Origin of the sequence: Paenibacillus periandrae (assembly GCF_022458865.1) — a bacterium.
GTDB lineage: Bacteria > Bacillota > Bacilli > Paenibacillales > NBRC-103111 > Paenibacillus_S > Paenibacillus_S periandrae.
The window spans coordinates 1-57,671 of the sequence record NZ_JAJNMU010000015.1; the positions used below are offsets into that span (position 1 = coordinate 1).

The following is a 57,671-nucleotide window of genomic DNA, read 5'->3' on the forward strand; positions in this document are numbered from 1 at the left end:
CGATGAGGTAGATAGGTTCGGGGTGGAAGTGCCGCAAGGTATGGAGCTGACGAATACTAATCGGTCGAGGGCTTATCCAAGAAAGAGTCTTGCAAGCGAAAGCGAGTGAGACGCGCTGCTCAAGCGTAATGCGTAAGTTTCGGATCTAGTTTTCAGGGTGCAAACCTTGAGCTGCCTGTCCTTTTCGAAGACGTATAACTTCGAAAAATCCCGTTTGGTGACGATGGCGAAGGGGAACCACGCGTTCCCATCTCGAACACGACCGTTAAGCCCTTCAGCGCCAATGGTACTTGAACCGCAGGGTTCTGGGAGAGTAGGACGTCGCCAAGCTTAATATTCCCTGATAGCTCAGTTGGTAGAGCACTCGACTGTTAATCGAGTTGTCACAGGTTCGAGTCCTGTTCGGGGAGCCACTTGCTTCCATAGCTCAGTCGGTAGAGTGCATCCATGGTAAGGATGAGGTCACCGGTTCGATTCCGGTTGGAAGCTCCAGTGTAAGGCCCGTTGGTCAAGTGGTTAAGACACCTCCCTTTCACGGAGGTAACAGGGGTTCGAGTCCCCTACGGGTCACCATATTATTAATTTCATAATATTGGACGCATTATTCAGCCTTGAGCATAGCGTTCACTAAGCCGCTGTAGCTCAACTGGTAGAGCAACTGACTTGTAATCAGTAGGTTGGGGGTTCAAGTCCTCTCGGCGGCACCAGATTTAACTTCGATTATTGGGGATTAGCCAAGCGGTAAGGCAACGGACTTTGACTCCGTCATCCCTAGGTTCGAATCCTAGATCCCCAGCCATAGTATGAGACATTAGCTCAGCTGGTAGAGCACCTGACTTTTAATCAGGGTGTCGTAGGTTCGAATCCTACATGTCTCACCATTAATAGAATGCGCGCGTATGGCGGAATTGGCAGACGCACTAGACTTAGGATCTAGCGGGCGACCGTGGGGGTTCAAGTCCCTCTACGCGCAGTATTTTGCGGAAGTGGCTCAGCGGTAGAGCATCGCCTTGCCAAGGCGAGGGTCGCGGGTTCGATTCCCGTCTTCCGCTCCATTAATAACTTGATAGGCGCCCTTAGCTCAGCTGGATAGAGCGTTTGACTACGAATCAAAAGGCCGGGAGTTCGAATCTCTCAGGGCGCGCCATTTAGTTTATTATACCATCGGGACGTAGCTCAGCTTGGTAGAGCACCTGGTTTGGGACCAGGGGGTCGCATGTTCAAATCGTGTCGTCCCGACCATTATTTTTTGAATCATCTTGAGTTTTACGTAAGCGGGTGTAGTTCAATGGTAGAACTTCAGCCTTCCAAGCTGATAGCGTGGGTTCGATTCCCATCACCCGCTCCATATTTAATGACAATAAGACCCAGCGGGTCTTTTTTTATTTTCTCTATAAATAAACTATATATCAGCGTACTGTTGTGTTAAAATACTCATTATGGTCTAAGACATTACAAAGAAAATTGCTATGTAAAGCAAGCCTCAGGAGGGGAACCATGTCGGATTCAAACAGTTCGATCAACAAAAATACTGCGAATAACCTGCTGCGTAGAGATGTCCGATTTCTCGGACATATTTTAGGTGAAGTTCTGGTTCATCAAGGCGGCAATGAATTACTTGCCATAGTCGAGAATATTAGAGAAATGAGTAAAAATCTGCGTGCTCAATATTCTACGGAGATGTATGACGAATTTAAAGAAACGATCACTTCACTGGCACCGGAAAATAGACATCAGGTGATCCGGGCTTTTGCGATTTATTTTCAACTGATTAATATTGCTGAGCAGAATCACCGTATTCGCAGAAAACGTGATTACGAGCGTTCGGCTGGTGAAAATGTACAGCCTGGATCGATTGAAGATGTGGTACGCGATCTCAAGAATCAACAGATTAACGCAGCTGAAGTACAGGAAATGCTGCAAGGTATTTCGTTGGAGCTGGTTATGACGGCGCATCCTACAGAAGCAACAAGACGTGCCGTATTGGATATTCATCAACGCATTGCCAATCAAGTGATGGAATTGGACAACCCTAATTTGACCTTCCGGGAACGGGAGCAGCTTCGGGATAAGCTCATGGGTGAGGTTATTACTCTATGGCAGACGGACGAGCTGAGAGATCGTAAGCCAACGGTTATCGATGAGGTGCACAATGGATTGTACTACTTCGATGAAACGTTGTTTGACGTGCTTCCAGAGGTGTATCAGGAGCTGGAGCGTTGTCTGCAAATTTATTACCCTGAAGAATCCTGGCATGCGCCTATCTATATGAAATTCGGTTCATGGATTGGCGGAGATCGTGATGGTAACCCGTCGGTAACTTCCAAGGTGACCTGGGAAACACTTACGCTTCACCGCAAGCTAGCCCTTCAAAAATACGATGAGCTGTTGAATGAGTTCACCACACATTTAAGCTTTAGTAAAAATATCGTAGAGGTTACTCAGGAATTGCTCGATTCGATTCAGGTGGATCGTGAGCATCTGGATCTGCGCAATCATGAAGTATGGCGCAATGAAAAAGAACCATATCGCATCAAAATTGTCTATATGCTCCAAAAAATCCGTAATGCTGCGGATTCATCCATTAATAATTTGCAAAAATATAATTCGCCTGATGAGTTTCTTGCGGATTTAAAAATTATTGACCGCAGCTTGCGTAATCATTTTGCCGATTTCATTGCTGATGATTATGTCGTTAAATTGATCCGTCAGGTTGAATTGTTCGGGTTCCACTTGGCTTCACTGGATATTAGACAGCATAGTAAAGAGCATGAAGCAGCAATGACAGAAATCTTAGCTAAAATGAGCATTTGTCCGGATTATTCGGCGCTTGCTGAGGAAGATAAGATCAAGCTGCTGAGCGGTTTATTAACGGAACCAAGACCGATTACTACGCCATACATGGACTATTCAGAATCAACTCAGGAATGTTTGAATGTATACCGCGTTGTGAAGCAAGCGCAGCAGGAGTTTGGTGTGAACTGTGTGTCCAGCTATTTGATCAGTATGGCAGAGGCTGCCAGTGATTTGCTGGAGGTACTTGTGTTCGGTAAAGAAGCTGGCTTATACCGTCAGGAAGCCGATGGTTCTGTGACATGCACGCTGCAGTCCGTACCGCTGTTTGAAACGATTGATGATTTGCATGCTGCGCCTGATATTATGAGGACGTTGTACCAAATCCCGGCATATCGGAACAGCCTGGTTAGCACGAATCACTTACAGGAAATCATGCTGGGCTATTCCGACAGCAATAAAGACGGCGGTGTGATTACAGCGAACTGGGAATTGAGAGTGGCATTGCGCTCGATTACAGAGGCCGCGTCTGAGAATGGCGTGAAGCTGAAGTTTTTCCATGGCCGCGGCGGTGCGCTCGGACGTGGGGGAATGCCATTGAACCGCAGTATTCTGGCACAACCAGCCGATACGATTGGTGGAGGCATTAAGATAACGGAGCAAGGCGAGGTATTATCGTCCCGTTATTCCATGAAGGGCATAGCTTATCGCAGCTTGGAGCAAGCAACCTCTGCATTGCTCATTGCAGCACTGAATGCTCGTAATCCACAGACTGAAGAGTCTGAGGAGCAGTGGGAAACAATTATGCGCGATATTTCGGAAAAAGCGCAGACGAAGTATCAAGACCTGATTTTCCGTGACCCGGATTTCCTGACCTTCTTTAAAGAGTCTACACCACTTCCGGAGCTTGGTGAGCTAAATATCGGCTCCCGTCCATCGAAGCGTAAAAATAGTGATCGATTTGAAGATCTTCGTGCCATTCCTTGGGTATTTGCCTGGACACAAAGCCGTTATTTGCTTCCAGCTTGGTATGCGGCCGGTACAGGTCTGTACAGCTTTTACCAGGATAAAGCAGAGAACTTGACGATTATGAAAAATATGTACGAAAATTGGTCGTTCTTCCGCTCCTTGATTGATAATCTGCAAATGGCAATGGCCAAAGCAGATTTGTTGATTGCTAAGGAGTATGGCAGTATGATCAAGGATGCTGCTATTGCTGAGCGTATTTTTAATGAAATCAAGGAAGAATACGAAAAGACGTCTGATTTGATTTTGAAGATTAGCGGTCAGCAAGAAATTTTGGATAATGTGCCGGTCATTCAAGAATCAATCCGACTTCGTAACCCTTACGTAGATCCGTTAAGCTATTTGCAGGTTCAACTCGTAACTGAGCTGAGGGCCGAAAGAGAACGCGACGAGGACGATACGCTGCTCATACGCGAAGTATTGTTAACGATTAACGGCATCGCTGCAGGACTACGGAATACTGGCTGATCTACGATTAGTCGGGATTACGATAGGATAAGCGGTAGGCAAGCTATAACAAACATCATTTATCGTCTGCTCATTGTAGAGTCAGGTAGCCTGAGATTGAGCTGCCTGGCTTTTTTTGAGTCGTGCTGGCAGCTTTTCAGGTAAACGCAAGGAGGATTAAGGCTTGAATTCAAGATGGTTTGCAATTGTGCTGGTCATCGTAGGGGCTTCAAGCTACGGAATTTTGTCTCCGCTTATTAAATGGCATATCATGACGGTTGGAATGAGTTTCAGATTACAGCGAGTCAAATGACGGCAGGTGCGGCTTTATTATGGCTGCTCGTGCTGCTTCAGCGACAAGCATGGGGAAATCCATTCAAGGGTTCATGGATCAAGCTCTCGTTAGTTGGCATGTTTGGTTTGACGGCTTCAACACTTCTCTATAACACAGCTTTGTCGGAAATGGATGCAACGGTTGCCATCGTCCTATTATTTCAGTTTACCTGGATAACGATCTTAATGGATTCGATAGCCAATCGTAAATGGCCGGAACGTAATCAGTGGATAGCCGTAATGATGATTATGTTAGGGACGTTATGTGCTGTGGAGTCCTTCGAGGCGGACTGGAGCCGATTCACTTATTTAGGTATTATTTGCGGGATCGGAGCTGCACTGACTTACGGCTTCTTCCTATTCATGGCTGGCAGGATGGAGACACACCTGCACCCTTTTATGAAATCGGCTGTTATGATTACCGGCTCACTACCTTTATTGTACCTGATTTATCCACCAGTAGTCTTTTTTCAAACTGGAGGAGGGTCATTACTATTATGGGGATTGGGGCTGGGCGGATTGGGTCAAGCACTGCCTACGATTGCATTTATGGTAGGAATACCACGGATAGGAAGTACCTTGCAGCGATGCTTGGAGCTATCGAATTACCTGTCGGTATTGTGGCTTCACTGTTCTTTTTGAATGAAGCTGTACATGGTGTACAATGGTTTGGTATGCTCTTAATATTGACAGGAATTGTAGTAGCCGAGAAACGCAAAGTGTCCTGAAGATTCCGGAATCAAGCGCATGAACGATGTAGGTTGTGGATCGGAAGTTTGGAGGAATGTCGGTTGGAGCAGATGGATGTGAGGCTCGCCAAATTAGCTCGTAAGGGAGACAGAGCTGCTTTTGCCGAGCTGGTGGAGCTATATAAGGATAAAATTTTCCATCTTGCCTACAGAATGCTGCATAGCAGACATGAGGCAGAGGAAATTGTGCAGGAAACATTCCTTAGGGTGTTTACCAACCTCGACAGGTATGATGAGTTTCAAAAGTTTTCGACATGGATCTACAGGATCGGAACGAATCTTTGTATCGATCGTCTCCGCAAACGTAAAGCCACTTACTCCCTGGATGCCGAGATGAAGGATGGTGAAGGTACCGATTGGTATTCAACGCTGCCCAGTCTTGAGGATACACCTGATGAACAGGTTGTATTATCCGAGACACAAACGGAAATTCGTAAATCGATAGATTCTTTGCCGGAGAAATACAAATCGGTTGTGATTTTGCGGTATTTGCAGGACTTGTCGCTTCAGGAGATCAGTGATGTATTGTCCATGCCAGTGACAACAATCAAAACACGTCTACATCGGGGTCGGGAATTTTTGAGGAAAAAGTTGGAACGGGTTTTGTAAACTTATTTTTGAAACATCTTGCACGTTTTTACGTATGTATTACACAAGTAACTATGTAAACGGAAAGGAGTGGCTCGCTATGGATTGCAAGGAAGCCCTCCCTTTGATACATGAATATATGGACGGCAGTCTTAAGGGTCCGGAAGCTTTGGAGCTTAAGGAGCATCTGCTGACCTGTCCAACCTGTAAGATGCGGCTCCAGCATTTGGAGCGAGTCGAGGCTCTTATTCAGTCTTGGCCCCGCGTAGAGGCCTCTGCCGGACTAACGGAAAGGATCATGGCAGCTTTACCTCCGATGAAGCAAAGAAGCCTCTGGAGGCAGTGGATACGGAATCATCCGGGTATCTCAGTGGCTGCTGTATTCGTACTTGTGATGACTGGTAGCTTCATGTCGATGTGGAATGAGAACTCGGAGCTTATCGTGAAAGGTACGGATCTTCAATCCGTTGTCATCCAGGGTAATACCGTATATGTACCTGTTGGGAAGAAGGTTGCAGGCAATATTATGGTCGAAAACGGCAAGCTGCAGGTAGATGGGGATATTGAAGGGGATATTGTTGTTGTTCAAGGATCAGTCATTCTCGCTTCAACGGCTCATATTTCGGGTCAAATTACACAAATAGATGAAGCCTTTGGCTGGTTATGGTTTAAAATGAACGGTTTGGCATCCAAGATATCACAGGTCAAATAGGACATATGGATCATTTCAAAAATCCTTCCTTAAAGATATCTTGAAAGGGAGGATTTTTCCTCATATTATGGTATGATTTAAGGATCATCAAAAAACATTCAAGAAACAATCAAGCCGCGTGTCGTTTGGGGGCAGATACGATGGACTATATAACAGCCATCAACATAAAAGATATTATAGATATACTCATTGTAAGCTACGTCATATATAAGCTGATTTTACTTGTTCGTGGAACAAGGGCGATTCAACTGTTAAAAGGGATCTTTGTCGTTGTTGTGACTTGGGCACTGAGTACCTGGTTCAAGCTGAGCACGCTTCAATGGATGATGAATCAGATGTTTACCTTCGGGGTACTGGCGGTCATTATCATATTTCAGCCGGAACTGCGTCGCGCATTGGAGCAGCTGGGTCGGGGCGCACTGTTCAGCCGGACACCTACAGAGACAGACAACGAATTGAATAAGCGGGTCGGCGAGGTCATCAAGGCTGTAGATTATTTGGCTCGCCGTAAAATTGGGGCCATTATCGTTTTTGAGCGGGAAACCGGTTTAAATGACTACATTGAGTCTGGAATTGCTATTGAGTCGCATATCAGCTCGGAGCTGCTAATTAATATATTCATACCGAATACCCCTTTGCATGATGGGGCGGTTCTCGTGCGCAACAATCGTTTGATGGCTGCGGGATGTTACCTGCCGCTGTCGGAGAATCCTTTTATAAGCAAGGAGCTGGGTACCCGACATCGGGCGGCGATTGGGATGAGTGAGGTATCGGACGCTGTATGTGTGATTGTATCGGAGGAAACCGGTCAAATTTCACTGGCGCTCAACGGTCATATTATTCGTGATATTAAGGAAGAAGCCCTGCTTTCCAAGCTTTTTGAAGAGCTGAAAAACAAGAACAAAACCAAGGAAAAAAACTCCATTTGGAAATGGAGGTTTTGGTAATATGGATCGTTGGCTGCGTAATACAAATGTAGTAAAAATTTTGGCGCTTGTTATCGGTATTTTATTATGGGCTGTGGTACATATGGAAGATAACACCTTGCCAGGAACGAGTAATAATGGGGTAAGGGAAGAGCAAATTTCCAATGTAACGGTAACGCCTAAATACGATAGTAACCAATTTTATGTGCAAACGATGGACCCTGCCGAGGTTATTGTGACATTAAGCGGCAAGGAAGCAGCTTTGAAAAAGGCAATGCTCAGCAAATATTCGGTAGAGGTCGATTTGACGAATTTGGGTAAGGGAGAGCGGATTGTTCCTTTGACTCCCGTTGGTTTTCCAAGCGGTGTTACGGTGAGGGTCAGTCCTTCAAACGCCAAGGTTGTCATCGATGAGAAGTCCAATAAGCAGATGCCGGTAACGATTAATGTAACAGGGATGCCTGCTGTGGGTTTGAAGGCGGGGCAGCCTATCGTGAAACCGAATAAAGTGACAGTGACGCTCCCCAGTGGTAGTATAGATGCTGTAGAATCGGTCAGAGCCGAAGTGAATGTAGAGAAAGCACAGTCCGCTGTGTCGAATAAAGCCAAGTTGGTCGCTTACGACAAAACAGGCAAAACGATGGAGTTAGCTACCATCAATCCGGCTGTTGTCGAGGTGGAGGTTCCGATTACAAGTCCATTTACGACGGTGCCCCTGCAGCTGAAGCTGTCAGGTGAGCCTCCCAAAGGATTCAGTGTTGCTTCTCTGGTGCAAAACGTAGACAAAGTAACGGTATTCGGGACACAGGATGTATTGAACCGTTTGGAGTTTTATGAGGGCCCTAATATTAATCTCGCTGACTTGAAGGAAGAAAAGGAATACACGTTGAATCTGGATATTCCGCTGCGGAACAAGGCGACACAGCTGGACCCCGCCAAGGTAGAGGTGAAGATCAATATTGTAGCATCTGCTACCAAGACCCTTGAGCAGGTGCCGCTGTCCATCATTGGTCAAAATGATGGGTTTGATACGAAGGTTGTGCTTCCCGAAACGGGTAAAATTAATTTTGTTGCTGAAGGTGCACCCGCTATATTGGATAAGGTGAAGGTGCAGGATGTTCAGGCCATTCTCGATGTGAGCAATATGCCTCCTGGCCGCTATGAAATCCCTGTAAGCTGGAACCTGCCTACGTTTATCAAAAAGAGTACACCGCAGGATTTTAAAGCTACAGTCGAAATCAGTGCAAAAAAATAACAGATGTCGCAAAATGATAATTGAAGGAGATAACAAATAAATGGGGAAATATTTCGGAACCGATGGTGTTCGGGGGATTGCAAATCAGGAATTAACAGCTGAGCTAGCCTATAAAATTGGCCGCTGCGGAGGTTATGTGCTCGCAGGTCAGGTTGACAAGCCCACAGTTATTATCGGGCGTGATACCAGAATATCCGGCTCGATGCTGGAAGCTGCGTTGGTAGCGGGATTATTATCGATCGGCGCTAATGTAATACGTATTGGCATTGTATCGACACCGGGAATTGCCTATTTGACACGTAAGCTTAAAGCAGATGCAGGTGTGATGATTTCGGCGTCACACAACCCGGTTGAGGATAATGGCATCAAGTTTTTTGGTGGTGATGGCTTTAAGCTGTCTGATGAAACCGAGCTTGAAATCGAACGGTTAATGGATGCAGAGCAAGATGAATTGCCGCGGCCTACAGGTGCTAATCTCGGTACGGCTGTGGACGACGAACAGGCTAAATATGCATATCTGGATTATGTGCAGGCGAGTGTTAAGTCCTCTTTTAAAGGCTATAAAATCGTGCTGGATTGTGCGCATGGAGCTGCCTATGAGCTTGCACCCAAAGTATTCGAGGCGTTGGGCGCTGAGGTTATCACAGTGGGCGCTGAGCCGAATGGATGCAATATTAATGATCATTGTGGGTCTACCCACCCAGAAGCTTTGCAAAAAGCAGTGCTGGAGCATGGCGCATTCATCGGCTTTGCCTTTGACGGGGATGCAGACCGCTTAATCGCGATTGATGAAACCGGTGAGGAAGTGGATGGGGATTATATTCTCAGCATTTGCGGGCATGCGTTGAATCAAGCCGGGCAATTGCAGCAGAGCACGATTGTAACGACGGTGATGAGCAATATCGGGTTTTTTAAAGGCATTGAAGCGGTAGGTATGAAGGCTGCCAAAACGGCGGTAGGTGACCGTTATGTGATGGAGGAAATGCGTAAGAATGGCTATAATCTGGGTGGCGAACAATCTGGGCATGTGATTTTCCTTGACTACAACACAACGGGTGATGGTATTTTGACCGCATTGCAGTTGATGGATACCTTGGTGTTGTCCGGCAAAAAGCTAACGGAAATGAAGCGAATTATGCGTAAATACCCCCAAAAGCTGGTTAATGTAAGAGTAAAGGATAAGAGCAAGTGGCAGGGGAACCCCGTCATTGAGCAGGCGATCCTGAAAGTCGAGCAGGAGCTTGGTGATAATGGTCGTGTCTTAGTGAGACCTTCGGGAACGGAATCGTTGATTCGTGTCATGGCTGAAGGACCGGATAAGATTCAGGTTGAGGCTTATGTAGACGATTTGGCAGCGATTATTGAAAAAGAACTTTCCTAAAGTTTACTATATCCGACAAGGTTTATAGGCTTGTGGATAAGGACTTATGGAGAAAGGGGTCGAAAGCCCTCTAATGCTTGTCATTAGAGGGCTTTTGTCGCTGAGGCTGTCGGAATTTAAAAGAAAATTAGTGTTGCACTCTACACATAAAATGAATAAGATGTTAATAAGCTTTTTATTCAGGAAGGAACAGGAGGGTCGAGGTTACGTATGAATAGCGCCAGAACTTGTGAGGGTGCCATGGGAAGATAGCCAAGCAATTCAAGCTTTTAGAGACAAGCTGTTCAAATAACAGATGTCGGGCTTGGTATGGATGGTGTCCCGCAGGCAGCCGCTTGCAAGTTGACGAGGTGAAGGTGTTCGGAATATTCGGCGGGGACCTTCCGGTAGCGGCTCTACCGTTAAGTTGGAATGCAAAGCACATGGGTGACTGTGTGTACAAGACTCCAGCATGACCGATGAATGACATAACAATTTCGGAATAATCGTTTTTTTAAATATGCAGGAGGTTCTATCCCTATGTGTGGTATTGTTGGATACGTTGGTAAACGTAATTCTCAAAATATATTGATTGAAGGCTTGAAGAAATTAGAATATCGCGGTTATGATTCCGCAGGTGTGGCCGTATATACGCAAGATGGATTGCAGGTCACTAAATCCAAGGGCAGATTGGCCAATTTGGAAGCGGTGCTTGATGGGGCGCCTTTAACGGGTTCAATCGGGATTGGGCATACGCGGTGGGCAACACACGGTAAACCCTCCGATGTGAACTCTCATCCGCACACCGATAATTCGCGTAAATTTTCTGTGGTTCACAATGGGATCATCGAAAATTACATGACTTTAAAAGAAGAATTAACAGCCCAAGGTCATGTGTTCGTGTCTGAGACTGACACGGAAGTGATCTCCCACCTTATTTCCAGCCTCTATGAAGGTGATATCGTCAAGGCGGTGCAAAAGGCGATTACCCGGATGACCGGTGCTTTTGCATTAGGTGTGTTAACGGAGTATGAGCCTGAGAAGCTGGTTGCAGTCCGTTTCTTCAGTCCTTTAATTATTGGTGTAGGTGAAGGTGAGAATTTCATTGGATCCGATATTCCGGCAATTCTTGATCACACGCGCAACGTATATATTTTGAACGATGGTGAAATGGCAGTTTTGACCTCAGAGGGTGTCGAATTAATGACGCTTGAGGGGAATTTTATTTCCCGGGAATTATTTCATGTCGATTGGGATATTATTACAGCTGAAAAAGCCGGATTTGATCATTTTATGCTAAAAGAAATTTATGAGCAGCCGAAGGCTTATCGGGATACAATGGGCAGCCGAATTGACCCAACAGGCAAGAAGGTTGTCATGAACGAATTAAAGATGACCAACGAGTACATCAAGTCCATTCAACAGGTTCATATCGTGGCCTGCGGTACGGCGTATCATGCAGGTATGGTCGGTAAAAGCATTATTGAAAAGCTGGCTCGTATTCCAGTGGAAACCGATGTAGCCTCGGAATATCGTTACCGTTCGCCGATTATTACACCTAACACACTTGTAGTGGTTGTCAGCCAGTCTGGAGAGACAGCAGATACTTTGGCCGCGCTGCGTGAAGCCAAACGCTGCGGTGCGCGTGTAGTAGCCGTTACGAATGTTGTGGGCAGCTCTGTAGCACGTGAAGCTGATGATGTGATTGTAACGTGGGCAGGACCGGAAATTGCGGTAGCCTCTACAAAAGCATATACCTCGCAGCTCATCGCTTTTTATTTGTTCGGATTGTACCTGGCACAAACGTTGGGAACACAGGATGAAGCTTACATTGCTGACGTTGTTGCTGAGCTAAAGCAGCTTCCGGAAAAGGTTGAGCAGATTCTGGAGCATGCTGAGGTTGTCAAGGAATGCGCAGAGCAAATCGCCACACACAATAATCTGTTCTTCATAGGCCGCGGCATCGATTATGCGGTTGTATTGGAAGGCTCGCTGAAGCTGAAGGAGATTTCATATATTCATTCCGAAGCTTATCCATCAGGTGAATTGAAGCACGGCACATTGGCTCTGATCGAAGAGGGCATTCCTGTTATCGCCTTGGCGACACAGCCGGATCTATTCGAGAAAACAGTGAGTAATATCAAGGAAGTTAAAGCACGCGGAGCTTATGTGTTCGGTATTCATACAGCAGGTGAGACAGTGCTTGGCAAAGCTGTGGATCAAATGCTGGAGATCCCGCAGACGATCCCGCTGCTTAGCCCGGCATTGTCTGTCATTCCATTGCAGTTGTTGGCTTACTACGCTTCGCTTGCACGCGGTAATGACGTTGATAAGCCAAGGAATTTGGCGAAGAGCGTTACGGTTGAATAAAAGGAGGGGGAAACCCCTTCTTTTTGTCTGGTGATATAAAAGTTGTGAACCAGTAAAAAAAGTTGTGAACCAGTAAAAAAAGTCGTGAACCTCTAATTCAGTCCCGATGAGTTTTATCATTCATCGGGACTATTTTTTTAAGGAGTGATACATATCGAAACAACAATAGGCAGCCGGATTAAAATGATTAGAAAGTTGAATAAGATTAGTCAAGTAGATTTCTCAAATCGGATTGGAATATCTCAAGCAACGCTCAGTGAGCTGGAACAAGACAAATATAAGCCATCGGTTGATACTATTCTCGCGATTGTTGAAGGATTCGAGACGGATGTTGAATGGATTCTTATTGGAACGAAGAGTGCTGCAGGTAAGACTTTCGGAATCACGGAAGTCAATGAAAAAGAGGCTAACATATTAGAACATTTTGATAAGTTAAAAAGTACTGATCAAGATGAAATCATTGATTTCATAAAGTTAAAATTAAGTCGATATTGAGTGACTTTATATTGTTGGTAAATGACATTATGCTAAATTTATAATTTTGAATATTTCTCGATACTGAGTTTCATAATTAGTTGTTTCTTAGTACTGTTATATGATTCCACCATATTCATTTCAGATGTCGGAGTTTCTATATACGAACGTATGCTTGCTGACAAAATAGTATCATCTAAATGATAAATAATTATGGAAAACCCCTGTCGAATGAAGGGGTTTTCTCTTTAATTGTGGAATAAGTCTATAGAACTAATAAGTTACAGATAGGAGCAATACAATGCTAACAGGAGAAGTTCGTAATAAGATTGATAAAATATGGTCAGATATATGGGCAGGCGGTATTAGCAACCCATTAACCGTTATAGAGCAGCTTACCTACCTGATGTTCATTCGTTCCCTAGATGAGAAGGAACTGGAAAATGAGAGCTTTGAGGCATTGGGCGGTGAAGGTCTGCCGAAAATTTTCCCACAGGACGAAGACGGGCAGAACATGCGTTGGAGCAAATTTAAAACGAAAGATCCTCGTATCATTTATGATATTGTCAGTACGGAGGTGTTCCCTTTTATTAAAACGATGAATGGAGCGAATACGACTGCCTTCTCGCGTTATATGCATGATGCTATGTTCCTAGTGCCAACTCCTCAAGTATTGCAAAAGATGATTACAGGCCTAGATGAGCTGTATGAACACGATATTAAAGACTTGGATATGCAGGGCGACCTCTACGAGTATATGCTCGGTAAGTTGGCTTCAGCCGGACAGAACGGCCAGTTCAGAACGCCGAAACATATTCGCGATATGATGGTTCGGCTGCTTGCTCCTACGCCTAATGATAAGATTTGTGACCCAGCTTGCGGTACCGCGGGCTTCCTGGTATCTTCGTCGGAATATATCCGAGAGAATTTCGAGGCTGAGATGACTAGCGAGCTGTGGGAGCATTTTGCCGGTGAGATGTTCTCTGGGTTTGATACGGACCGAACGATGCTGCGTCTATCCGCTATGAATCTGATGCTTCATTCGATTAACCAGCCTCATATCGATTACTTGGACAGTGTTTCCAAGCAGAATAGCATTTCCTCCGCATATGATATTGTTCTTGCCAATCCGCCATTCACGGGTACGGTTGATGCCGAGAGCATTAACGATAACTTGAAGACAGTCTGTGATACCAAAAAGACGGAGCTTCTATTCGTTGCACTCTTCTTGCGAATTCTCCGTAAGGGCGGTCGCTGTGCTTGTATTGTACCGGACGGCGTTTTGTTCGGTTCTACTAAGGCACACAAAGCCCTCCGTAAAGAACTGGTCGAGAATCATCAGCTTCAAGCGGTTATCTCCATGCCGAGCGGTGTGTTTAAGCCATATGCTGGTGTGAGCACGGCTGTCCTTGTGTTTACAAAGACGGGTGCTGGTGGTACGGATAAGGTATGGTTCTATAATATGAAAGCTGATGGCTTTTCGTTGGATGATAAACGTTCTCCAGTTGAAGCGAATGATATTCCCGATATTCTTGCTCGTTTCCATAACCTTGAGGGTGAACTGGATCGCAAGCCAACTGAGGCGAGCTTCTTGGTGGATAAGGCTGCGATTGAGGCCAATGAGTATGATTTGTCGATTAACAAATATAAGGAAGTCGTTTACGAAAAGGTGGAGTACGATAAACCGGAAGTGATTATTGCTCGGCTTGATGGGTTGAACCTTGATATTGCTGCCAAAATGGAGGAATTGAGGGGGCTTTTGGGTGAATAGGGTAAAATTATCAGAGATAACGAGCGTTATTACAAAAGGTACAACGCCCATGACTATAGGTTTTAATTTCCAAGATGAGGGAATTAATTTTGTTAAAGTTGAAAGCATTGCCGAAAATGGCGATTTTATATTGAATAAATTTCAACATATTTCTGATGAATGTAATGTTAAGATGAAACGTTCCATATTGTTTGAAAATGATATCTTATTTTCGATTGCTGGTGCATTAGGGAGAACAACAATTGTTACAAAAGACATTTTACCTGCAAATACAAACCAAGCATTGGCTATAATTAGGCTATCAACAAGTGAGTCATATCCAAGATATATACAGTATGTTTTGAAATCTGAAGGTGTATATAATCAATTTCAAAGGCAACAGCAAGGGGTAGCACAATTAAACTTATCATTAAAAAACATCGGAGATTTAGAAATACCAATCCCGCCACTCCAAACACAAATGCAAATCGCCAAAACATTAGACACCGCTGCAGAATTGCTTGCTATGCGCAAACAGCAGCTTGCGGAGCTGGATAACCTTATCAAATCGACTTTTCGTGAGATGTTTGGTAATGAGAATGAGTTTGATAAATGGGACTGTACGACTATTGAAAATGTTGCGAAGGTAACAGTTGGCGTGGTTATAAAGCCTGCGCAGTATTACACACAGGAATCTAATGGAGTAAAAACATTTCGCTCTCTGAACGTTGGTGAAATGAGTGTTCGTGATAAAAGTTGGATATTTTTCACACCTGAAGGCCATAAAACAAACAACAAATCTATTTTGAAAACAGGGGATGTACTTGTAGTTCGATCGGGTAATCCCGGTACTTCATGCGTTGTTACTGCGGAGTATGCCGGTTGTAATGCTGTTGATATTATAATTGCCAGACCAAATTTGATGAAAATTAATCCGTTATATCTATGCGCTTTTACAAACTTTCCGCATGGAAAAAATCAAATAGTTGTGGGGACTAGTGGTGCGGCTCAACAACATTTTAATGTTGGGGCATACAAGGCTATGACTATTCCATTACCGCCTCTCGAACTACAGAACAAATTTTCTTGCTTGGTAACTAAAATTGAGGAGCAAAAAACTCTCGTTAAGAAGGCGATTGACGAAACTCAATGCCTGTTCGATAGTTTGATGAGCGAGTTTTTCAAGTAACGATTCTTTATTTTATCCATGAGGTGAATGAATCCAATGACTGCTAATTTTGAATTCTTACAGGGAAAAACGGAATATGCATTATTTGCTAATGCTTGTATCGAGGCGGAGCGGGTACTTGCGACCTCTCCTGCGATGGCGGCTGTGGGTAGCCGGAAGGCTTTTGAGCTTGCGGTCAAATGGGTATACGCCGCTGATAATACGATCACGATGCCCTATAAGGACAATTTGCAGTCATTGATTCATGAGCCTTCTTTCAGATTCGCCATGGAGAACCAGACATGGGGGAAGCTGCCTTATATCATTAATCTGGGCAACCTTGCTGTACATACCAACAAGTCGGTTAGCCGAGGCGATGCTTTATTGTCCCTAGCCTCTTTGTTTGAGTTCGTACAATGGATCGACTATTGCTACGGCGCGAGCTACGAGGAACGCTCCTTCAATGAAGCGAACATCCCAGCGGAGAAGGTCGTTCTCGACGAAGCTAAGATCAAAGAGAAGGATAGCTTAATCGAACAGAAGGATTCCGAAATCGAGGCGCTCCGTGCCAAAATTGCAGCAATGAGCGATCGGCTCACAGCTGACAAAGATCAGCATCAAGCGCAGCGGCATTTTACCCCTGAGGATATTACTGAATTTAAAACACGCAAAAGATATATTGATGTTGAGTTGAAGCTGCTGGGTTGGACATTTGGCGATGATGTGAAGGAAGAAGTAGAGCTGTACGGCATGCCTAATCATGAGGAGAAGGGCTATGCGGATTATGTTTTGTATGGCAAAGATGGCTTGCCCCTTGCAATCATTGAAGCGAAGCGTACTTCGAAGGATCCGAAGATTGGCACTCATCAGGCGAAGTTATATGCGGACTGTCTCGAGAAGATGACCGGCAGACGGCCGATGATGTTCACCACGAATGGTTTTGAAACTAATCTATGGGATGACGTAACTTCTCCACAGCGTAAGGTGAGTGGTATTTTTTCAAAGGCTGACTTGGAAAAGCTGATGAACCGCCGCATTGAACGTAAGGTGTTGGATGAAGTCATCATTGACGATAAAATCACAGACCGTTACTACCAGAAGGAAGCGATTCGTGCGGTAGGTGAGCATATAACAACAGGTCATAGACGTGCGCTTCTCGTGATGGCCACAGGTACAGGGAAGACGAGAACCGCATCCAGCTTGACGGATGTGCTATCCCGCGGCGGCTATGTAACCAATACGTTGTTCCTAGCAGACAGAACAGCATTGGTTAAGCAGGCGAAGGACGACTTCAAAAACTACTTACCTCATATGTCCCTTTGTAATTTGCTGAGCAATAAGGATGATAAGACCGCTCGCATTGTATTTTCGACCTATCCGACGATGTTGAACGCCATAGATAAGGCAAAAGGCGATGATGGAAAGCGTCTATTTACTCCTGCGCATTTCGATCTGATTGTGGTAGATGAGGCGCACAGAAGTATTTTCAAGAAATATCGGACGATATTTGAGTATTTTGATGGTCTTATCGTGGGATTGACGGCGACGCCTAAGACGGATGTTGATCATAATACGTACGACTTCTTCGAGATGGAGAGCGGCGTGCCAACTTATGCGTATGCCTATGAGACAGCGGTAGAGATTGATCATGTGCTGGTTCCCTACCATAATATCGAGATCACAACGAAGTTCCTGGAGCAGGGAATTAGCTATGACGATCTTTCTACAGAAGATAAGGCGCGTTATGAAGAAGATTTCACAGATGAAGACGGTGAGATGCCTGAGTTTATTCCCTCCCCTGAGGTGAATGAATTTATTTTTAACCAAGCTACAGTTGATAGAGTTCTAGAGGATCTGATGACCAAGGGGATCAAGGTGGCAGGCGGCGACAGGCTGGGGAAAACGATCATTTTCGCGCAAAATAAAAAGCATGCGCAATATATCGTTGAGCGTTTCGATAAACTTTATCCGCAGTATAACGGTAGTTTTGCCAAGCGAATCATTTCGGATGACAGCTATGCGCAGAGCATTATCGATGATTTTAAGGTTCCTGGCAAAGAGCCGCATATCGCGGTATCTGTGGATATGCTGGACACGGGGATCGACGTTCCGGATATTGTGAATTTGGTGTTCTTCAAACGCATTCGCTCTAAGACGAAATTCTGGCAGATGATTGGCCGCGGGACAAGGCTTCGTAAGAACTTGTTCGGAGAGGGAGAAGATAAGACGCGTTTTGTCATTTTCGATTATCTAGGGAACTTCGAATTTTTCCGTCAACACAAGGAAGGATTGCAGGGGAATGAATCTCACAGCTTGTCTGAAGCGATCTTTGCGAAGCGGGTTCGGTTGATCCATCATACACAACAGTCCACCTTCATCGATGAACCCTATCAAGCCATTCGTTCGGAACTGATCGATAAGGTCCTATTGCAGATAAAGGCATTGAATATGGAGCTAATCTCGGTGAAAATGCAACTGCAATATGTGGAAAAATATAAGCATGGGGCTGCTTTCGTTTGCCTGTCCGATGGAGATAAGAGCAACCTGATTTCCTATCTTGCACCTATTGTTTACATGGATGATACGGATGAGTATGCCAAACGCTTTGATAATTTCATGTATGGACTCATGCTCGCTCAGATTGAGGGTTCGGCGCAACTGAATAAGGCTAAGAAGCAACTGATTGAAGTTTCTTCGAACCTATTAATGCGTGCTACGATTCCGCAGATTAAGGAAAAGATAGCGCTCATAAGCACGATTGGAACGGACGAATTCTGGCAGAGCTCTGATTTGCTGAATTTTGAAAAGGTGCGTGTGGAGCTTCGTAGTCTTCTCAAGTTTATTGTGGATGAGGGTGGCGGCAAAAACCCGATCTATACAAACCTTGCCGATGAAGTAACTAGCATTCATGAAGGCAAAGAAATGTATCAGGCCTATGATTTTGAAGACTACAAGCTGAAGGTTAATCGTTATATTGAGAAAAACCGTGACACGCTGGCTATTCATAAGCTTCGTAATAATATTCCGCTTACTGCTCTCGACTACGAAAGTTTAGAAAAGATTTTCACAGGCGAGTTAGGTACAGCTGAGGATTATCAACGGGAGTACCAGAACACGCCGTTTGGTCTACTGGTACGTAAAATCGCTAAACTTGAATATGAGGCAGCGACCGTTGCATTCTCGGAATTTATTAATGATCAGTCATTAAGCCAGGCGCAAATCGTTTTTGTGAAAAAGGTCATCGATTATATCGTGCAGAATGGCTACATCGACAATGTATCGGAGCTTATTAAGCCGCCGTTCGATAAACCCCAGAGCTTTATCAAGCTGTTTGATGGCACGAAGCAAAAGCGGCTTGTGGAGATGGTTAATCAGATCAAGGAGAATGCGGTTAAGATCTTGAGTTAGTACGGAGATGTGTGGAATAAATCGGTATTGCGGAAAGAGGAGAAGTATGATTTTTGATGTTATTTCAAAATATCATCAGCTTTCAAGGCTTGATAAGCATCATAGGTATAAATCGTGGGAGCATTGCTATCGATATTTCAATAAAAACTTTATTTCCATTGGGGATGAAGCAATACTGGATCACGGATGTCTTCACTTGGCATTTTACTTAGCGAGTTGGGGGATGTTGCGTGGAGGGGCATTTTTACTCCAAAAAGATTATCGCGTACATGAGTACTTTCTAAAGGATGTAGTTACGAAATCTCACTATCATAAGCACTATGATCGAGAGCTTCACCTAAACATGAATAAGATAAGTATCGAAGGAATAAATGAACTAATCCAAGATACAACAAACTCGTATATCAACAACATTCCTCAGATTAATGGTGAAGATAAAACGGTAAGTGTAACAGATACATTGGCTTCAAAAATTTTGCTAGGTGTATATGGCAATGTTCCAGCATACGATCGATATTTAAAAGCTGCATTAAAAAGACATGAGATAAAACAACAGTTTGACGAAGAATCATTAATGGAGATCGTAGATTTCTACAATCTAAATCGTGATGAGTTCGAAAAGTGTCAACGTTTATTTAGAGAAGATGGTTCAGCCTATACCCCGATGAAGCTAGTTGATATGTATTTCTGGCAGGTCGGATATTTCATGGATAATCCGGATGACTATAGTGAAGAGCTGAAGAAAGTTGATGAATTCATTGCTGGTTTTTATTTAGCGAGAGGTAGTGTTCAAGTTAAATCAGTAAGCAAAAACGCTTTATCAACTGGAAGTATTCGAGAATACATTATTGAAGTTTTAAATCAAGCTAAAGCTCAAGGTGGTACAATCATCGATTTAAGGTCTGGTGATATTCATAAGAATCTTAAGCTAGCCAACCGAATGCCTTCTATCTGCAGTGCAATGGTATCGCTTGGTGCCTTTAACTTTGAAATCATTAATGATACTCCAAGTGGAGCAAGTTCGACAAAGGTAGTAAGGTATTTTTTGAAGTAGTTAAAAACCTTGTGCTTCTGCGAGGCTTCTGAAAAAGTCTAATTAAAAAAAGGTACAGTACCTCAAAAAAAAATGAGGTTATTGTACCTTTTTTATTTTCTGACGTTGGCATAGTCGAGCGTTCATAATATGTAATGTCGTTAAAGTATTTGTTTCAATTTACGAAGGAAGATCCGGTGATTGATACAATTTCAAACTATCTTCAGCCATAGCGTATAAAGATTTATCTGTTCCGTTTAACAGCCAATATTTCGTTCCATTCAGATGGTGATTGCTTAGGTGGGTTTGTTGCGCAATTTCTGTAAGAATTAACTGCGTTAGTCTAGAAATGGAATAGACTTTGTTATCATAAGACCATCTGACTGTGGGTTTACCATCTTCCAAATTGATTGTTGCCTTTGAAATAAGCTCGTTATTAAATTGGTACTGGGACTTACTTGAAGGGATTAATGAGATATGATCACCATTATTAATTATCCCTTTATCAAGTAGTAACTGAAGACTATTCTTCCTACGTGTTGCTTTTAATTTTTGAGTATTCTGCACATCTGACTTAATTATTTGAATAAACTCCTCAAATGGATTGCTACGTTGCAACAATGCGGAAGCTATTCCATCGTACCTCTCCCCAATGTTAATTGAAAAATTCGCTTCAGGAAGTTGCCTATTGATTAGAGAGGAAATAAGATCAAATTGTTCATTGGAAGTTCGCAAAGTATGCCAAGTTAATAACATAGTATCGTCAATTTCGAATGTCCAAGGCTTCTGATCAAATATCCATTCCATATCAGTCACTACTGTATTAATGAAATTATCAATAGTTGTTGAACCTTTATCAGTTTGTTTTTTGATTTTAATCGATAGCCAGCCTGACTTAATAAATCGACGTTTGTTCTGAGGGTCAGTTATAAAACTTACTCGTAAATCCCCACTCACTGTACCAATTGGATCTCTATACCAAAATGTGGCTCCACCGGCAAAGTCTCGATGAATATCGTGAAAAAGGCTAAAGACAGCCTTCCAATTCCCCGAGACAATGTGGTTATAACTTTTACTCATTTGTAAATTCTGTAGTTTTTCTGATAAAAAATGAAAATCCTCTGTTGATCTTACTCTCTTCTCTAGCTCTTCTAGGAAGTCATAATAAATTTCAACATCATATTCACTGAAATATGGTAATTCAATGGGCTTTAATGATGTGTCTATGTTATTAAATAGTGCCATTATTTTATTATTTTTCTCTTTATGATAAAAAAGAAACCATGGCGGGATCCCAAAGAAATCAGCTACATCCCTAATTCTTGGATAACTGACAGTCCGAAGGGATTTATTTATTCTTGATGGCCATCTAGATTCATCTTGGACAGCCTTACAAAGAAAACGTATTGACGAATCGATAGATTTCAATAAAGCAGCAATAAGCTCAAGGTCTACCCATTCTACATATGCTTTTTCAAACTCTTCGCGCCAAGTTGTATGATTTGTTTCATAATCCTCTATTTTAATCGACATGCTCGTTCCTCCAGTCATCGAAATTTGCGCCAATTTCAAGCAATGTTGCGCCATACGCTTATTAATATATTCCCTATAATACTATTAACGCAACAACCATAAAAAAGAGATTAGGATAAATAAAGAACTTGAATTCAATAAAATATCGAGTATCCAATATTTTATTGAATTTTTTCCTATAATATTGGATATAACTGGAGGTGTGATCAAAATAACTAATTGGATGGTGCTGTATGGAAAGCTATAACTCTATTGGAATCGCTACTATTACTTCTCGGGGAATTAGTTTTAATAGTTTGTATTACTCATGCAGTCGAGCTATTAGCGAACAATGGTATGAATATGCCAAACTTCATGGGGAAACTCAAATTATGGTCTTATATAACAATAGCGATCTATCAAAAATCTGGATTCAACTAGTCAACTCTAGATTTGAAATTGAGGAAACGGATGTTGCCTATCTTTTAGTTCGTGAAGAAGTGTGTAACTCAAAACTTGAGAGGTATTTTGAAAGTATTCAAAAGCTTAAATCAATAAGAGAAACAAAAAGAAAGGTGGAAAATAGATGAGTAAAAGGCAGAGGAAAACAACACAAACAGTGATTGATAAAAGAATTAAGGAAGGAAGAGGAAAAGGACATTTCACAGATTACAAACCATGGTTAACGATTCATGATGTACCCTCACAAGGAGTAGTAACTCGAATTTTAGGGTGGAAGAGTGGCCGATTGCATCACTATTTCTCGGAGCATTTTGAATTGGCACATCATTATCAAATGGAATGGGCTCTCAACTGCGCTGATATACGCGAACAATTTCCACTTTTACCGCTAGAAAAGACACTCTTTATCGCAGATAAATTAGGCATTAAACACCCTGTTGACCCGAAGACAAAGAACCCCATTGTAATGACGACTGATATGTTGTTAAGCGTTCAAAAGCAAGATGACATTAGGTTTGTTGCACATACTATTAAACCAAAGTCTAAGTTAAATAAAAGGGTTTTGGAGAAGTTCGAGATAGAAAAAAGATTCTTTAAGGATTCAGGAATCGACTGGGCATTAATTACTGAGGCTCAAATAAACTATGAACTTGTCAAAAATGTTGAGTGGTTGCATTCAGCAAAAGGATTAGATGGCAATCAGATTTCAAAACAGCTTATTACAGAACTTGAACCAATGCTATATAAAGCCATTCAAAAGGAGGAAATGCCATTAGCTAAAACGACTTTGCAATATGATGAAAGTGAAGGACTAGATCAGGGAACCTGTATGTTTGTAGTACGTCATTTAATCGCAAATCGATTTTGGGGAGTTGATATGAATAAAATAATCGTTCCTACACTTCAGCCATTAAAAGTATATAAAAATAATGAGATAAATGGAGGGAGTGAGTATGAATAAAAAAGTTAGCTTTAATGGTGAAAAAGGATGCGTGATTGTGTCAGATACCGAGGCTTTGAAGGGGCCAAGACAAGCATTTGAAATTGACGTTATTTTGGCAGATGTATATTTAGATAGATCGGATTCAGCTAAGTATTTTATCGGAAGACCTGTCATATGCAACGTCGTTGATAAATGTAGCGGAAAGATAGTCGATCTAGAAGTACGTTTGTGAATTGGATAATTAAAAGACAAAATAAAGCTGGAGGAAGTAACTTTGGATTTTTTTATTAATAATTTATTCGATAGACGCGATGGCGAGGCCAAACTAATCGATTGTGAAAGAATACTCTGGATGAATCGTGATAAGGATCTAGTCGTGACAATCTCAATTCTAGATAAGAAAGGCCTACCTGTTCTGAAAAGCCTTTCCGCAATGGAGTTAGAAATAAAAAGTGGATTTCTACTTAAACGTGAATATGATCCTTATACAAAATTTATGATAACTGACGATAAGTTAACCACTAAAGAAATTCAAATTAGGGATCATGCATGGAGTTTAATTAGTGAAATGGTTGATATTGAACCTAATGTATATAATCCAACGGAAAGATATCAAATGATTAAGAAAGCATGTGATGAAACAGGTAAAGGGAAAAATAGCTTTTACAAATATCTTCACTATTATTGGACAGGAGGCAAAATGGTAAATGCCTTGCTTCCTCGATTTCGGAAATGCGGCAAGCCGGGTGGAAAGAAAAACCCAACTAAGAAGATGGGAAGACCTAGAGAAACGAAAAAGGCAATTAGTCCCGATATGGAGGGTATCGTAGTTAACGAGGGGATTCGAAAAATCTTCGATAAAGTTATTAGAGATATATATTTGAAGATTAACCGACGTGATTCTGTACGATTTACGTATGTCCAAATGCTTAAAAACCACTTTGCAATTGGAACAGAGATCAGAAATAAAGTGGAAATACCTATAATTCCACCTGAGTATAAAGTTCCAAGTATAACTCAGTTGCGCTATCATATTAAAACTCATTTTCCACGTGGTAAAAGGTTGGTTGCAAGGGAAGGGGAGGTAACTTTTAACCGTGATTTCCGGGCACTTCTTGGCTCGGAAACAAGAAAGGCATCAGGTCCGGGACAAATCTTTGAGATAGACGCTACTGTAGCTGATGTGTATCTAGTTAGCTCTGATGACCCAAATCAGATAATTGGAAGGCCAGTTGTTTACATTGTCGTTGATGTGTGGAGTCATATGATTGTTGGATTTTACGTTGGTTTAGAAGGGCCCTCTTGGCAAGGCATGATGATGGCTCTTGAGAATACAGCAGTCAATAAGGTGGAGTTTTGTGCCCAGTACGATATTCCCATTCAACCAGAAGATTGGCCATGCCATCACATGCCTGAAAACTTTTATGCTGATCGCGGAGAAATGGAGAGTAAGAACGCAGACTCATTGGCCAAAGCACTCGGCATTAAGCTGAAAAATGCACCTCCATACCGTGCTGACTTAAAGGGGATTGTTGAGCAACAGTTTAGGACATTGAATCTAACGCTGCAACCTTGGATGCCAGGAGCAGTTAAGAAGGAATATATAAAACGAGGAGGCCCCGATTATGTATTGGATGCGAAGTTAACACTTAAAGATTTTACAACCATGTTCATCGAGAGAATCCTTTATCGAAATAACTCTCATTATATGGAGCATTATCCACTAGATAAAGCAGAAGCAAAAGATAACGTTAAACCGATAGCTCGTGAACTTTGGAACTGGGGTGTGGCGCATAATCACTTTCTAAAGGAAGTACATCCAGACATTGTAAGGCTAAATGTTATGCCGGAGAAGAGTGTCACTGCAAGTCGGGAAGGAATCTATTTTGAGGGGATGTATTTTGGTAGTGAAGAACTTGTTCGACAAGGTTGGTTTATAAAAGGAAAGTCCATTAAAACGGTCATTTCTTATGACAGAAGATGCATGAATCATGTATATGTCAAAACGGATAATGGAAGAGGTTTTATTAAGTGCTTTTTGTTAGATAAGTCATCTAGATATCGAGATTTATCCCTTGAAGAAATTAAAGAATCACAGTACCAAGATAAATTAAGTCGGAGTATTTATCGTTCTAACGAATTGCAAGAAGAAGTTGCATTGAGTGCTAAACTCGAAGCAATTGTAGATAAGGCAACAAAACGAATGGAAGAGCAAATAGATACTACCTTGACCAAAACAGAGAGAAAATCCGACATTCGTAAAAATCGAGCACAGGAAAGAGATGAAATTCGAAAATCTCAGTCCTATGAATTGGGCAAGCTTCAAAATAGTGTAGAGGAACAAGAAGTTAATGTAACTTCAATTGATACATATCGACCAAAATCAAAGTTACAACTATTAGCAAGTATTAAGGAGGAGCGAATTCATGGCTAGAAAGCTTATTATGGAAAATAAGTATCAGTATATCCCCAGCTTAGTAGGTGAACAAGTAGAGGCAGTATACGCTGAACAGGTAATTGGAGGTTACAAAGATAACCCATTTATTGAATCATTGCCTCCTATCTTTGAGGATCATCAGGTCATTTCCAAAATTGCGAAATACCCCGATTATAACGAAGAACAGCGAAAGCTGGGGAAACAAACAAGACTACATTTGGTTCAACAGATTTCCGACTACGTAGAGCCACTGCAGTCACATATACTCATTGAGCAGAGGTTATCAAGACTAATTCGGCATGGATATAAGGCTAGAAACCCACTGGCTCGGGAGTCAATTCGTCAATTTCATATTGGCTTTGATGAGATCCTTGATGCTGGTGTAGACTCATCTGGTTTAAATATAGCTGGAGTAAGGTCCACTGCTGCCGGCTTTGCCATTCTTGGAGTTAGTGGACAAGGAAAGACTACGGCGATAGAGAGCTCTTTATTGCTATATCCTCAAGTGATCCATCATGTGGAATACAAAGGAAAACCTTTTATTAGGAAACAGATCGTGTGGTTAAAACTTAATTGTCCATTTGATGGTTCGCTTAAAGGGCTATGTTTTAACTTTTTGCAAGCAATCGATTCCCATTTGGGGACTAATTATTTTCAGAAGTTTGCCTCTAAAGGAGCATCAGTAGATATGCTCATTCCAATTATGGCTCATCTTGCAACCCTTCATGGACTTGGCGTCTTAGTTATAGATGAAATTCAAAATTTGAGTTTTATGAAAAGCGGCGGTGCCGAAAGAATGTTGAATTATTTTACACAACTGATCAATACAATTGGTGTTCCGGTTGTCTTGATAGGGACTTTTAAGGCGATGCGACTTCTTTCAGGATCGTTTAGTCAGGCACGGAGGAGTACGGGGCAGGGTGATTTAATTATGGATCGCTTAACAGAGGGAGACGACTGGAACTATTTCTTAAATGCCTTATGGAGATATCAATGGACAGCAAGAAATTCTCCACTGTCGGAACCGATAAAAAAAACAATATACGACCTCTCCCAAGGAATCGTTGATATAGCCGTTAAACTATACATGCTTGCTCAGTGGGAAGCAATGGAGGAAGTGGATCCGAAGGATGAGAAGATTACAGTAGGACTCCTAAAGTCTGTTGCCAAGAGACATATGCAGTTAGTACAGCCGTTATTAAAAATATTGAGAAGAAACGATCCAGCCCTCTTATCCTTAGTGGATGATCTATATCCAGAATGGAATGTTCTAGATCAGTATCTCAAAAAATCATCTGAAAAAGTAAATATTCAAGGTGAGATCCGAACGAAAATAATGCGTGATGACAAAATTGAACAGGATCAGGAAAAGTATATTGAGCTTGTAAAGACAGCCATAGATTTCGGTGCCACTTCTACTTCAGCAGAACAAATAGCACAGCGAATCTTACAATCGAATGAAGTAGAAAAAGATTTTGTAGAGCTTAGGAAGCAAGTAGTTGAAGAGGTCTATTTAAGTGCTGCGACTGAAGATATTAAGCGCCCTGCAGATAATACTGTCAGTAGTAAAAAGAACTCAAATGTATCAACAGCAAAGAGGAAGCAGAAGGAAGAGGGAATTTTAGAAATAGATGATTTAAGGAATGCTGCACGAGGAACGGATAAGGGAAGTGAAGCCATTTATGAAAAATTGGTCGAAATGGGGAGTATTCCGTCAAACGATGATATCTCCAGACTGATAATTTAATTTGGTGAAAATAGTACTAAACTGCATAGGGAAAAGTGCTAGCGATTGAAGCGTAATTGAGTATTAATTGAGAGGATGATGATTCTATTGCTAGCTCATTTCCCTACTTTATATAATGACGAATTGTTATATAGTGGTATTGCTCGTTATCACCAAATTTCTGGTAATAGGACTCAGAAACAGACTATTGAAGACTTGTTCGGAGATCGACTTGTGTGTGCAACTGTTGATTTGCCAAGTCATTTAGATAAACTAACAGATCGGATTAATGGTGGCTATTCAGTAAGGCACCTGATCCAATACCATACGTTACTTCCGTACTACTCAACTTTCTTTCACAAAGAAAAAGTTAATGAAGCAAGAGCGCTGATGGCCCAGGGAGCTTCATCGGGAGTAGTACATTCAAAATTAGGTCTCCCTGCGAGTCTTATTAAGTCTCCAGCTCAGCTGAAGTTTTGTCCGCAATGTTATAACGAAGATCTTGAGATAGGTGAGCCTTACTGGCACCGTTCTCATCAATTACCCGGTGTTGTTTTTTGTGATGTTCATAAAAGACAACTAATCAAAAGCGATGTGACTTATTCTACACGTGATCACAAATTTGCATTTATACCGCTTTCTGAACTTAATACAGAACAATATCAGATTGAGGAGATTAACTCAGGATGGGTAGAGCATCTCCAGTTCATTGCTGAACAATCGGCGTTAATTCTGAACTCATCTCTCGGACAAAAAATACCCAACTACACGCCTGCTTTGCAAGAGAAGGGGTATTTGACTGGCGGGGGGAGAGTTCGTTTCGATCGGCTTATTAGGGATTTTCAAGATTACTTTGGTGATGGGTTACTGCAATTTCTCCATTGCCCCATTAAATTGAAAAGTAGTGATTCATGGCTGCATAAAGCAGTAAGGGGGAATAAAGAGCTAACCCAGCCCCTCAGACACTTGATACTAAGTAGATACCTTAACCAATTATGTGAATCAAATAGAAATTATACGAGCACTTACCCATTTGGTGAAGGGCCGTGGCCATGTCTTAACAAGGCTGCCGCTCACTTTGAAGCAGCTGTCATTGAACAATGCCAAGTTACCCGATGTTCCAAAACCGGGTTGCCGGTCGGGTTTTTCTCGTGTTCGTGTGGGTTCGTCTATTCACGTAGGGGGCCTGATAAAGGCACAGAGGACAGATACAGAGTAGGTAGGATTAAATATTTTGGTAAGGCATGGTACACCAAGCTAATTGAACTGAATGACAGCGACAAATCGTTGCGTGCAAAAGCTGCAACATTGGGTGTAGATCCTGGAACAGTGAAGAATCAAACGTCTTTCTTAACGAACAAATGTGAAACCAAAGTGAAATATCTCAGTGCTGGAGGTATCTCTCCAAAGAAAAATAGAGAGAAGAAACTACGGGGGAGCACTTTTGGCAGAACTAATTGGGAAGAGAGAGATGCATTGTTATCCCCTGAAGTAGTAAACGCCATTGTAAAAATTAAATCCAAGAACAAGCCACTTCGAATTTCCAAGAGTTCAATAGTAAGAAACATTGCCGCGGATAAATTGTTATTTAAGATCACAGATAAAAATCTTGAGAAACTACCCAATACGAAAAAACTTATTCAATCATCGAGCGAGTCCACAGAAGAATACCAAGTGAGAAGGCTTGTCTTGGCGGCTAATAAACTGCAATGTACGGAGATGAAGGTCTTAGGTTGGAGGCTATTAAAAGTGGCTGGGTTAAACTACCCCTTAAATAAAGCCGTGTTAAAAAAATGAATGAATTAATCAACTGAGACCGAACCGTCCTATAGAAGAGGGGTGTTAAATGCTTAACCTAGGATTTTTCCCAACTCCATATCCAAATGAAGATTTTAGAAGTGTGGTTTATCGGTATCATTATTATGAAAATGGTACAGTTTACTCCAAAACAATTCAGCAATTATTTGGCCTAAACACATTTAAAATTAGGCACCTCCCACGAAATCTTGGCTTTTTGGGTCAAAGAGTACCGCGGCAGGTAAAAATAGCAGATATTTTACTAAAGACAACCTTACTTCGGCTTTTTCAACTATTTACTACGAAGCATCAAAGTAATGAAATTATTAAAGATATTCTTTATGGCGATGAAGGTAAAACCTCGTTAGCCGGGGTTTTATCTGGGAGTTCAGAAAAGGGGACGATTAGTGAGAACATTAGTTATTGCCTAGAATGTTTGAATGATGATTATAAAACTTATGGTGAATGCTTCGTTCATAAATATCATCAGGTCCAATATATTAATGTTTGTTACAAACATAATCTATATCTTATTTCGAGGTGCCCGACATGTGATGAGGTTCTCTCAAGATCAATTGGGGATAGTCTCCTGTGTAAACCAGAGTGTCCCAATGGCCATTTATTATCTGATGTTGATTTGTATCAGACAGATACTTTAGGACAGTTAAAGTATGGATTAATTAGGGATATTATTTATCTTACTGAAAATGACGTAGATATAAATGCAGTTGAGATGTCACAGAGGTTCCTTGCTTGTTTAGGGGAACGAGGGTATATACACTCGTCGGGAATTGTGTATAAGACCCAGCTCTTACATGATTTCTTTGAATATTACTCTGAGAGTATATTGATAGGGTTTGGTCAAAAAAAGAATAAACTATATGCCCGTAGAACAATAAAGAGGCTATTTAATCCAGAATATATGAACTCACATATATTATTTTATATATTATTAATGAGGTTTCTTGAAGGATCCGTAGAGAAATTTCTAAATACTAACTACTCATTCGCGTTAGAATTGCCATTTGAGTCAGGACCATGGGAGTGCCGAAACCCAAACTGTAGTTGTTATCCCAAGAAAACGATAAAATCCTATAAAATGATACAAAGAGGAGGGTATATTTCTGGAGAATTCGAATGTAAAGAATGTGGTTATACCTACATACGAAAAAAGCGATTTAAGAATAATGAACAAGACGAAACCTTATTCATTGTGACAATAGGGTTTGAATTACATGATCAAATACAAGGGTTGTTTAATGTTGGATGGAATACTAGAGAAATATCAAAACAATTAAATATTTCAGAAACAACTGTAGCCAAATATTCTCCAAGAAAATCGAAAGTGATAAAGTCGGTTAGAACAGATATTTGCGAGGATGAAATACTAAAAGGTTTGAAAGAAGTAAGTGCTACTGTAGATGAACTCAAACGCATTCGAATTAGAGAAGTCTTCAGACATTTATTACATGAGAGGAGCACACTAAGTAGGACAGATTTAAAGAAGTTACATCCGGTTCAATATAATTGGCTATCGAAGTATGACAAAGCTTGGTTTGAGAAAAATATGACCCCTGCATGTAAGGGGGGGAGTAGAGAACTAGATCTTGGTTTAATCGATCTTGAAATAAGTAATCATATAAAAAGTATTTCAAAGCAAATCTTTCATGAAAACCCTGTGAAACAAATAAAACCTTATACTATACTGGCACGCTTGTCGAAAAAGGATATTGGTAGATATGGACAATACAAATCTTCATTACCCTTATCCCAAAATGCTTTAAGTGAATGTGCTGAACAGAAGATAGATTATTTAATTCGCATTTTACCGAAGATGGTTGAGTTTTTGAAAGGAAATCGGTATCAAGAAATTACTTTTGACAGCCTCAAAATCAGAAGAGGATACAGGCATTGTACTAGCGAGGAGCGGCTTAAAATAGAAGCAGCGTTAAGGCAATGTATTGAAAAAATATAATAAGCTGGTAGTGTTAAGAACACAGTTAACATTTACCCATAACAAAAGAGGTGTTATAACAAGTTGCGGAGATTGAGGAACAATACCGGCTTCGTCACTTGGCAGCTTTTAGAATCATTATGGATATGATGAATTTACACAGAACACAATTTTATCCTATCGAAGATTCTATAGGGGTATATTTATATGCATAATGTATTTACTGCAAATAGTAGAGATTCAGAACGTATAAAATCAAAAGGGGGACTGTACCCCTTTTTTGTCGTTTAGCAGATTAAAATAAAGGAAAATACTGTCGATTTTTATCAATTATAGTATAATAGAACTAATAGAAAATAATACCAGTAACCATGTATCAGCAGTTAACCTAGGGCTACAGCTAAGGTTTGATTTTTTAAATATGAAGTGACAACGATGGTTTAGTGAAGGAGATTAAGAATGTAATTGTGTTAATGAATAGAGTGTAATTATAAATAATTTAGTTTCTAAATTTTTTAATTTGCTCTAAATTACGAAAGAATATATTTCTAAGGAGATATTTTGATGATTAAAATTGAGAAAATTAATATACGGAATTACAGAAAATTTCGTAATGAAGATATATATTTGGATAGAACTTTGACAGCGATAGCAGGTTCAAATAATGCAGGTAAAACATCAATTGTTGAGTTAATGTCTAGCATTCTTTTGTCAAGTCGAAAGGATTCTGTGACAATAGACGATATGAACTATAACGCTCGCAAAGAAGATTTAGAAAAATTGCAAAGTATTAGTAGTGACTCCAGTTTGACTGATGATGAGAAAGTAGAGAAATTGCAAGCAATTCGTAATACTCTAAATAAAATAACGGTTTGTATAAGTATTCAATATGATGAAAATGATGATTTGAAATTATTTTCTGATTATGTTTCGGAATTTGATGTGCTGAAACGAAACTACTATTTTGTTGTAGAGTATGGATATAAAAAATGCAAGGAGAAGGATATTTTAGACATTGTCGAAAAAAAACAAGACATAATGGAGCTGTTTTCATCGTTAGAATCAAGCATATTCTATTGCGATGAGAATGCGAAAGATAGAATTTCGATAAATAACAAAGAAGATTTCTATAAATTATTTAATTATCACTGTGTTTATGCTTTAAGAAAATTATCAGATACTTCTGAAGAAAAACAGAGTTTTTTAAGTAAACATTTACTTAAAACTGTGAGAAATGATACGAAGTGGAAGATCGGTCTTGATGAATTAATTAAGGATCTAAATGAGCTATTAATTGAAAAAAAATTATCTAGTAAAATTGATGAAATAACCATAAACACATTAAAGCAAACGTTAGATGATTTTTCAAAAACAAATGGTGGAAAAACGGGAAAGTTGGGAATTGATTTTAAATTAGAGAACCAAGATATCGAAAAAGTATTGTTAGAATTCACCAAAATATACTTCGAACAAGATGGAGGGGGAAAGATAAAGGAGCAGAAACAGGGGCTAGGATACAGTAATCTTATATATTTATTACTAGAAACACAGATATTTAGAGAAAAGCTGGATAAAGAAAAGGTGAATTTATTAGTGTTTGAGGAGCCGGAAGCTCACTTGCACCCACAAATGGAGAATGTATTTATACAGTACTTAAATCGTATGAATGCAACAGATCAAAATCTAGCTAATGCAGAGCAAATAAATGATAAATTTCTAACGATAAGTCCATTAGAAACTTATGAGACGAATAGCATACTTGAAGCAGCAGCAGCATCTTCGGGTGAGCTTGAAAGCGAAGACGTAACACTTTTTCAAATGTTCATAACGACGCATTCCAGTGAAATGACCAAGTCGATTAAGTTACCCGGCATACGAGTATTAAGACCTGACAGTCATGTGGAAACCAATGTATACGATCTTCAGCAATTTTTGACAAATTTAAATCCTGACGAAAAAAAATTCTACAGTAAATTTTTTCAATTTAATATGATCGAAATGGTGTTTGCAGATAAACTGATTTTGTTTGAAGGTGATGCGGAAAGGCTTTTGTTAAAGTATCTTATGTCTAATGATCAGAGGTATAAGAGCCTTTCCACTCAATACATATCATTCATTCAGGTTGGTGGAGCCTATGCTCACAATTACTTGAAATTGATTAATTTTTTGAAAATTAAAACATTAATACTTAGCGATATAGATTACGTTTGTGATACAACGGACTTTCACGAAAATATTAACCTTTTAATAAAAGAAGTACTCGGGAGCAATACTACAAACCAAGCTATTGAAAAAATAACTGGAAAAAAGAAAGTGAAAGATATTATCAAATCTCAAATAAAAAACAAAGGTGTATATCCTGGGAATGAATTAGTGTGTTTAAAATTTCAAACAAATAAAGATGGGTATGCGCGTACATTAGAAGATGCAATCTTAAAAAGCTTGTTAGATATAAGGACAGTTTTTTGTAAGATATCAAAAGAAGATTTTAATTTATATATTGACCAATACCATTTGCAAATGTCAGGTCCAAAAAAGGCAGAAACATCTCTAAGAGATCGCGTAGATAAGTTACAACAAAAAACGGATTTTATGTACTCACTGATTGAGCATGATCAGATAAAAAATTCAGTACCTGTTTATATAAAGGAGGGATTAGAGTGGCTGCAGGGATAAGTTTTACGGAACCTTTTACATTAGTCAATGCTCCTGCTGGCAGCGGGAAAACGACTGCTATTTCTAATAGTATAAAGAAATTACTTAGGTCTTCAAACAAGAAAATTTTGTGTATCACCTATACGAATAGAGCAACAGAACAATTAATATTGAAGATTGATGATGAGCGTGTAGACATTAGTACTATTCATTCTTTTATTTCTAGTATGATGACGCCTTTATTTGAGAAAAAAAAGATTGTGAATTATTATTATGATATTTTTGGTGAAAAAATAGAACGTATTCTAAATAGTCAAGAACCACAAGATATAGAACGACTTGAAAAATATAGAGCGCGAAAAGAAATTAGTATTGAAACAAAGATAACTAAAGAGATATTAATTGAAAATACAAATAATATATACTACGGGGAAACACAATTTTCTTCTTTATTATATGGGCGTTTATCACATGATGATTTATTATTATTTTCAAAAGAAGTTTTTTGTGAATTTCCAAAAATAAATAAGATTATATCGCAAAAATATTCCCACGTTTTTATTGATGAATATCAGGATACAAGATCTGAAATTCTAGAGTTATTTTATAATGCTACACTTAGTACATCAACAAAATTGGTGCTGCTGGGTGATGAAATGCAACAAATCTATAATGACAGAGTTGAGGGATTTCAAAAGGTGCTAGATGATGTATTTCACAAGGATAATAGTTTAAATACCAATTGGCGCTCGCAAGAACACATTGTAACTGTTTTAAATAATTTATACTTTGACGCTGTCTATAAACAAGAAAACATAAAAAAAGGTGACGAAAAACCAAAACTTCATATTGTTAAAGATATGAATGAAATTGAGATCCAAGACGATGTTTTGCAGTTGGTATTGTACAATAGTGAATTATTTGACCAAATTGGTGCTAGGGAGTTGTACAGAGCTTTTAATGAAAAATATCAACAATTTGACAAATATAGTCCTAAACAGATTTTGACTGATATAACGATGGAAAATCCAGATGAATTAATGATCATATTAATTTTTATTACCGATATAGTTGAATTTTTTAATCAGAATAAGTATGGGGAATTAATTAAGAGAGTAACACAATTTAGATATGCGAATGACAAAATGTGGAAAATAAATAAGCACTCGGATAAGCTGAAGATACACACGCACCTGATTAGTTTAAGCAACATAATGAAAGAAGAAATAAGTCTTGAAGATTTGTTGAATTATTTACGCGATAATGAATTTATTAATGTTTTTCATATTGATGAGATAATGAATAATATAAATGAAAATGACAAATTTAAAGAAAAAATTTACAATGTGAAATATGTGGAATTTAAGAATTGCTACAATGAATGCAATAAACAATCCATTTCTACGCAGCACGCGGTTAAGGGAGAAGGGCATAATGCAATTGCATTAAAAATCTCAGACGGCTCAAATCCTAATGTGCAAATGTATTTGTTTCTGGAAATATGGTCTAGAGGCCTATTCAATTATCAAGAATTAAAGAAGATGAACGGTGAAATGAAAATTATAAAAGAAGAGTATAGTAACTTAATTGGTGTAAAATTATCAAGTTCGAATATCAATAATACAATATATCAAGCTGAACTGAATAATATAAATAAATTTATTGATGATATTGTTAATACGCTTCAAAAGCAACAATGTTTATATGAATCTTTATTGAAGAAAGTTTTTGAGACTTATATGAATAATTGCAATGTTACTAATTTTAAGAAGTGCTTAGTATTAATAAATAAACTCGAAGGTATTATATTGGCGTACAAATTATTCTATGTTGGATGCTCTCGTGCAAAGGATAAGTTGGATGTATATATTTCCGTTGATAAAATAAAAGATTTTGAGGCTGATTTTAAAACTAAAATGGAGTCTGTTGGTTTTTTAATTGAGCATTTTGCATAGTATTTTATCTAATTAAAAACAACAAGCATATATCCGTACTATATATGGTAAGCGGGCCTGGCAATAATTTTGTGCTTCCCCAAACTCTTCAAAACGATTCAATTCCACCGTGCTTAAGAGTTCAAGCAATAAGGTGTTAAGGGCTTGCTATGATAATTATAACAGTTACGGAAAAATGAGAATCCTACGATTAAGCTGCAGAAGAAGTGGGGGGGCGTTATCCAGTACTATGACGATCTTTCCTTGCCTTGTGGAAACGTTCTCATTACGCTTTGAAGGAAGGATAGGAATGTCACTGCATCAACCTGTTCATCTTCTTTCCAAAGAATGTGACCTGTCGCATAATTCAGAACCGCTAGTAGCTTAACGCCACGATGTTTGCCTGTTGTCTGGATGATGCGTTGTTCTTGTTGTTCCTTCGTGAGTCGCTCCGCGGCTCCGGTTGAGTAGTTCATTTGCAGTCCGGCTACACCAGCCTTGCAATAAGAACGCAGGATATTTAAAAACGGTTCTTTTCGTTCTGCCAATGATCTTGGAATCTTTAGAGGATTCGTGCCTTTCATATACAGAAATATAGCGGGGTACCGCTCGAACATGCGCCGATCTTTCTCTTTTTTCATCAAGGTTTCAATCTCAATACGTGTTTGTGTCGTTTCCCTGGTTTCACCGTCACTTTTAGGTAAGTTTCTTTAATTCGACGGTGTGGAAATGAATTCCTTTAGTTCAACTTATATAGTTTAAATGAGATCCCCTATTTGAATATATCGCAAGAAAAAAATGATCAAAAAAAGACTAAGAGGAGAGCATTTATGAACAGCAAGCAAAAGGAAGATTTTCACGATAGAATAAAAATTGGTGCGAGGGTGTTGGGAAGAGACCAAGTTCCTATACTGCTTCCGAGTTATGAGAAGTTGCATGAGCAGGTAAAGGGCTTCCGAAAGCAAGCCGCTGGCTTGGAACGATGGGATGAGACTAGTTGGCTTCATAAATACAAAAGGGATTTTCGTTCTAATTTCGACAACGTCATATCCATTCTTGGTGAAAGAGGTTCCGGTAAAACTTCCGTGTTATTAACCTTTAAATATTTTCATACCAAGCAATTTTCGGAGCAAGATATCGTTCTCCCCCTCATTGTTCCAGATCAGATGAGTGGGGCTAGCGATACGTTAGGATGGGTACTTGGGTTCCTCCACGGTGAAATGAAGGAGATTGAACGTATCTATCATTCAGAACAGGAACGAACCAATCAGTGGCGGCAAGATGCTTATTGTGGGAAAGGTGCCAAGAGTCAACTGGAAAAAAAATATAAAGAATTACAGAAGGCATACTTGCTTAGACAAGATAGTTATGCGGCTATAATCCGTAAAAGAGACGAAGGCGTGCAAGAGCATATTAGCGATAATGAGAAGATAGTAAATTCCGATCAGAATTTGATCGACCATTTCCACGATTTTATAGATATTCTAGTTAACTACAAAAAGATGATAATTAAAGACAAGAACCATGAACCTCTGATTCTGATCTTCTTTGATGATGTAGATATCAGTGCAAAGTATTGTATGGAAATACTAAACACCGTTCGGACCTTCTTTTCTCACCCTAATATTATAGTATTTGTATCAGGGGCATATAGTGTATTTATTGAATCGGTAACATTGAATATGTTGGACGAGGAAAAAGTTGATGCGCGAAAGTACGACACTGATTTTGTAGCCCATTGGGAAGAATCAAAAACAGCACTAGTCCGTAGGCTTGAACGAAGTCGTGAGTTTTTAAAGAAGGTTTTCCCACCTGCGTTTAGATATGATATGAAGAACACATTGTCGGATCAAGAAAAAGCCGATTTCAAGTATTATGTGAAAGAAGGGGAAGATCATGAGGATGCCCCTTCATTTATGAATTTGCTCTCCGGTATAACAGCGGAATGCAGCAACGAAACATGCATAGGTTCCATCTTTGACAAAGAAAAAATTCAGATTCCACAAGCGTATTTTCGTATTTTTGACTCAAATCCAAGAGGATTGATTAGTCCCTACTACTTTTTATATCTCCGGAGGGATAAGGTATGGTCAGGGTTAGATGTACAACAATTTTTAGATATTATTATTAATTCAAATAAAGAGCTAGCGGAATACAAAACCCGAATAAAAGATTTGATTAAGATTTACTTTAATAGGAATGGATTAGAATTAGAAACAGTAAGTACTTTCATCGATTATTCTAAATTGGAGGTCTACGAGCTTCCTAAAGCAAAGGAAGGAGAAGCATCGAATGTTAAGCGTGAATTTGAGATAGAAAATCATATGAAAAATGAAATTTCGATTTTGTTGCTCGCCGATTTGTTTGAAAAGCTGTTGAGGCTTTTTCATCCGAAATTTCAAGTTGCGGATCATGTTAAGACTAAGCCACTTGTATCTCTGTTAAATAATTTATACGGTCCTTCACTGTTCCCGTATATGAAAACAATGGAAGGAGTTCTTGGTTTTTATAATAATTTGTCAACTATTCTAAGTATGCTTGGAAGAAATAGGTCTTTATTCAATCCACAAGCAGATTCACATTACATAGAACGTCAATATCTTAAGGCAGTATCCAGAGATCAAGACGAGTATAAGACGTTACGCAAATTATACAGAGAAGATAAAGATTGGGTTACAAGTTTGGTGAAATATATAAGCTCGGTTGGACGTTCTGATGAAGAGATCATGAGACTGTTGGTTGATGAAGCTAGGGCTAAGGAAAAATTCTTGAATGATGTGCATTACCACAGTTTAATAATTAAGCTTGACAGAATCAACAGCCAAGAGGTGCAGCAACGGCTCGCGAGAAATCTAAAGGAAGGAAACATGAAGGTTGTAACCGATCATCAAGATCTTGACTTTGATGATATTCAGAACATTGTTTCCTATATTCACTTAGCTGAGAACCGTGCATTAATATCAGTGGAATTACATAACAAGGGTGAGATTTTGAAAGAAAAAGAACAAAACATTAGAGTTTTGGAGCAATCGAGATGGTTAAAAAGAAAGCAGAGCAGTGTGAAGAAAACAGGAGTAGATTTGGTTAGTATTATTGAAAATAAAATTCATGAATTAGAACGGAAAATAATGCAAATGAAACGAGAGGGAGAAGCAAGGTCTCTTATTAAAGAATACTTTCACGAAGATGAAGTAACTTTTGAGGGAGAAGATTTTGAAGCGATATATAATGGAATAGACTTTGAAAAGGATTTTATAAGTCGTTTGGATGAAGAGGAACTGCATTTTACTAGTTTTAATCCTGTATTAGTACTTAAAGAGTATGTTGACATTCATAGTGCCAAGCAATTGGTGAAGAAGGAAGAATTAGAATTTATAGGACTCTGCTATGACGAGGTTGATGAAAAGGATAATTTAACGCTACAGCAAAAAAAACTTGTGCGAGATTTCTTTGCCATGAGTAAGGAAAAGGTATTACTCGAACTACTACTCCCTAAAGGAAGAACGACAGGCGCAGAGAATTTGCAACAGTTGAAAAATGAACAAATAGAGCTTCGTAAAGAAATTAATATACTGAGGGCTGAAGATCTCCACATTCATGAACGAAATACGCAAATTATGGATAAACTGGTCCTTAATGATAAGCCATTGAGTGATGTTCTACGTGAGTGGGAAATGGAGAAATCGTCAAGACATAGACTTATATTAATGAAGGAATTAAATGTTAGATATATAAAGATCCAAAATCAATGGTTTAACAAATTCTATATTTCCTTAGTAAAGGAGCATGGATTTCAAAATTCAGCGGAAGCATTCGGAGGGCTAACCAATTTTCAAAGGAAAGCATTCTTGATAGCACTTGAGGAGTTACTCGAACAATTTGTAGGAAACCATAGAACCTATATTTTGAACCAACCTAAAGCTTTAGTTTCGTTATGGGAGGATCTTACCATAAGATCAGAGATCGAGGAGACTATAAATCTAATTCCATCCGTCAAAAACTACATCCTCGTTCGATATGCATTAGAAATGATTAGGATCGAAGAAGACGAGCAGGCGGACGGCAGTATCGGTTATTTTCGAAATTTAAAGCTGCAATTGAAACTAATGTCTAACAGCGGCTATAGCTCTTTCGATCTGCACTTGAAAAATATTTTGGGCAGTAAAAGAGAATGGGAGTAACCCATGTATAGAGAAAAGATGGATCTTCGCATCAAATTAGCGGTTTTACCCTTCGTAGATATGCACTTTTATTATAGGGATTTTATAGGTGAATTAGGAAGGCAACGCTCAACTTCGGATTATAGGAGTTATTTAGATAATACTTTTCTAAAAGAATTACTGCCAGTTCTACACCAGACGGAACGCATTAACCATCTTGATGAAGTGGGAATGCTGGTTGAAAAGTATTATCCACATCGGATGATGAATGAATGTACGTATTTTGGAGAATGTCCTGAGAAATTTTATTTGGAACGGCTGAAGGAATTAAGCAGACTGTTACTGACTCATCGCAATGGTAAGATAGCACTTAAATACTGGGATAATACGGATGAGAAGAAGAATGAGAATTCTATCTTCTCTGCTTATAGAGGCATCTATAAAGTGGCACTATGGAACTCTTTAAATAGGATGATCTGTACAGATTTGCTCGTTATGGTCTATCTGATCTCGAATGGGATGAAAGATGAATACGTTCTTCGCTCTTATCATTCTCTTGTTTATATGCCAGATACCCAGCTTGATCAACTCCTGAACGAGGGTGTGGCGGAGACACATCTACATCTATCTGCAAGTGGTCAGTTTCAATTAAATTGGCAGGCCATGATGTCGCCCACACCGAAGACCAGGGACATCGTTGCAGTAAAAAGTCATACCTTCATAGACGCATTGACGGGTAAACAATCTGATCCTCGGGTGTATACGTTAGTGGCAGCGATTTTACGACTTGTTCTAGCTGCCTATCTGCAGAGCATTCAAGGGAAGATCATAAAAGGTAATCTTTCCATTAGCTATTTCCTGGAGGCAACTTTAAAAAGTAACAGCGACAAGTATGATACCCCAGAGCGAGAACTTTATCGGCTCATAAGAGAGATTCTTAACGGGGAGGATCTTGTCGCAAAAGGCTATAATTCGGACAATTTATATCATCTTTATGAGGATGTTAAGGTACTGGTTTTTACCGTAGAGTTGTCCGATCATCATAAAGAAGCAACTTGGGCACAACGTATGACCGATAGGGATAGTTTGAGCCGGATTTTCGGGACGGGTATAACGTACACTTCTCCCGAGAATGTGTTTATGTTCAGAGCGGTTCGATATATGTCTGAGCAGTTAGAGCATGACATGCTGGATTCCACGTTTGCCAAATTGTTTTGGCAATATATCCGCATAAAAAATGAACAGTTTACCCGTGCTGTACAGCGTAATCATATTCGAGGACTACCGTACTTTCGTGATTATTTCGAGAAATCAACAGCACAATCGCTTGCTCAAGATGATGTTCAGCACTGGGGGTTCCTGCTTCATCATCAACTGCAGAATCCCCATATTAAAAAGTTGGAGGTTCGAATAGCACCACCCCAAGGCAATAATGTCTCGGTACTTAAGAAATCTCTTGCGCTGAAACTATTGAATATAATGAAGGCCTATAGAGAAATCCTAGTCGAATTTGAAGAGATTACTCCAAATCGTCTGGCACCATTATTGGGTATTGTATTGCATTTTATTAAGATGCCGGATATGCAACGACAAGAGAAGTGTTGGTTCGATTATAACGAGAATGAGCGCAATGATGAAAAACTCAATTATAAGAACAAGCAGATTGAATACAAAAAACAAATGGAAGCCATTAGGGATTTGCGGGAGAGAATATCAGGACTTGGGGAATACATCGTAGGAATTGATGCAGCAAATCTGGAAACATATGTAGAGCCCTGGGTATTTGCCCCTGTCTTTCAGCAAGCCCGCAACAGTGATACACATAAACTTGTTTATCCTGATTATCCGCACAAGAGTATTGGGAATCTAGGGTTGACCTATCACGTTGGCGAGGACTTTAGGCATATGCTCACGGGTATTCGACATCTAGACGAGGTTATCGAGCACTTTCAATTTCGAGCAGGTGACCGTATTGGTCATGGTATGGTATTAGGAGTAAATGTTTCCAAGTGGGCTACCCGTAATAGGGTTGTGGTTTTGCCTCGTATAGAGATGTTTGAAAATCTGTTATGGATCTGGGGGATGTGCAGGGACGGGAATCCGCTCGTCGATTTAGATTCTGCCAATTTGGAGAATAGAATCATGAAGATAGCGGAAGCGATCTATATCTCAATCAACGGCATAACCGTCTATTCTCTTTGGAAGTCTTATCAGAGTAAGTTTCAGGAAATAGGAACCCTTCTATCTTGTATTGAAAAGAATACAATAGAGGAGTGGTTTGATGAGCAGGGCAAACAGGAAATGAGGTGGACAGCAGAAAAGCTAAAATCTACCTATCACTGTAATTGTTACTTAGCTAGAATGAGAGAGCCGATTGAGATAGAAATTACCCGGGAAGAAGAGTTGATGATCCAGCAGATGCAGCAGGTCGTACAGCAAAAAGTCAGCAAAGAGGGAATTGTAATCGAAACTAATCCAACTTCGAATACAGCGATCGGGGAAATTGAAAATATATTTGAGCATTATATCCACAATTTAAACAGAAGAGGACTCCCTTCCGAGCAGCTAGTGGAAAGAGGGATTATGGTCTCAATTAATACCGATGACCCAGTTGTATTTAATACAAACATTGATAATGAGTTTGCTGTTATATTTCACTCTCTCCAGGACAAAGGATATGCTCGTGAGGATATCTTACATTGGATTGACCATGTCAGAAAAACGGGGTTAACAAGTAGCTTCATTAGGAATCGACAAGTTTCTTTATCCGAGCTAGTGAGTGAAGTGGGAGAATTAATTAAAGAAATGTCAGACTACCTTTACGGTTGATATGCCTCATACTGCCATATATAATTTTAATTGGTTCTAGGTGAATACACATGTGTGTAGTTCACAACATTCTTTCTATGGTATTTTTTGGTGGTTCACGACTTTCCTTTTTTTACATTTATCACGTGCCGCGGCAAATCCAGTAAAATCAACAAAATTGGTTCACGACTTTTATATCACCTGACACTTTTTTTGAAAGAAACAAATAAAGTATTTTCTTAGTGCTCAGGTTAAGATAAGTCCCCTGTTTAAGCACTACATGCTACTCGCGTACGTCCTTTAATAGGTAATTGGAAATGGAATGTAATGAGGAGGACGTAGCCCAAGCGAAGGCGAGGGAGCGTTCTTTTTATTAAACTACCCTGAAAATCAAATGCACTGAGTAGCTAAAAATTGCAGCACGAAACTAAGCCCGGCTAGTGTGTTTTTTTTTAGCTGCGCCTACATTCTAATATGGGGTGGTGGTGTCATGATGCAGCGGGGTTGGATATTGTAACAGTAAAGCCCAAGTTTTCGAGCCTTCGCACAGATTGTTTAACGATCATCTCTTGCTGCCTCGTCTCAAAATAATTGGAACCCAAGTCACGGTAATTCTCGCCACGCGTAAGCAGGTAATAAGCGATCGTCATCATCGAATGGGCAACCGCGATGGCCGCACGTTGCCTTCCCTTACGGGCTGCAATACGTCGGTATTGGGCACCAAGATAGTTGTCCGACCCTCGTATGGATTGGGCCGCTTCTGTGAGAGCTGCTCGGAGATACTTGTTCCCCTTACGAGTCTTGGAAGGCTTGCGTTTACCGGCACTTTCATTATGTCCGGGAACAAGTCCGATCCATGAGCAAAGGTAAGCTGCACTTGGGAATCGGGCGCCTACATCCGTTCCGATTTCAGCAAGGATTTGTTCAGCGGTGCGACGAGCGATCCCAGGGATGGTGTCCAGTCGATCCAACTGCTCCTGAAAAGGGTCTAGCCGTTTGGCTACCTCCGTATCCAGATCCACGATTTGTTCATTAAGAAAATCGATGTGAGTCAGCATCGCTTTTAACATGAGACGTTGATGGGCGCTCATGTTACCGCGAAGCGCTAATTCCAATTCTTCTTTCTTGCGCTTCAAGGTTCGACGTGCGAAGCCGGCAAGCTTTTCCGGGTCGGTTTCACCCTCGACCATGGCTTCCAACATATCCCGACTGGAAAGCCCCATGATGTCGGACACGACGGAAGCGAGCTTAATGTTGGCGCCCTCGAGCACTTTCTGAATGCGGTTATGCTCACGAGCACGTTCCTGAATTAAACTTCGGCGATACCGAACCAATTCCCGCAGTTCACGCTGAATGCGATCTGGAATGTAACTGGCTTTGAGGAGCCCATGGCGCAAAAGATCGCAGATCCATTCGGCGTCTTTCACATCCGTCTTACGACCGGGGACGGCTTTCATGTGCTGAGCATTGACGACAAGAAATTCGATATCCTCGGCCTCGAGCAGGTTGACGATTGGCTTCCAGAAAACACCTGTACTTTCCATAGCCACATGGCTACAACCACGCGCGTTGATCCAGTCGATTAGCTCCATCAGGTAAACCGTGTGAGTACGAAACGTTTTAATCTCCTTTCCGTCCGGTGTAACGATACAGGCCGTGATGGACTTCTTGTGAACATCAAGTCCGCATGCTCGTTCAATGAGTACTTCCATTAAAAGTCACCTTTCTACGGCAATGAAATTGCGGGCTGGTGCAACAACCAAATGGGTTATTCTACCCTACGTGCTACCCCTAAAGGGTGCGACAGTCCGTGGTGCACCGTGGTCGTCGGAGTCAGACTAACGGATGGGTTCGCGACACCATAGCTGAACGACCTTCCTCGCCAGCCGTAAGAAGTATATCGTCGAAAACGAGCCCCATTTTCATCATCTGTGGTGCCACGAAGCGCGGCATGGGGGGCTAACGGGATAGTTGAATAACACACATTAATAAGCAGGCGCTGATGCCTGCTTATTCTATTAATCAAAGTAACTTCATATGGGTCTTTTGCAAAATGAATACTTTGAGAAATAAGTAACAAGGGATAACATGTTTTGTTGTAAAATAGAGGAAAGATATGGAATGGCATCAACTAAATATGATAGTATACAATTAATATAATTCCGAAAAGAGTGGTAAGGATGAAATCATATATCAATTGGAGGTCTACGATCACCATCTACAAAAAAGTGATGAAAGGAGCGTGATAAATTAAAAAGAAAAAGGAGCAGAACGAAATGATACAAAACAGAAAAGCAACCGTTAATGACTATGATATGATTATAAATCTTTGGGAAAGGTCGGTAATGGCCACTCATCATTTTTTGAGTTTCAAGGCTAAAGAGGAAATCAAAAAAGAATTACCCATGTATTTTCCTCATCTTGATGTACGTCTCTGGTATACCGAAGACTCTATCATTGGTTTTACCGCCATCAATGAAAATCACTTGGAAGCACTATTTCTCGATCCCGATAAAATTGGCAAAGGGAATGGGAAACAAATTTTGGAAAAATGCATTAATGGTTTTGGGATCACGTCCGTTGATGTGAATAAACAAAATGAGAATGCGACAAGGTTTTACTTAAAAAGCGGTTTCGGAATAATCGGTGAAGATTTGACGGATGGAGCAGGCCGCCCTTACCCCATTTTACATTTGAAATATAATGAACAGCAGAAGTAACTCTTCTGTCCAGGCTGTCGAGAAATCGACAGCCTTTTAGATAACTATTGAATATCTTTTTTGACGGCACACAGAAGTTTAATGATTTTGCGATACATAACGTTACATAACTAATTAGGTGATTCAACAATCATTACTCTAATCATTAGGAAATGCTATTTTGTTAGTTGAACCATTACGCTAAAACCAGCGCAGCACCACAGATGATGAAAATGGTTAGAATCTGTCCTACTGCTACTATGACTGGGAGAGGAAGGTCGATGAACTATGGTGCCATAGAGCCCATCCGTTAGTCTGACTCCAACGATCACGGTGCATCACAGATTGTCGCTCCCTTTTGAGAAGCACTCATGGGAGATTAATCCTACTCTGGTTGCTGTACCAGCCTCATTTTTATGTTCAGCCTTGAAAGGCCTTTCGTACTTTAATTTCATAACTCTTCTCAGGCACAGCCTTTTTTTAAAAAATCATTTGGCTAGGTCTTTTTGAGGTTTTTACCGGATTTAATTTTCATGGTAGTTCAATGCTCTATCAAAAACCTTAAAATAGGTCACAACTTTATCAGGACAAGAAAACGACACTAAGGTAATTGAAACTTTTGAAGCAGAAACCACCAATTCCATCGAAATGCAAAAAGCAGGCTTTCAGGCGATTCTGGACAATTTCAAAAAATATAGTGAAGCGTCCTAAGAAGATTAGGATAAAATAAGTCGGAGAGCGGCTGACTAGGACTTGAAAAATAAAATTTTAGACTGCCGCTGTTTCTACAAGTGTTAATTGGGCCAAACTCTTAGCATTATCCGTTAATTGCTTTCTCACTGAGGAGGACCTATTTTCAGCCTTTCGTACATGTATAGCACAAAAAAATGGAAACGCTTTAATTTTAAGTGGACAAAAGGTTACGATGGTGATAATATTATTTCTACAAGAAACAATATCGTATTAAATGAGTATAAAATTTGGGTAAGTCCCACTTGTATCCATGTTATTTGGCAATGATCCCCTTGCACATGAAGCATACTAAAAACGTTCAGGGCTAGTGGATTTCATTCTGTTTTGTGCTTGAGCGTAGCGAAAGGAATGAGAATTATTATGAGTATAATAGAGACGACAATCGCATCCTTTGACGGTACAAAGCTGTATGTTAGTAAAAATTTAGTTAGTGATGCAAAGGGCGTAGTAGTAATCGTTCATGGTTTATGTGAGCATGCCGGGCGTTACGATTATTTGACGGAAAAATTAAACATGCGTGGTTTTCATGTATACCGTTTTGACCATCGTGGTCATGCCAGATCTGACGGTCCGCGCACCTTCTACAACGACTTTCATCAAATCATTGACGATGTCAATGTCATTGTTGAGGCAGCGTTGCAAGAGAGTGGCGATACCCCTCTTTTTGTAATCGGACATAGTATGGGAGGTTTTGCATCTTCTTCTTTTGGAACCAAATACCCAGGCAAAGTAAAAGGGATTGTTTTATCAGGAGCGCTTACCCGTTATCATACGAAGGTTGCCGGAGAACTGCCGCTTGAGCTTCCTTTGGGTACGTATTTTCCGAATGAGCTTGGCAGCGGAGTATGCAGTGATCCAGAGGTTGTATCCGCTTACGCTAATGATCCGCTAGTAGAAAAACAAATTTCTGTAGATCTATTCAATAGCCTGGGGTATGGAGTAGAATTTTTAAAACAACATGCACAACAATTTGTTGATCCGGTTCTGGTTCTGCATGGAGCAAACGACGGGCTGGTAAGCGAACGCGATTCTCGTGATTTTTACGGAGAGATTGCTTCTTCCGACAAGACTTTGAAAATTTATGCTCATCTCATGCATGAAATATTTAACGAACCAAGTCGCGACGAGGTAATTGAAGAAGCTATTACCTGGATTGAAAAACGAATCTGATTTCTGCACATTTAAGACGAAAGGGATTACCAATGAAATTAGAATGGATGGGCAACCATCGAGTACTTATTGAGAAGATCATTAAGTACGGGAATGCTTACTCAAACACCTATAAGCTGCAGCGAAGCTACGGAACAGATGTGATGTTCTCTGCCTCGCAGATTCAGACGCTGGAATATATTCTGGAAGCTGAGGACAAAGATGAGAAAATGTCGGAAATGGCAGCACGTCTTGGCGTTAGTCGAAGTACCTTTTCAAAGAACGTTAAAAATTTGAAGGAAAAAGGCTTATTGGAGAAATATCATTTAAGCGGCAATCGCAAAGATATATATGTAAAACCTTCTGCCAAAGGACGCGAGGTGTATGCAAAGTACACTAAATTTGTTTGCCAAATTTGCTTTGATGATATTTTTCAGTATGCTGACAACATTTCAGAGGCTGACAAGGAAAACTTTATTCGTATTTTAGATTTATTCGCTGATGTTTTGCTGTGGTATGGTGAAAAGGAACAAGAGCCGCGAAAGCTAATCAAAATTGATGCTGGAAATGATTAAATTTGCTAAAATCTGTGAAAGTTGAATTATTCATCTCGGTGTAAAGTTCAAAGAGCAGGTCCACATTATGCAAAAAGAAATGATGCAGGCAAAAATCCGATTCAACGGATGATTGCAGACACTGCTGCCGATGATCTTAGAGACCAAATAATCAGTCATCTAAACAAAGAAGGAAGCGGTCAGAGATATAATACTCTGATCGCTTCCTTGTAGTTTACGGTTATGACCAGGAGATCACCTCATTGAAGGTTCCCCCATCGTATGCTCTGATTAACCTTGATTTTGTTTTTGTGTGCTAGTGGTTGCCGTTTTATCGCCCACAGTTACGGTTACATCCTTCTTGACGCCATTGCTGACAACCGTGATTGTTGCTTGATCTCCAGCTTTTAGCGCCTGTACTTTAGCAGTTAATTCGGTGGGACTTGTAATTTTGGCACCATTGACTGCGATGATGACATCATAAGGGCGAATGCCAGCTTCAAAGGCCGGGGATTTGCGCTGTACATCAGCCACCAAAGCACCGTCTGTCGTATCGACTTTGAGATCATTCAACATATCCGATGTCAGATCCTGAACGCTCACACCGATGAACGGAGCCGGTTCTTTGGGAATGGTGACATTATCCTTAAGCTGCTGTAAAACCGAGCTAATCGTACTGGACGGAATAGCAAATCCTATTCCTTGAGCTTGCGAGTTCACTGCGGTATTGATACCAATAACTTCTCCGTCCATGTTTAACAGGGGACCGCCGGAGTTGCCAGGATTAATAGCGGCGTCGGTTTGAAGCAAATGCTTGTAATCACGGGTACCATTCGTATCCGGGATGCTGATCGGACGCTCTTTGGCGCTTAATAGGCCAGCTGTTACCGTATAGTCAAAGTCGTACGGATTACCGATGGCTACAACCCAATCACCTACACGCGCATTGTCCGAATTACCGATAGGCAGCGTTGAGAAAGGCGTGCTTCCCTCAATTTTCAGAACCGCCAGATCAAGATCGTAGCTGTTGCCGAGAAGTTTGGCTTTGTATGGTTGATCTTGTCCTTCAATGGTTACATTAATTTCATCGGCGCCATCAATGACATGTTCATTCGTTATAATGTAGCCGGACGATTCAAAGATGAAGCCGGTGCCCAGCCCCGAAGGTTGAAGCTGACCGTTTGGTTCTTGTTCTTGACTACCTCCATTGTCTCCAAAAAATTGACGGAAAAACGGATCGCTGTAGAGCGGGTTATTTTGCTTATTGGAGCTTTGAGCTTTCGTTTTCGTTTCAATCTTTACCACAGCCGCGCTTGCCTGTTGAGCAATATCAGCAATATTGGTGGGCCTCACGATATCCAGTGAAGCTTTTTGTGCGGTTCCGCTAATTACAGCACTTGGGGCAGCTGCAGAAACACTGGAAGCGGGGGAACCTCCCGTAAACAAATTCATTCGATCAGAAGCGAACATCATGCCGCCGACCACAATCACGCCAGCCATAAAGGCGGCAAAGACGCTTTTTCCATTACTGCGGGATGTCTTGTTTCCCTGTGAACCAGATTCAGGAGGACGCTTGTCCCTGGGATGTGAATCACCGAATAATCGAGGCTGGGTGACCTTAAAATCACCAGATTCCTCTTGGTATAATAATGAATTTTGTTCGTTGCGGTGCTCATGATCCTTGGAAGGCTGTATGATAGTATCGGTATCTTTGTGGTTGTTTTCCATTGTTAAAACCTCCATTTTATATAGTTGAAATATTGGATAGGATAATAGTGAGTAAATCGTCCTTCTGTTATCTATATTGGACCTCAAGTATTAACGCCAACTTAAATTACTTATAAAATGACATTAGATTTAACTGGGAAATCATACTATTTGCCTCTAAATGGATTATTATCATATAAAAGAAATGCAAAAGAGCCTGCGTCCTACTTATGGAGTGCGAGGCTCTTTATGATAGACAAGTATAAAATGTTTTATTAGCTTAAATACAGCATATATACCGCCATAATTCCACCATCGGCCAAAGCATGGCAAATCACGGACCCAATCAATGAGTCTGATCTGCGGGTCAAGTAACCCCAGAACAAGCCTGCAATGAAAACAGGGAGGAGCGCTATAAAGGGGAAAGGCCATTTGAGCAGCGAGATCAACGAAAGTAAATGGTAAGTGGTGTAGAACAATGCCGTCCAGCCAATAGCTGCATAAGAACTGACTTTGCGCAGCAGCTTTTGATAGACGTAAGCCCTCCAATACAATTCTTCCAGCAAGGGGTTAACCAATACTAAAATAAGGATCAGCCAACCTTTATTTTCCGAGAACCCCCAATCAGCCAAAGTCTGCTGAATTTCACTGATGTCAAACAGAATAGGAGTGAGAATTGAAGCAGGGATAACAATAATAAGGCTAAATATGATCCCGGATAAGACACCAACAGCAACAGAGTCCTTACGAGGATATAAGCCGAGCTGTTTGACCGCCTCATCAAGAGGTACTTTCTGAATAAACAAAAAGTCGATTAACGGTACAAGCAGCAGCCAGCTGTAAAATAGCACAAATGTTATCGGAACGCTATGCATCAGCTGCAGCCCAAGCACGATCGTAATAGTCGGTCCGATCAATAATACCCATATCCCCATCATAACCCCACCCAATCTCACGTTATCTACTTATACTATTAATAGTAGTTAATGGATCAGGTTTCAGTAAGTACTAACTTGTACTAGTACCGAAACTCACTAATGGAGAGAGGGTTATGACCAACGATTATTAATTTCTTTGCACGCCTTCGGGACCTAATCCAGTAGGGACAAAACGATCTTTAAAGCTGTACACCATATGCGCTTGCAGGGTGTTGCCTTGAAGCAAATGTTCACGTACCATCGCTCTGCCACTTTCCGGTGTCATGTCCTTGTACCATATACCTTCCGGATATACGGTAACCACACACGCATCCTGGCAGCGTCCATTACAGCGTGTTCGTGTGGTATGGATAAACCGATCAGCACCTTGTGCCGTTATTTCCGCCCGGATGGCCAAGGTGACTTCTTCCCCCTGATGCTTCATACAGCTCCCGCCGTTGCAAATGAGCACATGATGCTGCGTTTCGGATAAATTCCAGGTTGCCATGCTTTCACCGCTTTCTAGTAAATTCTAATGATTAAATTGAGGGAAGGTGGGCGTATTGGCTAGCAGCTTGCGTGTATACGCATGCTTGGGTTCGTTAATTAATCGTATTGCCGTAGTATCCTCGACAATCGTGCCCTTTTCAATGACGAGAACACGTTCACATAGCTCGGATACGACGGCTATATCATGGGAAATAAATAAGTAGCTAACCTGCTGCGATAGATGCAGCTGTTGGAGCAATACGAGCATTTGCGCTTGAATCGACACATCCAAAGCCGATAATGGCTCATCCAATATAAGCAGCTTCGGCTTTAATGCTAACGCACGGGCTATGCATACCCGCTGGCATTGTCCGGTGCTCAACTCGTCTGGATAGCGGTTCAAATACCGTTCGTCTAAACCAACCTCAAGCAAAAGCTCCACAATCCGCGCCTCGGCGGCAGTGCCATAATTTCGCAGCGGTTCAGCGATGCTGCGTCTTACTGTCCAACGAGGGTTCAGGCTGGTTCGGGGATCTTGAAACACCATCTGAATGTCTTGTCTCCAAGAGCTTCGAGCGCTCCATTTCAACAACGATTGATCATTCCATAGTATATCGCCACCACTTGGTTGATCAAGACCCATTATGCATTTGGCGATGGTGCTTTTCCCCGATCCGGACATACCGATCAAACCGACGATCTCTCCTTGTGCTATCGCAAAATCAATAGCATGCAGCACCTGTTTGCCGCGGTAGGCCTTTTGCAAATTTTTTACTTGGAGCATGAAGGATCTCCTTTCGCCATAACCGGGCTGTGCTGCGGGATAAACAGACGAGGAATAGATGCTAACAGCAGTTTGGTGTAGGTTTCTTGAGGCTGCGTAAAAATCGATTTCACATCATTCATTTCAATCAGACGGCCTTGATGCATCACGCCAATACGGTCAGCGACCTGGGCAACGAGCCTAAGATCATGAGATACAAAGATCATCGCAGCGCCACTGCTTTGCTGCAGTTTTTTGAGCAGTGCCATAATCTTGGCCTGTGTACTTACATCGAGTGCTGTTGTAGGTTCATCGGCAATGATGATTTGTGGATCGTTGATCATAGCCATGGCTATGACGACCCGCTGCCGCATACCCCCACTAAGCTGATGTGGATACATGGCATAAACCTCAGGCGCAAGCTCAGTTTTGGACAGCATGTCGATAACTTTATTTTTCATCTCGACTCGCCCTAATGGAGGGTTGTGTTGATGATAAATCAGACATTCCAGCAGTTGGTCACCGATCGTCAATGTTGGATTGAGGGTATCCATCGGGTCTTGAGTAATATAGGTGAGCCGCTTGCCGCGGATCATCCGCCAATCGTCCCATTGCCAGTCAGATGTACTTTCGCCCAGAATGGCGAGGCTGCCGTCCGATTGTTGAAGCGGGTGTCTCAGAAGTCCCATGATGGTCAGCGCCAGTGTGCTTTTGCCAGAACCGCTTTCTCCGACCAAGCCTAAACATTCTCCTGGATATAGCTCCAGGTTGATCGATTGTAAAATCGGCTGCGACTTCTGACGTTTACGAGTGCTGAGCACATCCACACTGATGTTGCTGACAATAAGCAGCGGCTCTTTACCCGCAGTTGCTTGCTGATATCCAATGGCTGAGGCCGCAGCCGTTTCCATGTTCGCTGCTCTTTGGCTGCTTGAGATTTCGGTGAGCTTCCTGCTCATTCGGTTTCTTTTTTTGAATAGCAGTGGAACATGTAGTGTTCTTGGCTCCAATGCATCCTTAACCGTGTCACCCAAATAATTAGTCGCCAGCACCATAACGAAAATCATTGTACCTGGAGCTAAAAATAACCAAGGTGCTTCCTCCAAGTAAGCTCGGCCTTCATTTAACATAGCACCCCATTCCGGCTGTGGCGGACGAATCCCGAGGCCAAGAAATGATAAGGAAGCGATACTTAGAATAACATATCCTATATCCAGCGTTATGAGCACCAGAATTGGCCCGATTATGGCCCCCAGTATATGAGTAAGCATAATTTTCCATGCCGGTGTTCCTGAACAGCGCGCCGCATGAATATAACCATCCTGTTTCACCATCAGCACATAACTGCGGAAAATCCGTGCATAAGAAGGCCAGGAGACGGCGGCTACCGCGATCATCAAGCCCGTTAATCCCGGACCCATCAGCGCTGCAATAGCTATCGCCAGTACCAAGGTTGGAAACGAAAGCAGGACATCCATGAAGCGGGTCAATATTTGATCAACCCAGCCTCCCAAATAGCCTGCTGTTACGCCAATTACTAGGCTAAGTGAAATGATCAGGCCGACAGCCATGAAGGAAGCCGTTAAGGAAGCAGAGCCTCCATAGATCAACCGTGTGAACACATCTCTGCCGAAATTATCGGTACCCAAAAGATGTTCACCCGATGGCGGCATTAACACTTGTGCATAATCGACCTTGACAGGATCATGGCTTGTGAATATGGATGCGCCTAATGAGAGAATGATCACCATAACGATGAATAGCAGCAAAATCAAGGCAATCGGGTCCTTTACTATCGTTGACCGCAGCTGTCTGAGCATTCGCTTATCCATGGGTTCCCTCCTCTATCCGCACACGGGGATCGATCCAGCGGTATATGATATCTATCAGCACATTGATCATGACATAGGTTACAGCCATAAGTAAGGCGAATGCCTGAATAACGGGATAATCCCTTCCGTTGATGGCATCGACCACATAACGTCCGATACCTGGCCATGAAAAAACAGTTTCAATAATAACAGCTCCTCCGAGCAGACCACCGATGATCATGCCGAAAGACGTAATAACGGGAATCAGCGCATTGCGCAGGGCATGCTTGTATACGATGACAGAGCGAGGCAGTCCTTTGGCCTCTGCCAGCACCATATAGCGTTTGGAAAACACCTCCAATAAAGAGGTGCGCAGCAATCGGGAGGTCGTTGCAGCCAGCCCAGTTCCGAGCGTTAAAGCAGGGAGCACCAAATGCTGCCAAGAGCCTCTTCCGAGTGTGGGAAACCAACCGAGCAGATAGGAAAGGCAATAAACCAATACCAATCCGAGGAAAAAATTCGGAACAGATACACCCATTAACGCGATGAAACGGGTGATGTGGTCGGTAGGACGCCGATGAAATACGGCACCGGCTATGCCAGAGGGTAAAGCTATGACGAGCATGACTACCAATGCTGCGCCTGCCAGCTCCAAGGTTGCCGGAATTCGTACCCAAAGCTCTTCTGTAATGGGTGTACGGCTGCGAAAGGAGGTTCCCAGATTACCGGAAACGACCTCCTTCAGCCATGTCAAATATTGAATCGCAAAAGGCTGATCAAGCCCCAGCTGCTTGCGCAGGATAGCGGCATCCACATCCAGATCAGTCACGGTTGCCCCGGGATCAAACATCGTCAGCAAAATCATCTGCGCAGGGTCACCTGGAATAAAGCGTAATAACGAAAATATGAGCAGTGTGACACCGAGAAGCACAGGAAGGGTGACCGCTATACGAATGAGCAGATATTTGAAGATACTCATTTGCTAATGTACATTTCCGGTACAACCTTCGTTCTCAGGTTCTCATCTATGCCTTTCACCTTGTTGTTGTAGGCCGAGCCCCAGCTTGCCGAGTTATACATATATACGATTGCCGTTTCATCCAGTACGATCTTCTGAACTTGCTTTGCCAGCTCATTTTGCTTGGTGGCATCAAATTCAGCCGACAGCTGGTCGATCAGCTTGTCCACCTCAGGATTGCTGTATCCACCATAATTGCTGACGATGCCACTTCGATAGTATGATTTTAATTGGCCTCCGATATCTCCGGTTACACTGCCGCAGGAGCAGTAGGTAGCCATCTCGAAGTTGCCGTCAAGCATCAGCTGATTCGAAGCCGTAGTTTCAACAGGTGCAATTTCAATATTAACACCGACAGCCTTTAACTGGCTTTGCAAAGCTACAGCAGTTGGCTGAAAGAACGAGTAAGTCAGCAGCTTGAACTGCAGCTTTTGACCATCCTTGGTACGAACGCCGTCTGCTCCGGCTTTCCAGCCTGCTTCTTCAAGCAGCTGTGCTGCCTTGGCACGGTCGGATTCCGGACCTTTGTCCAGTGCATACGGAAGTCCCTTCGGGAAGTGTCCTGTCACGGGCTCGGCAAATCCACGGCTCACCCCGTCAATGAGCTCTTTGCGATCCAAGGCCAGACTTATAGCCAAGCGAACCTTGGGGTCTTGAAAAGCGGGAACCTTTTTAATGTTCAGCCATAGATTGCGCGTTGAGCCCGGAGGATACAGCACATTGAATTTTTTATCCTTTTCATAGGCAATCCGTTGTTCAACCTCCACATTCATATCCGCGTCCGCATCTCCGCTTTTCATAGCGAGCAGGCGACCTTGTCCATCGGACCCCAGCCTTGCCTCTAAACGCTGAAGCTTTGGCTTTGTGCCCCAATATGTGGGAACGGCTTCGGCAATCAGCAGCTCGCCCGGAATAAATTGCGTGGGCTTCATAAACCCGGTTAAATCGGCTTCTTTATTAAATTTATCGCCAAGACGATCCGCCTCAGCCGCATTATGGATTGCAAATCCGGTAAGCTTGAACATAAAAGCCGGGTCAGGCTTAGGTGTTTTGAATTGAATATGCAGCGCATCCTTGACAATGAACTCCACGCCGCCGATCTGTGAGGAAGCCCGCTTGTTCAGCTTTTGATGGCGTTCAAGCGCTGCTTTGACTGCAGCCGCATCCATCACGGCTCCGCTCCAAAACTTCACATTAGGCTGCAGCTCCATTTCCCAAAGGGTAGGCTCTACGCTTTTCCATGACTTGGCCAGCCATGGACGTAAGGTCGCATCATCATTGAGCATGACCAATGGCTCGGCGATCCCGTCCGACGTAATTCGCTGTGCATCCACATTAGTTGGATCCAACGAGCGGGGCATGTTCAAGGTGACATACTTCAGCACCTGTTGATCGGCCATCGCGGAGCTTGTGCCTGCTGTGGCATTGTTAGCACCTGTGCCTGAACCTGCCGAGTTTGTAGCCGTGCTGCAAGCAGATAATGCGATGAGTAAAGTCAAAATGAATGTGAACCAACTGCTTTTTTTTAAATAAACCAACATCTTGTTTGTCTCCTCCTGTGTTCCTTCTCATAATTGTAATTCCTGCCCCACCTTGTTAAAGCACGAACATCGTATACAACGCAAAAAAGACATCGTTACCCTATAACAAGAAAAAGGTAAAGATGCCCATAGTTTTATTGTATGAAACTTTTGGCCGTCCTTAACACCTCCCTATCCTTCGTAGGTAAAAGCAGTGTTGTCAGAACTGGCAGGTCTCCTGGCTTCGGGATCATGATCATCAACGGCCTTCCCAATCTTAACATGGCTAAGATCAGTGGCATAATCGTTGAGGACTTCTCCGTTACAGTGGCGGGACCGCGTCGGCATTGCACCGAACTTCCCTTTTAAGCTTCAGCTTGCTGAAGCACCTGTTCCCACAAATATTCAATTATCAACCTTGATCATAAACAATATTAATATCTTATGCAATACAAATATCGAGTGAGTAAAAATCGGATAGCGAAGTCTAAAAATTCGGACAAACGATGACAAACTTGTATTGACAATTTGCTGGGTAAGAGTATAAAATCTAAATAATATGGTCAGACCATAATACTATTGCTTAAAATCCAAACTGTATCCAAGAGTTGAATAAGATACAAGACAGGAGGAACACGATGATAGGCACGGCTGTACCTTATATCGAACGCAATGGAATGAAATTATCACGATATATGCTGGGTACTGCACAATTGGGACTGGGCAGCTATGGAATTAACAATCGGCTCGGTGCTGTGGATGGGAGCGCCTTACTTGAATATTGCGAGCATACAGGTATTAATTGTTATGACACAGCTCATGAGTATGGAGATGCAGAGCTAAAGCTGGGTCGCTTTTTCATAGGGAAACATCCCCCGTTCATAGCATCAAAGCTGAAGGTTGATCTTCATCACACCTCCGAGCTGGAGCTTGAGCGTCAGATGGTACAGACGACCGAACGAATCATAAGCCGTCTGAAGGTAGATTCCTTGTCTGCATTAATGATTCATGATCCTGTTATGCTGCAAGTATACGGAGACAAGGTGAACCGTATACTGCACAAGCTGCAGAAGGAGGGTTTCATTCAAAGAGCTGGCATATCGTTTGGAGCCGATCCTGTCGAGCAGTATGCCTACAGCGCTGGGTTGGTGCAGGACGATATATTTGACATGGTGCAGCTTCCTCTTAACTTGTTTGACAGACGTATGGTTCAATGCGGCGCGCTCGAGGATTTTACCAGCAGAGGGAAATGGATAGTCGTTCGAAGTGTGTTTTTGCAGGGGCTGTTTTTTCTGGAGAAGGATGCGCTGCCAGAGGCCATTCAAGCTGATGGGAGCATTCTGCTTGAGACTCTTCACAGGCTGGCACTAGAGGAAGGCATATCTGTCGCAGAGCTTGCTATGAGCTATGTTCGAGATTTGGAGAATGTGCATTGTCTGGTTATCGGTGCAGAAACTCCTGAGCAAATCCAGCATAACCTGGAGCTTATGAACCGTCCCGCGCTTTCCGAA

38 protein-coding genes, 11 tRNA genes, 1 rRNA gene, 1 pseudogene and 1 riboswitch (1 of these 52 running past the window's edge) are annotated in these 57,671 nt (G+C 41.4%); of the genes and pseudogenes, 41 read left to right on the forward strand and 10 right to left on the reverse strand.

Annotated features, from left to right (window positions below):
- The first annotated feature begins 213 nt into the window (after positions 1-213).
- The 25 genes from rrf to LRL21_RS24325 all read left to right on the forward strand — a co-directional run bounded on the left by rrf (position 214) and on the right by LRL21_RS24325 (position 20,413).
- Positions 214-330, forward strand: a 5S ribosomal RNA gene (gene rrf, locus LRL21_RS24205).
- A gap of 7 nt (positions 331-337) precedes the next feature.
- Positions 338-413, forward strand: a tRNA-Asn gene (locus LRL21_RS24210).
- Between the two features lie 3 nt (positions 414-416).
- A tRNA-Thr gene (locus LRL21_RS24215) sits at positions 417-492 on the forward strand.
- 6 nt (positions 493-498) lie between these two features.
- Positions 499-573: transfer RNA gene (locus tag LRL21_RS24220), tRNA-Glu, on the forward strand.
- Positions 574-631: 58 nt separating this feature from the next.
- A tRNA-Thr gene (locus LRL21_RS24225) sits at positions 632-707 on the forward strand.
- A gap of 17 nt (positions 708-724) precedes the next feature.
- Positions 725-799, forward strand: a tRNA-Gln gene (locus tag LRL21_RS24230).
- A 6-nt stretch (positions 800-805) separates the two neighbouring features.
- Positions 806-881 (forward strand) — tRNA-Lys (locus LRL21_RS24235).
- Between the two features lie 12 nt (positions 882-893).
- Positions 894-973, forward strand: a tRNA-Leu gene (locus tag LRL21_RS24240).
- A gap of 7 nt (positions 974-980) precedes the next feature.
- A tRNA-Gly gene (locus LRL21_RS24245) sits at positions 981-1,055 on the forward strand.
- A gap of 15 nt (positions 1,056-1,070) precedes the next feature.
- Positions 1,071-1,147: transfer RNA gene (locus LRL21_RS24250), tRNA-Arg, on the forward strand.
- An 18-nt stretch (positions 1,148-1,165) separates the two neighbouring features.
- A tRNA-Pro gene (locus LRL21_RS24255) sits at positions 1,166-1,242 on the forward strand.
- Positions 1,243-1,274: 32 nt separating this feature from the next.
- Positions 1,275-1,348, forward strand: a tRNA-Gly gene (locus LRL21_RS24260).
- A gap of 149 nt (positions 1,349-1,497) precedes the next feature.
- Entirely contained in the window at positions 1,498-4,287 is a 2,790-nt protein-coding gene (ppc, locus tag LRL21_RS24265; RefSeq protein WP_240418361.1) for a phosphoenolpyruvate carboxylase, read from the forward strand.
- 240 nt (positions 4,288-4,527) lie between these two features.
- Complete coding sequence (locus LRL21_RS24270; protein ID WP_240418362.1) at positions 4,528-5,241, forward strand: DMT family transporter; 714 nt, start codon at positions 4,528-4,530, stop codon at positions 5,239-5,241.
- Positions 5,242-5,390: 149 nt separating this feature from the next.
- On the forward strand, positions 5,391-5,957 hold the full coding sequence (gene sigW / locus LRL21_RS24275; RefSeq protein WP_076238085.1) for an RNA polymerase sigma factor SigW: 567 nt from the start codon (positions 5,391-5,393) through the stop codon (positions 5,955-5,957).
- Between the two features lie 79 nt (positions 5,958-6,036).
- Positions 6,037-6,648, forward strand: coding sequence for a zf-HC2 domain-containing protein (locus LRL21_RS24280; protein ID WP_240418363.1), 612 nt, complete (start codon positions 6,037-6,039; stop codon positions 6,646-6,648).
- Between the two features lie 140 nt (positions 6,649-6,788).
- Positions 6,789-7,595: a diadenylate cyclase CdaA gene (gene cdaA, locus LRL21_RS24285; protein WP_240418364.1), complete on the forward strand. Its 807-nt coding sequence runs from the start codon at positions 6,789-6,791 to the stop codon at positions 7,593-7,595.
- A 1-nt stretch (position 7,596) separates the two neighbouring features.
- On the forward strand, positions 7,597-8,829 hold the full coding sequence (locus LRL21_RS24290) for a CdaR family protein (protein WP_240418365.1): 1,233 nt from the start codon (positions 7,597-7,599) through the stop codon (positions 8,827-8,829).
- A gap of 40 nt (positions 8,830-8,869) precedes the next feature.
- The gene (gene glmM, locus LRL21_RS24295; RefSeq protein ID WP_240418366.1) at positions 8,870-10,210 is read left to right on the forward strand and encodes a phosphoglucosamine mutase; all 1,341 of its coding nucleotides are present in this window, start codon (positions 8,870-8,872) and stop codon (positions 10,208-10,210) included.
- Between the two features lie 519 nt (positions 10,211-10,729).
- Entirely contained in the window at positions 10,730-12,559 is a 1,830-nt protein-coding gene (gene glmS, locus LRL21_RS24300) for a glutamine--fructose-6-phosphate transaminase (isomerizing) (protein ID WP_240418367.1), read from the forward strand.
- Between the two features lie 183 nt (positions 12,560-12,742).
- Positions 12,743-13,054, forward strand: coding sequence for a helix-turn-helix domain-containing protein (locus LRL21_RS24305; RefSeq protein ID WP_240418368.1), 312 nt, complete (start codon positions 12,743-12,745; stop codon positions 13,052-13,054).
- 280 nt (positions 13,055-13,334) lie between these two features.
- Positions 13,335-14,804 carry a type I restriction-modification system subunit M gene (locus LRL21_RS24310; protein WP_240418369.1) on the forward strand — a complete coding sequence of 490 codons (1,470 nt, stop codon included), beginning with the start codon at positions 13,335-13,337 and terminating at the stop codon, positions 14,802-14,804.
- On the forward strand, positions 14,797-15,972 hold the full coding sequence (locus tag LRL21_RS46355) for a restriction endonuclease subunit S (RefSeq protein WP_240418370.1): 1,176 nt from the start codon (positions 14,797-14,799) through the stop codon (positions 15,970-15,972). The genes LRL21_RS24310 and LRL21_RS46355 overlap by 8 nt, the downstream gene beginning before the upstream one ends.
- Positions 15,973-16,008: 36 nt before the next feature.
- The gene (locus tag LRL21_RS24320; RefSeq protein ID WP_240418371.1) at positions 16,009-19,359 is read left to right on the forward strand and encodes a DEAD/DEAH box helicase family protein; all 3,351 of its coding nucleotides are present in this window, start codon (positions 16,009-16,011) and stop codon (positions 19,357-19,359) included.
- A 46-nt stretch (positions 19,360-19,405) separates the two neighbouring features.
- Positions 19,406-20,413: a hypothetical protein gene (locus tag LRL21_RS24325; RefSeq protein ID WP_240418372.1), complete on the forward strand. Its 1,008-nt coding sequence runs from the start codon at positions 19,406-19,408 to the stop codon at positions 20,411-20,413.
- A gap of 159 nt (positions 20,414-20,572) precedes the next feature.
- Here the strand turns inward: LRL21_RS24325 and LRL21_RS24330 are convergent, their stop codons facing one another.
- Positions 20,573-21,925 carry a hypothetical protein gene (locus LRL21_RS24330; protein ID WP_240418373.1) on the reverse strand — a complete coding sequence of 451 codons (1,353 nt, stop codon included), beginning with the start codon at positions 21,923-21,925 and terminating at the stop codon, positions 20,573-20,575.
- 233 nt (positions 21,926-22,158) lie between these two features.
- Here LRL21_RS24330 and LRL21_RS24335 point away from each other — a divergent pair, with 233 nt between their 5' ends.
- The 9 genes from LRL21_RS24335 (at position 22,159) to LRL21_RS24375 (ending at position 35,833) form a co-directional block, all read left to right on the forward strand.
- Entirely contained in the window at positions 22,159-22,494 is a 336-nt protein-coding gene (locus LRL21_RS24335; protein WP_240418374.1) for a Mu transposase C-terminal domain-containing protein, read from the forward strand.
- On the forward strand, positions 22,491-23,327 hold the full coding sequence (locus LRL21_RS24340; protein WP_240418375.1) for a TnsA endonuclease N-terminal domain-containing protein: 837 nt from the start codon (positions 22,491-22,493) through the stop codon (positions 23,325-23,327). The genes LRL21_RS24335 and LRL21_RS24340 overlap by 4 nt, the downstream gene beginning before the upstream one ends.
- The gene (locus LRL21_RS24345; protein WP_240418376.1) at positions 23,320-23,541 is read left to right on the forward strand and encodes a hypothetical protein; all 222 of its coding nucleotides are present in this window, start codon (positions 23,320-23,322) and stop codon (positions 23,539-23,541) included. Before LRL21_RS24340 ends, LRL21_RS24345 begins: the two co-directional genes overlap by 8 nt.
- A gap of 42 nt (positions 23,542-23,583) precedes the next feature.
- Positions 23,584-25,743, forward strand: a complete 2,160-nt coding sequence (locus LRL21_RS24350) for a transposase family protein (protein WP_240418377.1) — start codon at positions 23,584-23,586, stop codon at positions 25,741-25,743.
- The gene (locus LRL21_RS24355) at positions 25,736-27,493 is read left to right on the forward strand and encodes an ATP-binding protein (RefSeq protein ID WP_240418378.1); all 1,758 of its coding nucleotides are present in this window, start codon (positions 25,736-25,738) and stop codon (positions 27,491-27,493) included. Before LRL21_RS24350 ends, LRL21_RS24355 begins: the two co-directional genes overlap by 8 nt.
- A 75-nt stretch (positions 27,494-27,568) precedes the next feature.
- Positions 27,569-29,269, forward strand: coding sequence for a TnsD family Tn7-like transposition protein (locus LRL21_RS24360; RefSeq protein WP_240418379.1), 1,701 nt, complete (start codon positions 27,569-27,571; stop codon positions 29,267-29,269).
- A 49-nt stretch (positions 29,270-29,318) separates the two neighbouring features.
- Positions 29,319-31,244, forward strand: coding sequence for a TnsD family transposase (locus tag LRL21_RS24365; protein ID WP_240418380.1), 1,926 nt, complete (start codon positions 29,319-29,321; stop codon positions 31,242-31,244).
- A 543-nt stretch (positions 31,245-31,787) separates the two neighbouring features.
- Positions 31,788-33,899, forward strand: a complete 2,112-nt coding sequence (locus LRL21_RS24370) for an ATP-dependent nuclease (protein ID WP_240418381.1) — start codon at positions 31,788-31,790, stop codon at positions 33,897-33,899.
- Positions 33,884-35,833 carry a UvrD-helicase domain-containing protein gene (locus tag LRL21_RS24375; protein WP_240418382.1) on the forward strand — a complete coding sequence of 650 codons (1,950 nt, stop codon included), beginning with the start codon at positions 33,884-33,886 and terminating at the stop codon, positions 35,831-35,833. Before LRL21_RS24370 ends, LRL21_RS24375 begins: the two co-directional genes overlap by 16 nt.
- Positions 35,834-36,060: 227 nt before the next feature.
- Here LRL21_RS24375 and LRL21_RS24380 read toward each other — a convergent pair whose 3' ends face one another.
- Positions 36,061-36,453: a hypothetical protein gene (locus LRL21_RS24380; protein WP_240418383.1), complete on the reverse strand. Its 393-nt coding sequence runs from the start codon at positions 36,451-36,453 to the stop codon at positions 36,061-36,063.
- Positions 36,454-36,642: 189 nt separating this feature from the next.
- On the opposite strand from LRL21_RS24380, the gene LRL21_RS24385 reads away from it, so the two are divergent.
- Both LRL21_RS24385 and LRL21_RS24390 read left to right on the forward strand, forming a co-directional pair.
- The gene (locus LRL21_RS24385; RefSeq protein ID WP_240418384.1) at positions 36,643-39,993 is read left to right on the forward strand and encodes a hypothetical protein; all 3,351 of its coding nucleotides are present in this window, start codon (positions 36,643-36,645) and stop codon (positions 39,991-39,993) included.
- 3 nt (positions 39,994-39,996) lie between these two features.
- On the forward strand, positions 39,997-42,801 hold the full coding sequence (locus LRL21_RS24390) for an amidohydrolase family protein (RefSeq protein WP_240418385.1): 2,805 nt from the start codon (positions 39,997-39,999) through the stop codon (positions 42,799-42,801).
- A gap of 467 nt (positions 42,802-43,268) precedes the next feature.
- Here the strand turns inward: LRL21_RS24390 and LRL21_RS24395 are convergent, their stop codons facing one another.
- Positions 43,269-44,492 (reverse strand): IS110 family RNA-guided transposase, encoded by a 1,224-nt coding sequence (locus tag LRL21_RS24395; protein ID WP_240418386.1) that lies wholly within the window; start codon positions 44,490-44,492, stop codon positions 43,269-43,271.
- A gap of 564 nt (positions 44,493-45,056) precedes the next feature.
- Here LRL21_RS24395 and LRL21_RS24400 point away from each other — a divergent pair.
- From LRL21_RS24400 to LRL21_RS24415, 4 genes and pseudogenes are all read left to right on the forward strand, one after another.
- Entirely contained in the window at positions 45,057-45,500 is a 444-nt protein-coding gene (locus LRL21_RS24400) for a GNAT family N-acetyltransferase (RefSeq protein ID WP_240418387.1), read from the forward strand.
- A 555-nt stretch (positions 45,501-46,055) separates the two neighbouring features.
- Positions 46,056-46,190: pseudogene (locus LRL21_RS24405) on the forward strand (polyketide cyclase); the annotation flags it as partial.
- Between the two features lie 402 nt (positions 46,191-46,592).
- Complete coding sequence (locus LRL21_RS24410) at positions 46,593-47,402, forward strand: alpha/beta hydrolase (protein ID WP_240418388.1); 810 nt, start codon at positions 46,593-46,595, stop codon at positions 47,400-47,402.
- A gap of 32 nt (positions 47,403-47,434) precedes the next feature.
- Entirely contained in the window at positions 47,435-47,956 is a 522-nt protein-coding gene (locus LRL21_RS24415; RefSeq protein ID WP_240418389.1) for a MarR family winged helix-turn-helix transcriptional regulator, read from the forward strand.
- A gap of 270 nt (positions 47,957-48,226) precedes the next feature.
- Here LRL21_RS24415 and LRL21_RS24420 read toward each other — a convergent pair whose 3' ends face one another.
- The 7 genes from LRL21_RS24420 to LRL21_RS24450 form a co-directional block, all read right to left on the reverse strand.
- Entirely contained in the window at positions 48,227-49,663 is a 1,437-nt protein-coding gene (locus LRL21_RS24420) for a S1C family serine protease (protein ID WP_240418390.1), read from the reverse strand.
- Between the two features lie 254 nt (positions 49,664-49,917).
- The gene (locus LRL21_RS24425; protein ID WP_240418391.1) at positions 49,918-50,580 is read right to left on the reverse strand and encodes a CPBP family intramembrane glutamic endopeptidase; all 663 of its coding nucleotides are present in this window, start codon (positions 50,578-50,580) and stop codon (positions 49,918-49,920) included.
- Positions 50,581-50,707: 127 nt separating this feature from the next.
- Entirely contained in the window at positions 50,708-51,067 is a 360-nt protein-coding gene (locus LRL21_RS24430) for a (2Fe-2S) ferredoxin domain-containing protein (protein WP_240418392.1), read from the reverse strand.
- Between the two features lie 24 nt (positions 51,068-51,091).
- Positions 51,092-51,832 carry an ABC transporter ATP-binding protein gene (locus LRL21_RS24435; RefSeq protein WP_240418393.1) on the reverse strand — a complete coding sequence of 247 codons (741 nt, stop codon included), beginning with the start codon at positions 51,830-51,832 and terminating at the stop codon, positions 51,092-51,094.
- Entirely contained in the window at positions 51,820-53,643 is a 1,824-nt protein-coding gene (nikC, locus tag LRL21_RS24440) for a nickel transporter permease (protein WP_240418394.1), read from the reverse strand. Before nikC ends, LRL21_RS24435 begins: the two co-directional genes overlap by 13 nt.
- Entirely contained in the window at positions 53,636-54,601 is a 966-nt protein-coding gene (gene nikB, locus LRL21_RS24445; protein WP_240418395.1) for a nickel ABC transporter permease, read from the reverse strand. The genes nikC and nikB overlap by 8 nt, the downstream gene beginning before the upstream one ends.
- Positions 54,598-56,181 carry an ABC transporter substrate-binding protein gene (locus LRL21_RS24450; protein WP_240418396.1) on the reverse strand — a complete coding sequence of 528 codons (1,584 nt, stop codon included), beginning with the start codon at positions 56,179-56,181 and terminating at the stop codon, positions 54,598-54,600. The genes nikB and LRL21_RS24450 overlap by 4 nt, the downstream gene beginning before the upstream one ends.
- A 190-nt stretch (positions 56,182-56,371) precedes the next feature.
- Positions 56,372-56,568, reverse strand: a riboswitch (cobalamin riboswitch).
- A 230-nt stretch (positions 56,569-56,798) separates the two neighbouring features.
- Between LRL21_RS24450 and LRL21_RS24455 the strand changes: the two genes are divergently transcribed.
- Positions 56,799-57,671, forward strand: partial view of an aldo/keto reductase gene (locus LRL21_RS24455; RefSeq protein WP_240418397.1) — the 5' portion only. The gene runs 78 nt beyond the window's last position; only the first 873 of its 951 coding nucleotides appear in the window; its start codon is at positions 56,799-56,801; the stop codon falls past the right edge of the window.

Excerpts from the sequence above, each read along its gene's own strand:
- LRL21_RS24330 (WP_240418373.1), bottom strand. The coding sequence starts at position 21,925 with ATGTCGATTAAAATAGAGGATTATGAAACAAATCATACAACTTGGCGC.
- glmM (WP_240418366.1), top strand. The coding sequence starts at position 8,870 with ATGGGGAAATATTTCGGAACCGATGGTGTTCGGGGGATTGCAAATCAG.
- LRL21_RS24340 (WP_240418375.1), top strand. The coding sequence starts at position 22,491 with ATGAGTAAAAGGCAGAGGAAAACAACACAAACAGTGATTGATAAAAGA.
- nikC (WP_240418394.1), bottom strand. The coding sequence starts at position 53,643 with ATGGATAAGCGAATGCTCAGACAGCTGCGGTCAACGATAGTAAAGGAC.
- LRL21_RS24385 (WP_240418384.1), top strand. The coding sequence starts at position 36,643 with ATGAACAGCAAGCAAAAGGAAGATTTTCACGATAGAATAAAAATTGGT.
- ppc (WP_240418361.1), top strand. The coding sequence starts at position 1,498 with ATGTCGGATTCAAACAGTTCGATCAACAAAAATACTGCGAATAACCTG.
- LRL21_RS24280 (WP_240418363.1), top strand. The coding sequence starts at position 6,037 with ATGGATTGCAAGGAAGCCCTCCCTTTGATACATGAATATATGGACGGC.
- LRL21_RS24425 (WP_240418391.1), bottom strand. The coding sequence starts at position 50,580 with ATGATGGGGATATGGGTATTATTGATCGGACCGACTATTACGATCGTG.
- LRL21_RS24335 (WP_240418374.1), top strand. The coding sequence starts at position 22,159 with ATGGAAAGCTATAACTCTATTGGAATCGCTACTATTACTTCTCGGGGA.
- LRL21_RS24415 (WP_240418389.1), top strand. The coding sequence starts at position 47,435 with ATGAAATTAGAATGGATGGGCAACCATCGAGTACTTATTGAGAAGATC.
- LRL21_RS24360 (WP_240418379.1), top strand. The coding sequence starts at position 27,569 with ATGATGATTCTATTGCTAGCTCATTTCCCTACTTTATATAATGACGAA.
- LRL21_RS24270 (WP_240418362.1), top strand. The coding sequence starts at position 4,528 with ATGGCATATCATGACGGTTGGAATGAGTTTCAGATTACAGCGAGTCAA.
- LRL21_RS24310 (WP_240418369.1), top strand. The coding sequence starts at position 13,335 with ATGCTAACAGGAGAAGTTCGTAATAAGATTGATAAAATATGGTCAGAT.
- cdaA (WP_240418364.1), top strand. The coding sequence starts at position 6,789 with ATGGACTATATAACAGCCATCAACATAAAAGATATTATAGATATACTC.
- LRL21_RS24410 (WP_240418388.1), top strand. The coding sequence starts at position 46,593 with ATGAGTATAATAGAGACGACAATCGCATCCTTTGACGGTACAAAGCTG.
- LRL21_RS24355 (WP_240418378.1), top strand. The coding sequence starts at position 25,736 with ATGGCTAGAAAGCTTATTATGGAAAATAAGTATCAGTATATCCCCAGC.
- nikB (WP_240418395.1), bottom strand. The coding sequence starts at position 54,601 with ATGAGTATCTTCAAATATCTGCTCATTCGTATAGCGGTCACCCTTCCT.
- LRL21_RS24435 (WP_240418393.1), bottom strand. The coding sequence starts at position 51,832 with ATGCTCCAAGTAAAAAATTTGCAAAAGGCCTACCGCGGCAAACAGGTG.
- LRL21_RS24325 (WP_240418372.1), top strand. The coding sequence starts at position 19,406 with ATGATTTTTGATGTTATTTCAAAATATCATCAGCTTTCAAGGCTTGAT.
- LRL21_RS24345 (WP_240418376.1), top strand. The coding sequence starts at position 23,320 with ATGAATAAAAAAGTTAGCTTTAATGGTGAAAAAGGATGCGTGATTGTG.
- LRL21_RS24395 (WP_240418386.1), bottom strand. The coding sequence starts at position 44,492 with ATGGAAGTACTCATTGAACGAGCATGCGGACTTGATGTTCACAAGAAG.
- LRL21_RS24450 (WP_240418396.1), bottom strand. The coding sequence starts at position 56,181 with ATGTTGGTTTATTTAAAAAAAAGCAGTTGGTTCACATTCATTTTGACT.
- LRL21_RS24400 (WP_240418387.1), top strand. The coding sequence starts at position 45,057 with ATGATACAAAACAGAAAAGCAACCGTTAATGACTATGATATGATTATA.
- LRL21_RS24370 (WP_240418381.1), top strand. The coding sequence starts at position 31,788 with ATGATTAAAATTGAGAAAATTAATATACGGAATTACAGAAAATTTCGT.
- LRL21_RS24365 (WP_240418380.1), top strand. The coding sequence starts at position 29,319 with ATGCTTAACCTAGGATTTTTCCCAACTCCATATCCAAATGAAGATTTT.
- LRL21_RS24430 (WP_240418392.1), bottom strand. The coding sequence starts at position 51,067 with ATGGCAACCTGGAATTTATCCGAAACGCAGCATCATGTGCTCATTTGC.
- LRL21_RS24420 (WP_240418390.1), bottom strand. The coding sequence starts at position 49,663 with ATGGAAAACAACCACAAAGATACCGATACTATCATACAGCCTTCCAAG.
- LRL21_RS24390 (WP_240418385.1), top strand. The coding sequence starts at position 39,997 with ATGTATAGAGAAAAGATGGATCTTCGCATCAAATTAGCGGTTTTACCC.
- LRL21_RS24380 (WP_240418383.1), bottom strand. The coding sequence starts at position 36,453 with ATGAAAAAAGAGAAAGATCGGCGCATGTTCGAGCGGTACCCCGCTATA.
- LRL21_RS24320 (WP_240418371.1), top strand. The coding sequence starts at position 16,009 with ATGACTGCTAATTTTGAATTCTTACAGGGAAAAACGGAATATGCATTA.
- LRL21_RS24305 (WP_240418368.1), top strand. The coding sequence starts at position 12,743 with ATGATTAGAAAGTTGAATAAGATTAGTCAAGTAGATTTCTCAAATCGG.
- LRL21_RS24290 (WP_240418365.1), top strand. The coding sequence starts at position 7,597 with ATGGATCGTTGGCTGCGTAATACAAATGTAGTAAAAATTTTGGCGCTT.
- glmS (WP_240418367.1), top strand. The coding sequence starts at position 10,730 with ATGTGTGGTATTGTTGGATACGTTGGTAAACGTAATTCTCAAAATATA.